Annotated in this window: 38 protein-coding genes, 1 pseudogene and 1 other annotated feature; of the genes and pseudogenes, 23 read left to right on the forward strand and 16 right to left on the reverse strand. The window is 58.8% G+C overall.

The window, feature by feature from the left end:
• Window positions 1-40: 40 nt before the first annotated feature.
• Window positions 41-1,263 (reverse strand): IS3 family transposase gene (locus Q8M42_RS06355; RefSeq protein ID WP_304867648.1). Its coding sequence is split into 2 segments (ribosomal slippage): window positions 41-978 and window positions 978-1,263, totalling 1,224 coding nucleotides; the frame shifts between segments, so codons are not numbered across the junction.
• Window positions 869-985 (reverse strand) — a sequence feature (AL1L pseudoknot). Its footprint overlaps the gene before it by 117 nt.
• A gap of 189 nt (window positions 1,264-1,452) precedes the next feature.
• Here Q8M42_RS06355 and Q8M42_RS20920 point away from each other — a divergent pair.
• From Q8M42_RS20920 to Q8M42_RS06365, 3 genes and pseudogenes are all read left to right on the forward strand, one after another.
• A pseudogene (locus tag Q8M42_RS20920) lies at window positions 1,453-1,734 on the forward strand (PAS domain-containing protein); the annotation flags it as partial.
• Between the two features lie 264 nt (window positions 1,735-1,998).
• Window positions 1,999-3,018 carry a methyl-accepting chemotaxis protein gene (locus Q8M42_RS06360; RefSeq protein WP_370692718.1) on the forward strand — a complete coding sequence of 340 codons (1,020 nt, stop codon included), beginning with the start codon at window positions 1,999-2,001 and terminating at the stop codon, window positions 3,016-3,018.
• Between the two features lie 96 nt (window positions 3,019-3,114).
• Window positions 3,115-3,729: a tRNA-uridine aminocarboxypropyltransferase gene (locus tag Q8M42_RS06365; RefSeq protein WP_304867652.1), complete on the forward strand. Its 615-nt coding sequence runs from the start codon at window positions 3,115-3,117 to the stop codon at window positions 3,727-3,729.
• A gap of 5 nt (window positions 3,730-3,734) precedes the next feature.
• Here Q8M42_RS06365 and Q8M42_RS06370 read toward each other — a convergent pair whose 3' ends face one another.
• From Q8M42_RS06370 to Q8M42_RS06380, 3 genes are read right to left on the reverse strand one after another with little or no spacing between them, the layout of a single operon-like run.
• Complete coding sequence (locus Q8M42_RS06370) at window positions 3,735-5,093, reverse strand: HlyD family type I secretion periplasmic adaptor subunit (protein ID WP_304867653.1); 1,359 nt, start codon at window positions 5,091-5,093, stop codon at window positions 3,735-3,737.
• An 8-nt stretch (window positions 5,094-5,101) separates the two neighbouring features.
• On the reverse strand, window positions 5,102-7,252 hold the full coding sequence (locus tag Q8M42_RS06375) for a type I secretion system permease/ATPase (RefSeq protein ID WP_370692719.1): 2,151 nt from the start codon (window positions 7,250-7,252) through the stop codon (window positions 5,102-5,104).
• 32 nt (window positions 7,253-7,284) lie between these two features.
• Window positions 7,285-8,640 (reverse strand): TolC family outer membrane protein, encoded by a 1,356-nt coding sequence (locus tag Q8M42_RS06380; RefSeq protein ID WP_304867657.1) that lies wholly within the window; start codon window positions 8,638-8,640, stop codon window positions 7,285-7,287.
• 437 nt (window positions 8,641-9,077) lie between these two features.
• Between Q8M42_RS06380 and Q8M42_RS06385 the strand changes: the two genes are divergently transcribed.
• Window positions 9,078-19,679, forward strand: a complete 10,602-nt coding sequence (locus Q8M42_RS06385; RefSeq protein WP_304867659.1) for a retention module-containing protein — start codon at window positions 9,078-9,080, stop codon at window positions 19,677-19,679.
• A gap of 234 nt (window positions 19,680-19,913) precedes the next feature.
• Here the strand turns inward: Q8M42_RS06385 and Q8M42_RS06390 are convergent, their stop codons facing one another.
• A complete protein-coding gene (locus tag Q8M42_RS06390; RefSeq protein WP_304867660.1) occupies window positions 19,914-20,792 on the reverse strand; it encodes a DUF6685 family protein in 879 nt (292 codons plus the stop codon).
• Between the two features lie 225 nt (window positions 20,793-21,017).
• Between Q8M42_RS06390 and Q8M42_RS06395 the strand changes: the two genes are divergently transcribed.
• Together Q8M42_RS06395 and Q8M42_RS06400 are read left to right on the forward strand one after the other, a co-directional pair.
• Window positions 21,018-21,239 carry a DUF2835 domain-containing protein gene (locus tag Q8M42_RS06395; RefSeq protein WP_304867662.1) on the forward strand — a complete coding sequence of 74 codons (222 nt, stop codon included), beginning with the start codon at window positions 21,018-21,020 and terminating at the stop codon, window positions 21,237-21,239.
• Between the two features lie 80 nt (window positions 21,240-21,319).
• Window positions 21,320-22,348 (forward strand): quinone-dependent dihydroorotate dehydrogenase, encoded by a 1,029-nt coding sequence (locus Q8M42_RS06400; protein WP_304867664.1) that lies wholly within the window; start codon window positions 21,320-21,322, stop codon window positions 22,346-22,348.
• Window positions 22,349-22,434: 86 nt separating this feature from the next.
• On the opposite strand, the gene rmf is transcribed toward Q8M42_RS06400, so the two are convergent.
• The gene (rmf, locus tag Q8M42_RS06405) at window positions 22,435-22,650 is read right to left on the reverse strand and encodes a ribosome modulation factor (RefSeq protein ID WP_090255928.1); all 216 of its coding nucleotides are present in this window, start codon (window positions 22,648-22,650) and stop codon (window positions 22,435-22,437) included.
• Between the two features lie 425 nt (window positions 22,651-23,075).
• On the opposite strand from rmf, the gene rlmKL reads away from it, so the two are divergent.
• Complete coding sequence (gene rlmKL / locus Q8M42_RS06410) at window positions 23,076-25,349, forward strand: bifunctional 23S rRNA (guanine(2069)-N(7))-methyltransferase RlmK/23S rRNA (guanine(2445)-N(2))-methyltransferase RlmL (RefSeq protein ID WP_304867667.1); 2,274 nt, start codon at window positions 23,076-23,078, stop codon at window positions 25,347-25,349.
• 86 nt (window positions 25,350-25,435) lie between these two features.
• On the opposite strand, the gene mnmC is transcribed toward rlmKL, so the two are convergent.
• The 4 genes from mnmC to Q8M42_RS06430 form a co-directional block, all read right to left on the reverse strand.
• Window positions 25,436-27,415, reverse strand: coding sequence for a bifunctional tRNA (5-methylaminomethyl-2-thiouridine)(34)-methyltransferase MnmD/FAD-dependent 5-carboxymethylaminomethyl-2-thiouridine(34) oxidoreductase MnmC (mnmC, locus tag Q8M42_RS06415; protein WP_304867669.1), 1,980 nt, complete (start codon window positions 27,413-27,415; stop codon window positions 25,436-25,438).
• 11 nt (window positions 27,416-27,426) lie between these two features.
• Complete coding sequence (gene greB / locus Q8M42_RS06420; protein ID WP_304867671.1) at window positions 27,427-27,924, reverse strand: transcription elongation factor GreB; 498 nt, start codon at window positions 27,922-27,924, stop codon at window positions 27,427-27,429.
• A gap of 88 nt (window positions 27,925-28,012) precedes the next feature.
• Complete coding sequence (locus Q8M42_RS06425; RefSeq protein ID WP_304867673.1) at window positions 28,013-30,511, reverse strand: ABC transporter permease; 2,499 nt, start codon at window positions 30,509-30,511, stop codon at window positions 28,013-28,015.
• Window positions 30,511-31,194 (reverse strand): ABC transporter ATP-binding protein, encoded by a 684-nt coding sequence (locus tag Q8M42_RS06430; RefSeq protein ID WP_304867674.1) that lies wholly within the window; start codon window positions 31,192-31,194, stop codon window positions 30,511-30,513. The genes Q8M42_RS06425 and Q8M42_RS06430 overlap by 1 nt, the downstream gene beginning before the upstream one ends.
• Window positions 31,195-31,204: 10 nt before the next feature.
• Between Q8M42_RS06430 and Q8M42_RS06435 the strand changes: the two genes are divergently transcribed.
• The 3 genes from Q8M42_RS06435 (at window position 31,205) to Q8M42_RS06445 (ending at window position 33,179) form a co-directional block, all read left to right on the forward strand.
• Complete coding sequence (locus tag Q8M42_RS06435; protein WP_304867676.1) at window positions 31,205-31,810, forward strand: arylesterase; 606 nt, start codon at window positions 31,205-31,207, stop codon at window positions 31,808-31,810.
• 58 nt (window positions 31,811-31,868) lie between these two features.
• Window positions 31,869-32,150 (forward strand): hypothetical protein, encoded by a 282-nt coding sequence (locus Q8M42_RS06440; RefSeq protein ID WP_304867678.1) that lies wholly within the window; start codon window positions 31,869-31,871, stop codon window positions 32,148-32,150.
• A 75-nt stretch (window positions 32,151-32,225) separates the two neighbouring features.
• Entirely contained in the window at window positions 32,226-33,179 is a 954-nt protein-coding gene (locus tag Q8M42_RS06445; protein WP_304867680.1) for a L,D-transpeptidase family protein, read from the forward strand.
• 138 nt (window positions 33,180-33,317) lie between these two features.
• Here the strand turns inward: Q8M42_RS06445 and oprI are convergent, their stop codons facing one another.
• Complete coding sequence (oprI, locus tag Q8M42_RS06450) at window positions 33,318-33,569, reverse strand: outer membrane lipoprotei OprI (protein ID WP_108488222.1); 252 nt, start codon at window positions 33,567-33,569, stop codon at window positions 33,318-33,320.
• 518 nt (window positions 33,570-34,087) lie between these two features.
• Here oprI and Q8M42_RS06455 point away from each other — a divergent pair.
• Window positions 34,088-34,369, forward strand: a complete 282-nt coding sequence (locus Q8M42_RS06455) for a GNAT family N-acetyltransferase (RefSeq protein ID WP_304867682.1) — start codon at window positions 34,088-34,090, stop codon at window positions 34,367-34,369.
• A 68-nt stretch (window positions 34,370-34,437) separates the two neighbouring features.
• On the opposite strand, the gene Q8M42_RS06460 is transcribed toward Q8M42_RS06455, so the two are convergent.
• A complete protein-coding gene (locus Q8M42_RS06460) occupies window positions 34,438-35,172 on the reverse strand; it encodes a phosphoadenylyl-sulfate reductase (RefSeq protein ID WP_304867684.1) in 735 nt (244 codons plus the stop codon).
• Between the two features lie 189 nt (window positions 35,173-35,361).
• Here Q8M42_RS06460 and thrH point away from each other — a divergent pair, with 189 nt between their 5' ends.
• A complete protein-coding gene (gene thrH, locus Q8M42_RS06465) occupies window positions 35,362-35,979 on the forward strand; it encodes a bifunctional phosphoserine phosphatase/homoserine phosphotransferase ThrH (protein ID WP_304867686.1) in 618 nt (205 codons plus the stop codon).
• Window positions 35,980-36,114: 135 nt separating this feature from the next.
• Here thrH and pabB read toward each other — a convergent pair whose 3' ends face one another.
• On the reverse strand, window positions 36,115-37,464 hold the full coding sequence (gene pabB, locus Q8M42_RS06470) for an aminodeoxychorismate synthase component I (RefSeq protein WP_304867687.1): 1,350 nt from the start codon (window positions 37,462-37,464) through the stop codon (window positions 36,115-36,117).
• 163 nt (window positions 37,465-37,627) lie between these two features.
• Here pabB and Q8M42_RS06475 point away from each other — a divergent pair, with 163 nt between their 5' ends.
• The 7 genes from Q8M42_RS06475 (at window position 37,628) to Q8M42_RS06505 (ending at window position 48,400) form a co-directional block, all read left to right on the forward strand.
• A complete protein-coding gene (locus Q8M42_RS06475; protein ID WP_304867689.1) occupies window positions 37,628-40,342 on the forward strand; it encodes a LuxR C-terminal-related transcriptional regulator in 2,715 nt (904 codons plus the stop codon).
• On the forward strand, window positions 40,339-43,062 hold the full coding sequence (locus tag Q8M42_RS06480; RefSeq protein WP_304867690.1) for a LuxR C-terminal-related transcriptional regulator: 2,724 nt from the start codon (window positions 40,339-40,341) through the stop codon (window positions 43,060-43,062). Before Q8M42_RS06475 ends, Q8M42_RS06480 begins: the two co-directional genes overlap by 4 nt.
• Before the next feature lie 244 nt (window positions 43,063-43,306).
• Window positions 43,307-43,735: a DUF6160 family protein gene (locus Q8M42_RS06485; protein ID WP_304867692.1), complete on the forward strand. Its 429-nt coding sequence runs from the start codon at window positions 43,307-43,309 to the stop codon at window positions 43,733-43,735.
• An 88-nt stretch (window positions 43,736-43,823) separates the two neighbouring features.
• Window positions 43,824-44,585: a C39 family peptidase gene (locus tag Q8M42_RS06490; RefSeq protein ID WP_304867693.1), complete on the forward strand. Its 762-nt coding sequence runs from the start codon at window positions 43,824-43,826 to the stop codon at window positions 44,583-44,585.
• Window positions 44,586-44,623: 38 nt separating this feature from the next.
• On the forward strand, window positions 44,624-45,631 hold the full coding sequence (locus Q8M42_RS06495; protein ID WP_370692717.1) for a transporter: 1,008 nt from the start codon (window positions 44,624-44,626) through the stop codon (window positions 45,629-45,631).
• A gap of 18 nt (window positions 45,632-45,649) precedes the next feature.
• Complete coding sequence (locus Q8M42_RS06500; protein ID WP_304867695.1) at window positions 45,650-47,242, forward strand: outer membrane protein transport protein; 1,593 nt, start codon at window positions 45,650-45,652, stop codon at window positions 47,240-47,242.
• Window positions 47,243-47,251: 9 nt separating this feature from the next.
• Complete coding sequence (locus Q8M42_RS06505; RefSeq protein ID WP_304867697.1) at window positions 47,252-48,400, forward strand: MalM family protein; 1,149 nt, start codon at window positions 47,252-47,254, stop codon at window positions 48,398-48,400.
• Window positions 48,401-48,463: 63 nt separating this feature from the next.
• Here the strand turns inward: Q8M42_RS06505 and Q8M42_RS06510 are convergent, their stop codons facing one another.
• From Q8M42_RS06510 to Q8M42_RS06520, 3 genes are read right to left on the reverse strand one after another with little or no spacing between them, the layout of a single operon-like run.
• Window positions 48,464-49,450, reverse strand: coding sequence for an alpha-L-glutamate ligase-like protein (locus Q8M42_RS06510; RefSeq protein WP_304867699.1), 987 nt, complete (start codon window positions 49,448-49,450; stop codon window positions 48,464-48,466).
• A gap of 4 nt (window positions 49,451-49,454) precedes the next feature.
• Entirely contained in the window at window positions 49,455-50,981 is a 1,527-nt protein-coding gene (locus tag Q8M42_RS06515; RefSeq protein ID WP_304867700.1) for an inactive transglutaminase family protein, read from the reverse strand.
• 5 nt (window positions 50,982-50,986) lie between these two features.
• A complete protein-coding gene (locus Q8M42_RS06520) occupies window positions 50,987-51,535 on the reverse strand; it encodes an ATP-dependent zinc protease (RefSeq protein ID WP_304867702.1) in 549 nt (182 codons plus the stop codon).
• Between the two features lie 303 nt (window positions 51,536-51,838).
• Here Q8M42_RS06520 and Q8M42_RS06525 point away from each other — a divergent pair, with 303 nt between their 5' ends.
• The 4 genes from Q8M42_RS06525 to acnA form a co-directional block, all read left to right on the forward strand.
• A complete protein-coding gene (locus Q8M42_RS06525; RefSeq protein WP_304867704.1) occupies window positions 51,839-52,594 on the forward strand; it encodes a GntR family transcriptional regulator in 756 nt (251 codons plus the stop codon).
• Window positions 52,591-53,475, forward strand: a complete 885-nt coding sequence (gene prpB / locus Q8M42_RS06530; protein WP_304867705.1) for a methylisocitrate lyase — start codon at window positions 52,591-52,593, stop codon at window positions 53,473-53,475. Before Q8M42_RS06525 ends, prpB begins: the two co-directional genes overlap by 4 nt.
• Before the next feature lie 68 nt (window positions 53,476-53,543).
• A complete protein-coding gene (prpC, locus tag Q8M42_RS06535; RefSeq protein ID WP_304867707.1) occupies window positions 53,544-54,704 on the forward strand; it encodes a 2-methylcitrate synthase in 1,161 nt (386 codons plus the stop codon).
• Window positions 54,701-56,371: aconitate hydratase AcnA (gene acnA, locus Q8M42_RS06540; protein ID WP_305283767.1), on the forward strand; the 1,671-nt coding region annotated here is incomplete at its 3' end. The genes prpC and acnA, both read left to right, overlap by 4 nt.

Here is a 56,371-nt window from a genome sequence, read left to right on the forward strand (position 1 = left end):
TTGAATCGCCCCGGCTTTTGTGGAGGCCGTTTCGTTTAAGTCAGGCCGCCATGGCCTGACCTGTTTGTTGCTGGTGGAAGTTTGCCTCAGCCTCCGCAGGCGGGATATAGCCGATTGAACTCAGCAACCGTTGGTGGTTGTACCAGTGCACCCATTTCAGGGTCGCCATTTCTACAGCCTCGCGGCTCTTCCATGATTGACGGTAAATCAACTCGGCCTTGTACAGACCGTTGATGGTCTCAGCCAAGGCGTTGTCGTAGCTGTCGCCCTTGCTGCCAACAGAAGGCTCAATGCCGGCCTCCGACAGCCGCTCGGTGTAGCGAATCGAGACGTACTGGCTGCCGCGGTCGCTGTGGTGGATCAGGCCACCCATACGATGTGGCTGACGGGCATACAGGGCTTGCTCCAGGGCATCCAGTACGAAGTCGGTCTTCATGCTAGTACTGACTCGCCAGCCGACAATACGGCGTGCAAAGACGTCGATCACGAACGCCACGTACAGCCAGCCCTGCCAGGTCGACACATAGGTGAAGTCCGACACCCACAACTGGTTCGGGCGGTCGGCATGGAACTGGCGCTGGACACGATCCAGCGGGCAAAGGGCCTTGTCGCCGGCCACCGTTGTCCGCACGATCTGGCCACGTCTGATGCCCTGCAATCCGGCCCGACGCATTAAGCGCTCCACCGTGCATCTGGCTACCTTGATGCCTTCTCGCCGCAGCTGCTTCCAGACCTTCACCGCGCCATAGCACTGCATGTTGGCATCCCACACTCGCTGGATCTCCGGGATCAATGTGTCGTCGCGCTTTGCACGGCAGGAGCGCAGTGCCGGGTTACGAAGTTGGGCCGCATGCCTGCGGTAACCGGACGGGGCGATCTGCAAGACGCGGCAGATCGACTCGACCCCGAGACGGTCACGATGCTGATCGACAAATGCCCTCAGGACTTGGTGCGGCGGTCGAGCTCCGCCTGGGCAAAATACGCACTGGCCAGGCGCAGGATCTCGTTGGCTTTGCGCAGCTCGCGGTTCTCGCGCTCCAGAGCCTTGATGCGTGCACGCTCTTCGCTGGTTGGCCCAGGACGTTGACCGACATCAGTCTGGTGGCGACGAATCCAGCCATGCAGCGTTTGCGGAACACAGCCGATCTTCGGCGCGATGGCCTCAATGGCCGCCCACTCGGATGGATAGTCGTTCAGGTGCTCCAGAACCATGCGCACGGCACGTTCACGGATTTCAGGGGAGTAGGTCGTGGTCTTTTTCATAGCCTCATCTTCTCAAGAGTTGAGGCCTCCACGAAACCCGGGGCGATTCACTGGCTGTAGCTGCTGTGCGCTGATAACAGCCCTGACCATTACCGCCCGATTTAAAACAAGCATTGGCTAGCGTGTTGGCACTGCTGTGCTAGACCTACACCTGCAGTTATGCAAATAGCTCAGACAGGGATAGCTCCAATGCGCCAGAACCTCCCAGTAACTCAGCGGGAAAGAACGTTTCCCGGGCATGAGCGGCTCATTTCCACCACCGATCTAAATAGCAACATCACCTACTGCAACGACGCTTTTGTCGAGATCAGTGGCTTTACCCGCGAAGAGCTGATCGGCCAACCCCACAACCTGGTGCGTCATCCTGATATGCCTCCCGGCGTATTCGGCCATATGTGGGAGACCATCAAACAGGGCAAACCCTGGATGGGCATCGTCAAAAATCGCTCAAAAAACGGTGATTACTACTGGGTCAGCGCCTATGTCACGCCGATTTATGAAAATGGCCGGGTGGCAGGTTATGAGTCGGTACGTTCCTTACCCGATGAAGCGCAGAAACGCCGTGCCGAAAAACTTTATGCACGACTGCGTGAGGGTAAACCTCCGGTACCCAAACTGGAGTTGTGGACGCTGGATATTATTCAGTCATGGCCACTGATTCTGACCGGCCTGCTGATTCTCGGCGCGCACTTTGTACTGAGCGGCCCCTGGTTGTGGGGCTTTATTTTCGTGGCCATGTTTGGCCTTGGCTCTTACCAATTGCATGCCAAACGCAGCTTGATCAGGCAGACACTTGCCGAGCATCCTAAGGCGTTTACCAGCGCGTTGGTCGCCTTGACCTATACCGATAGCCGTGGCGCTCAGGCCTTGCTGGATATGGCGATGATCAGCGAAGACGCACGTCTGCAAACGGCGCTGACGCGCATGGAGGACGCCGGCGCAAACGTCAAAACGCACGCCACGCGTTCTGCCGATCTGTCGCGCTCCGGGGCGAAAATGCTTGATCAACAGCGCAGTGAAACCGATCAATCGGCTACGGCGATCAACCAGATGGCGGCAACCATTCAGGAAGTGACGCACAACGTGCAGAGCACCTCGCACGCCGCAGAGGAAGCGGATCGGCTGGCCAAGCAGGGCTTGCAGCTGGCCAGCGGCAGCCTCGACTCCATGCATCACATGGCCAAGGCGGTGGTGGATATCGGTCAGGCGGTCAATGACCTGGCCAACTCCACTCAGTCAATCGGCAGCGTGGCGGATGTGATTACCTCGATTGCCGAGCAGACCAACCTGCTGGCGCTCAACGCCGCCATCGAAGCCGCGCGCGCAGGCGAGCAGGGGCGCGGCTTTGCGGTGGTGGCGGATGAGGTGCGCTCGCTGGCTTCACGCACGCGCGAGTCGACTGAGCAGATCCATCAGATCATTTCGTCACTGCGTGCTGGCGCTGAACGGGCGGTGGTAACGGCAGGCAAGGGTGAGGCGATTTCCAGGCAGAGCGTCGAGAGCGTGGAGTCTGTGCGCACCGCGCTCGATGGCATCAGTGCAGCCGTCAGCCGTATCACCGGCATGAGTCAGCAGATGGCTTCGGCCTCCGAAGAGCAAAGTCATGTGGCGGAAGATATCAGCCGGCAGATCACCCAGATTGCCCAGCTCTCTGACCGCAGTGCCGAACAGGCGCATCAGGGCGCAGCAATTGGTCAGGAACTGGAAGACATGGCGGACTATCTGCACAGCCTGGCGGAGCGCTTCAACCGCTAATTAACGGCTCGTGTGCATGCTTATCGGCCCACCTCGTGTCTGAGGTGGGCCGATTTTCTATGGGTTATGGCAAACTGCGCGGCCGAGGAGAAAACAATGCCACGCCCGCAATGCCCACGTTGTACCCGCCCAACCGAGCGCTGTTTATGTGCGCTTATTCCCTGTTTAGCCAGCGGTACTCGGGTGCTGATTCTGCAGCACCCGAGTGAGGTTAGGCATGCGCTGAATACTGCACGTCTGGCGGCTCTTGGCTTGAGTAATGCTGAATTGCGGGTGGGTGAAGTCTTCGAGTCACTTGCGGCTCTTTTGCAGCAGCCTGGCTATCGCGCCTGCCTGCTGTTTCCTGGCGAGCAGGCGCAAGGGCTGATGGCTTTTGCTGAACAGCACAGCGAGTTGCCGCTGTTATTGGTGGTGCCCGACGGCACCTGGCGTAAGGCGCGCAAGCTGTTGCACCTCAATCCGTTGTTAGCGGCTTTGCCCAGGGTTGTGCTGCCGGCGGGCTTGCAGTCACGCTATCGTTTGCGCAAAGCACCCATGCCCGGTGCCTTATCAACCATCGAGGCGATTGTTACTGCACTGAATACCGTCGAGGCGCCTGCCTGTTTCGATGCGTTGCTCAAGCCCTTTGAGGTGTTGATTGAGGGGCAGATCGACGCGATGGGGGAACAGACCTTCCAGCGCAATCACGGCAAGCCGAATGCGATCTCCTAAGCCTTTCAACGTTCGCGCATGGCTTCTGCGCGCGCCTTCAGTACCGGTTTGAGCAGGTAGTCGAGCACGCTTTTTTCGCCTGTGATGATGTCCACTGTGGCGACCATGCCGGGAATGATCAGCAATGGGTGTTCTTCGCTGCCCAGATGGCTTTTATCGGTGCGAACCTGGATCAGATAGAAGCTCTTGCCTTCCTCGTCGGTAATAGTGTCGGCGCTGATCAGTTCGAGGTTGGCCCGGAGTCCACCGTAAATGGTGTAGTCGTAAGCGGTGAATTTGACCATGGCCTTCTGCCCGGGATGCAGAAAGGCGACATCCTGCGGGCGTACCTTGGCTTCAATCAGCAGGCTGTCATCCAGCGGCACGATCTCCAGCATGTCATTGCCGGGCTGTACCACGCCGCCAATGGTGTTGACCTTGAGCTGCTTGATTACCCCGCGCACCGGGGAGACCACAGTGGTGCGGCTGACGCGATCATCGATGGCCACGCTGGTGGCGGTGAGTTTCTGCAACTCGGTACGGATTTCATTGAGTTCCTTGAAGGCGTCTGAGCGAAAGCCCAGCTCGGACTCTTCAATCTTGCTCTTGATTTCATTCATCGCCGATTCGGCTCTTGGAATCGCCAGGTTAGTGGCGTCCAGCGAACCCCTTATTTCCACCAGGCTGCGGCGTAGGCGGAGGATCTCCACCTGGGAAATCGCACCGGTTGCCACCAGTGGTTGCGACATATTCAGTTCCTGCTGCAGCAGGCCCATGCTGGAGCGGTATTGCTGGGCCTTGGCGCGGAATTCGGCCAGTTCCTGGGTTTTTTGCCGCAGCTGTTCGCCAAGTGTGCGCTGCTCGCTTTGCAGGCGGTTCTGCCGCGAACGATAAAGCGCCAGTTCGTCCTCGGCCAGTTGCGGAGCCAGGCGCAGGATATCCGCCGGCATGCTGATGGGGCGGCCTTCGGCTTCTGCGGTTAAGCGTTCGACCCGTGCCACTAGGGCCAGACGGTCGGCTTCGGCTTCGCCACGGTTGGAGAGAAAGCGGGTGTCATCCAGGCGCAGCAGTACGGCGCCTTTTTCGACTATCTGGCCCTCGCGCACAAAGATTTCACTGACGATGCCGCCTTCCAGGTTCTGGATGACCTGGATTTTGCTGGAGGGGATGGCCTTGCCTTCACCGGTGGTGACTTCCTCCAACACGGCAAAATTGGCCCAGATTAACGCTACGATCAGGCAGGTGCTGACCACCCAGACAGTGATGCGGGTAAACCAGGGCGAGTCTTCGAGAATGGCGCCGTCGACTTCCGGCATAAACTCGGTGTCTTGCTTGCGCTGGTGCATGCTGGCGAAGTAATCGCGAATCGAGTTGCTTATTTGCATCACCGTTCCTATACCGCAGCAGGGCCGACTCGACCTTTGCGTAGCGCTTCAATGACTGCTTCTTTGGGGCCGTCCGCAACAATATGGCCGTTATCCAGTACCACCAAACGGTCCACCAGGCTGAGCATGGAGGCGCGGTGGGTGATCAGTAGCACGGTTTTGCCTTGTGCCCAGGTTTGCAGGCGATTACGCAGGATTTCCTCGCTGGTGTTGTCCATGGCGCTGGTGGGCTCATCCAGCAGCAGAATAGGTGGGTCCAGAAGCAGTGCGCGGGCCAGCAGTACGGCCTGGCGTTGACCGCCTGAAAGCAGTTGGCCACGCTCACCTACGGGGCGGTCGAAGCCTTGCGGGTGTTGCCGCGCCAGATCGACCACGCCGGTTAGTTCGGCCACTTCAAGCATGCGCGCATCGCTGACATAGCGTGCGCCCAATGTCAGGTTGTCGCGCAGGCTGCCGGCCAGTAATGGCAGGTCGTGGGCGACGTAACCGATTTGATGGCGCAAATCGGCCACGTCGAGCTGGCGCAGGTCGAGGTTGTCCAGCAGGATTTGCCCTTTATCCGGGCTGTAGAAGGCCATTACCAAGCGCGCCAAGGTGCTCTTGCCGGAGCCGCTGCGGCCGATGATGCCGATTCGTTCACCTGCCGTCATGCGCAGACTGACCCCCGCAAGTGCCGGGGTACTTTGTCCGGGGTAGCTGAATGTGACGTCGCGTACATCCAGGGCACCATGCAGTTGGGTGCGATCCAGTGGGCGTTGCTTGGCCTGACGCTCCTGCGGCAGGGCCATCAGCGCGTCGGTGCTGGTCATGGTCAGGCGCGCTTGCTGGTAGCGGGTAATCAACCCGGCAATCTGCCCAAGCGGCGCGAGAATACGGCTGCCCAGCATGTAACAGGCCACCAGCGCACCGACGCTGAGCTGGCCGGCAATAATGATGTAGACACCCGCGACGATGGTGGCCATACCGGCGAATTGCTGCAGAAATAGTGTGCCGTTGGTGGCAATAGCGGCCAGTGAGCGGGCATGGATATCCAGGCGAGTAAGTGCACCGTGAGTCTTTTCCCACTGGTGCTGGCGCTCACTTTCCGCGCTGCAGGCCTTTAGGGTTTCCAATCCGCCGAGGGTTTCAATCAACAGCGCTTGGCGTTGTGAGGCCAGTTGCAGGCTTTTTTCCACCGTATCGCGCAGGCGCGCCTGGATGATAAAGGCGAAGAGGGCGGTGATTGGGAACGCCAGTAAGGGGATAACGACTAGCCAGCCACCGATCAGCCATATCACAGCAATCATCAGAAATGAGAAAGGCAGATCGATCAGGCTGGTGAGGGTGACGGCCGTGAGGAATTCACGCAGCCCCTGGAAGTCATGAATGCTCTGGGCAAAACCGCCGATGGTCGCAGGGCGGGCCTTCATCGACATGCCAGTGATACGTTCGAAAAGTGTGGCTGACAGCACCACATCGGTTTTCTTGCCTGCAGTATCGAGCAGGTGTGAGCGTAGGATTTTTAGCAATAGCTCGAAGCCCATCCCGATAAACAAACCAATGGCCAGCACCCAGAGGGTCGCGGTGGCTTGATTGGGTACGACGCGGTCATAGGTCTGCATGACAAACAGCGGCACCATCAGGCCGAGCAGGTTTATCAGCAGGCTGGCGAGAATTGCATCGGTGTACAGCCAGCGCGACAGCTTTAGGGTGTCGCGAAACCAGGCTTCAATGCGCGGTACGAGCGGTGAACGTGCCTCTTCCAATTCATGCCGTGGTCGGGCAAAAAAGGCTTGCCCACTGTACTCGTTGGCCAGTTGTTCACGGCTGACCCATTGTTCGCCGCCGTCGGCTTCGCAGGGCAGTATCTGCGCCTGGTTCTTCGGTCCCCATTGACGCAACACCGCGCTACGGCCGTTTTTCAACAGCAGCAGCACGGGCAGGTTGAGGGTTGAGATGCTGGCCAGATCACGTTGCAGCAAACGCCCTTGCAAACCTGCCCGCGACGCAGCGCGGGGTAGCAACTCAGGCGTAAGGCGCTGCTCTGGCAGCGGCAGGCCTGCACTCAAGCTGCCACGGCTGGCTGAGCAGCCGTGGAGTTTGCAAAGAATCAACAAGCCATCAAGCAGCGGGTCGTCGTGATTAAGACGCGGATCGCTGGATGACCCCGGCCGCTCCATGGTGGTCAAGGTTACTACTCCTTATGCCGGTTCTATTTCATTGCCGGCAGACGGGCCTCGCTCTTCACTTCTGTGAGGGCTACAGCTTCTGCCGGTACTACCACTTGTTGTTGACGCAACAAGTCACCCATCGCTGCGGTTACCCGATACATGGAGAACTCTTCGCTGTAGCGCACTTCGCTGTAGCGACGGTTAGCGGTGAATAGTTCGTTTTCACTGTCCAGCAAGTCGAGCAGGGTGCGTTGGCCCAGGCTGAATTGCTGTTGATAGGCTTCGCGAACACGCGCGGTGTAGTCGGCGTAATCACGCGCTTTTGGCGTTTGCAGTCGGGCGTTTTCCATGGCGTTCCAGGCCAGGGAAAGGTTTTCGTTGAGCACGCGCAGGGCGTTGTTGCGGATGTCCATCGACTCATTGATCTGGTGGGCAGTCGACTGCAGGCGCGCCTTGTCACGCATGCCGTTGAACAGGTTGTAGTTCATCACCACGGCCGCACGCCAACCATTGTTGTGGCCTTCATCGCCCTGGGTGTTGTTATCGGCATTGGTGGCCAACTCAAGGTCAACGCGAGGGTAGAAGGTCGATTTGGCGACCTCGTATTGTTTTTCGGCTGCTTGTACATCGGATTGTGCGGATTTCAGGAAGGGGTTGTTATCGATGACCGCCTGCCGAGCGTCGGTCAGGTTTTCCGGCAATGAACCTTTCAATGAGGCTGGGGAGGCCAACTCGTCGGGTAACCGGCCAACGGCACTGAAGAAGTTGGCTTCGGCGTCGGCCAGGTTTACTTGCTCGGTATACAGGTTGTTCTCTGCCAGCGCTAAACGCGCTTCGGATTGGTCAAGATCCGCCGTGCTGCCAACGCCTTGCTGGCTGCGTAGGCTGATTTGATCATTAATACGTTGGTGAGCTTGCAGGTTGTTGCGTGCAAGCTCGACCATTTCGCGGCGCATCAGCAGATCCAGATAAACCTCGACGGTACGCAGGGCCAGGCTTTCCGACGTGCCGAGCAAGCGATAAGCCCGCGAGTTAACCACGGCTTTGGTGCGCGCCACTTCGTTGGGCGTATTAAAGCCATCAAAGATCATCTGCCGCAGGCGCAGCTCGGAGGTGCCGTAGTTCAGCGTTTCCTTATTATGGTTGCCGAGTGCTCGGGTGCTGGGGTTGTCGGTATTTTCCCGGCCGTAGCCCACCAGCAGGTCGACGGTTGGCAGATAACCGCCTTTAGCAATCTTGACGTCTTCATCCGATGAAAGGCGGCTGTTGGCCCCAGCATGAACCTCCGGGTGGTTGTCCAGGGTGCTCTGGATCGCTTCCGACAAGGTGATGCCTTGTGCCTGGGTACAGACCGCTGCCAGCACGATACTGCTCCATAAAGGGTTGAGTGCGCGCATCTGGTAACTCTCCTTATAAGTTTTCTAAATCCCGTCGCCAAAAAAATGGCTTATCTGTCTTGTGGATTACTCTCAGTCTGTAACATCACAGCTAAGAACAGTTTTAAGCGTAGCTAAGAAAAAATTGTTACAAGGCCTATAAGAAAAAAATCTTATGCAGTCTGAGAAAAGCAGCACATTGTTTTCATCCAGAAGCCGTGCATTTCGTGCTCTTAAGTGGCATGCACGGCTAAAACAGACGGTCAGATGCAAATAGGGGCGGGATCTCTCTGGTGTGGTGGGCGACGTGGGTCAGGGTGACAGTTTTTTGTCGTTTTTGTTTTTGAGTGTGACGTCGTTGTAATCAGCCAGTGGTTTTGTTCTCTCCTTGAAGGGTATTTCGACCTTTTTTGGCATACGTGTCGGCGGTGGTCGGCAGTTGTAGTGAGGATGGAATCATGGCTACTTTGATTGGTGTCGTCAGCCAAGTTATCGGCGAAGTCTATGCAGTAGCTGGCGACGGAACGCGTCGGCCACTCAGTGAAGGTGATCGGGTTTTTGCGGGGGAGCAAATCGTTACCGGCGCTGCCGGGGCCATTGCGGTTGCCATGAACAACGGGCAGCAACTTACCCTGGGCCGCGACAGCAGCCTGAATCTCACCGAGCAAATGCTCGCAGGTAGTTCCAATCAACAAACACCTACGGCTGATACGCCACCGGCTGCGCCGAGTGATGGCGATTTGACTGATGTTGAAAAGCTGCAAGCCGCAATCGAAGCCGGCGTCGACCCGACGCTTGAAGGCGAGGCAACCGCCGCGGGCCCAGGTGCGGGTGGCGCAGGCGGTGCTGGTGGCGTAGGCGGCGGCCACTCCTTCGTCCTGCTAAGTGAAACCGGCGGTGCACTTGATCCGATCATTGGCTTCCCAACCGAAGGGCTGAACACTGGGCCGGAGTTTCCTGACCCTGAGCCGGTGGCTGCTGATGGTGTACCGGATTCTTCGCCCGTAATTGAAATTATCTACTTCGATCAGGAAGGTTCTGTTGTCACAGGCCCTGGCGTCGTTGAAGAGGCGGCGCTCAATTCCGATGCGGTAACCAATCTCGATGGTCAGGCCGGTTCGAACCCTGGCAGCAACGCGGAAAATGTCTCTGGCTCATTAATCATTAACTCACCCGACGGTATATCGGCCATTCAGGTGCTGGATAAGAACGGTGTATGGGTCAACGTGCAAGGCGGCGGTGTGGTCCAGGGTGTTTATGGACAACTGGTATTTGATGCTGCCGGTAATTGGACTTATACCCTGGCGGACAACACGCTTAATCATTCCATTCCAGATGCTGTAGGGGCTGACGATCAGCTGCTCGATCCGTTCTTTGTACGGGTGATTGATGGTGACGGCGATGTGTCGCCCACTGTTCCTCTCACGATTGCAATTTATGATGATGGTCCAAGCATTTTGCGTTTTGAGGTGTCCGAGCAAGCCGGATTACTGGTTGTCGACGAGTCCGTTGGTACTGGTGGTTCGACTAAAGATGAGTCCGGTTACGCGTCGAATAACGATGAATCCAGTTATTCAGGCAGCGAAACCGGCGTAATTGGCTACGCCAGCTTTAACCTGGAAAGTATTGTTTCTCTGGCTGTCGACCCAGGTGCCGATGGCGAGAATCTTGAGGCCAGGACTTTCTCTCTGACCTTGTCAGAAGATGGCGCTGACTCGGGCCTTACCGCCACGGCGGGTGGCCCGGTCTTGCTGTCGTTTGTCGGCGGTGATGGTGCAGACGCAGGCGACATCCTTGGTATCGCCGACGGCGGCCTGGTGGTGTTCCGTATCAGCATCAACTCAAGCACTGGTGCTGTTTCGGTAACTCAATATGCCGCCATTCATCATGGTGACGATGGCAACAATCACGACAGCATGGCCGTTATTGGCGAAGGCCTGATCGGCGTGACCGTGAAGATCTTTGACAACGATGGCGATTCCGCAACCTCTCCCATCGTCGAGCTGGGCTCGCGTATTGGCTTTGAAGATGATGGCCCACAAGCCTGCATCTTCCTCAAAGGTCCATGGGCACAAGTAACCCATGATGAAAGCGCAGGGTTGCAGAACTTCCTGACCTCCTGGTGGAAACCAGGTGATTGGGACAACGATGTCAATTTTGTTTCAGTATTCAATGGCGTGGCTGACAAGGGGGGGGATATCGACCCTACGGGCTTTGCCCGTAGCTTGACGCCTATCGTGAGCACACTTGGCAGCAGCTATGGTTCAGATTTTGCCGGTGCCACCACAGTCCTCAGCCTTGAACTGACAGGTGAGCCGGGCAGTGATTCAGGCCTGAAAACCACCGATGGAACCTCCATCAATCTTTACCTCGAAGACGGCTTGGTAGTGGGTCGTGTTGCCAGTGGCGATTTCGCCGGGCAGGCAGCTTTTGCTGTAGCCATTGGTGCCGATGGCTCGATCAGCATTGCCCAGTACATGTCGCTGGAGCATCCCGTCGGCGGTAGCAGCTATGACGAAGCGGTAACGCTGGCTGGCAAGATCAAGGCCGTGGTCACGGTGACAGATGGTGATGGTGATGTGGCGGTGGATAAAGTCAGCATCGGCCATGTGATTGCTTTTGAGGACGATGGCCCCATTGCCACTATCAAATCTGTGCATGGCGTGCGTGTGGTGCATGACGAATCGCATGGCTTGCAGAATGCCACGGCAACCCCAACACCTGCTGAAGACGCCAACGACAACGACATCAATGGCATCTCCAGTCTGTTCAACAGTGTTGTGAACAGAGGCGGTGATCTTTCTCCAAAAGGCTATGCGCAAAGCAATGGTCCGTTGGTTACGACTGCTGGTAGCAGCTACGGACAGGACCAAGAAGGGGCGACTTCACAGCTCAGCTTGGCAGTTGTCGGCGGCAATGGGGCTGATTCTGGGCTGGCAACTACGGCTGGTTTTGCCATCAAACTCTATGTCGAAAACAGTTTAGTGGTCGGGCGCATTGTCGGTGGGCCGGATGCCGGTAAGGCAGCATTTGCCATCGCCATAGGTGCTGACGGCACGGTTAGTGTGGCGCAGTACGTATCGCTGCAGCACCCAATTGGTGGCAGCAGCTACGACGAAGCAGTAAGCCTGGCTGGCAAGGTACAGGCAGTACTGACAGTGACTGATGGTGATGGCGATGTAGCGGTCGACAAGGTCAATATCGGCAGCGCCATCCGTTTCGAAGATGACGGTCCCACCGCACACATTAATCTCAAAGGCCCATGGGCCGATGTCACCCACGATGAAACGGCCGGGCTGCAGAACTTCTGGCACACCTGGGCCCTGGGCGATATTACCGATAATGATGTGGCTTATCTGTCGGTATTTGATGGCGTTACCGACAAAGGTACAGATATCAGCCCGACTGGTTTTGCCAAGAGCGCCACCCCCGTGGTGACCACCCTGGGCAGCAGCTACGGCGAGGATGAAGAGGGTGCGACTACCCAGCTCAGCCTGATTGTGAAAAACGGCAATGGCGATGATTCGGGCCTGCGTACCACCGATGGCCACAGCATCACTCTGCATCTTGAAGGTGCACTGATCGTCGGTCGCATCGTGGGTGGTGTAGATGCTGGCAAGGCCGCATTTGCTATTGCCATCGGTGCCGATGGCTCGCTGAGCCTGGCTCAGTATGTATCGCTTGAACATCCGATTGGTGGCAGCAGCTACGACGAAGCTGTCAACCTGGCAGGCAAGATCCAGGCGGTTGTGACTGTCACCGATGGCGACGGCGATGTGGCGGTCGATAAGGTCGATATTGGCAGCGTGATCCGCTTCGAGGATGACGGCCCCACCGCGAACATCAGTCTGGTGAGAAATGCCGGGGTTACCCACGATGAGTCTGCCGGGCTGCAAAATGCAGTCGCAACCCCGCTCATTCCGGGGGATGCCAACGACAATGATGTGGCCGATCTATCAGCACTCTTCGCTGCGGTTGGCACACCGGGTACGGGTCTTGACCCGGTAGGCTATGCGCAAAGCAGTGGTGCGGTGGTCAGCATTGCGGGTAGCAGTACTGGCCAAGATGACGAGGGCGCAACAACTGTTTTGAGCCTGGCCCTGCAGGGCAGCAATGGTATGGACTCAGGCCTGAAAACCACTGATGGCTCGACTATCCGTCTGCATGTTGAAGGCGACCTAGTCGTCGGTCGTGTCGATGGCGGCGCCGATAATGGCAAGGCAGCATTTGCCGTCGCTATCGGCAGCGACGGCACGCTGAGTGTGGCGCAGTACATCTCCCTGAAACATCCGGATGGCAGCAATGCAGACGAATCGCTGAGCCTCAGTGGCAAAGTCAAAGCGGTGCTGACGATTACCGACGGTGACGGTGATGTGGCGGTCGACAAGGTCGATATCGGTCATGTGATCCGCTTCGAAGACGATGCCCCAACTGCTGGCCAAGTAACTGCAGCGGTTGTGCTGGATGACGAAGGCCTGGTCGGCGGCATCAATGGCGGCCCAGGCGATGTTGCGGGTGCTGCTACCAGCACCAGTGGGAATTTGGCATTTAATGCCGGTGCTGATGGCCTCAAATCCATTGTGCTTAGCGGTCCGATAAGCTTGGGCTCGGAGGCCGTGACATCCAATTGGGATGCTCCCTCCAATACCCTGACCATCAGTTCTACCCGCGGTGCCTTGCTGACTGTAGTGCTCACTGACCCAGCCTCTGGCGCCTACACCATCAATCTGTTGCAGCCTCTGATGCACCCAGTCAGTGGTACCGAAGACGATATCACCCTGAACATCGGTTACACGGTGACTGACGGTGATAACGACTCGGCCACGGGCTCGTTGGTCGTGACGATTGATGACGATACTCCGACCATTCAGGTCGGGAATATTGGTGTGACTTCCTTTGTCACCTTCCAGGGCACCGATGCTGGCTACAGCAACTCCTATGGCTATTACAACAAGGCACCAGATGGTTCACCAATAGACGGCAAAGTGATCTGGGCCAATGTGCATGCTCAATCCGTTGGCGATGTGGCTGATCTCAATGGCCTGGACCCAGCCAATACGGGATTCTTTATCATCCCTAATGGCGGAGCCAATGCAGGCCTGACTAATGGCTCGGTTGTGACCTTCGAGTTTGTCGCCGGCCAGTGGCAGGCGAAGTTGGGTGGTGTGCCGCTAGTGGGTGCTGACGGTGCCAATGTGCTGTTCAGTGATGCCAGCCTGAATCCAGGCGGCTCGCATTTGCAGGACACCGGCAACGCAGGCAATCAGAACTGGGAAGACAAAACGCTTACCTCGGATTACGACTACAACGATGTCAGCACCAATGTCACCTGGGGTTCTGCATTGCAGGTCGATGAGTCGAATTTCCATATTGATGCCACGGCTAACTTCAGTGGTGTGTTCAACGTGCAGCCTGGGGCTGATGGTCTACAAAGCCTGACCTATAACCTGAGCGTGCAAAACGCCAACTCTGGCCTGGTGGATACCGAAACTAATCAGGCTGTGATCCTCAGCCTGAATGCTGGAGTCATTGAAGGCCGTACTTCAATCAGCAATCAGCTGGTATTTACCCTGAGCGTCGATGCGACAGGCACCGTCACTCTCGATCAGATCCGCGCCATCGTTCATCCAACCGGCGATCCAGATGAAGCCAAGTTCCTTGGTGCGGGGCATGTCAGCTTGAATGCCGTCGTGACCGATGGGGATGGTGATCAGGCCAGCGCCAGCCTTGATATTGGTACAGTCATCAGCTTCAAAGATGACGGCCCAAGTGTGCTACCGAATGCCTTGGTGCAGCTGGACGACGATGCCTTGGTCAACGGCATTCCGGGGGGCGTGGGTGACGATGCCGACTCGATCAACGCCAGCGGTACGCTGGGCCACAGCTTCGGTGCCGATGGTGCGGGTAGTCTGCAGTGGCTGACCAGCGGGGCTCCTGCCGGCTTTACCTACGAACTATCGGGCTCAAACCTGTTGGTCAAACAAGGGAGTACCACCGTCCTGACTGTGACGCTGAATCAGTCAAACGGTGCTTACACAGTTACTCAGAACGCGCCCATCCAACATGCCACGGCTGATCAGGAGAACAACCAAGCCTTTACCCTGAGCTATCAGGTGATCGATAAGGACGGTGATACCGCCACCGGCAGCTTGTCGATCAATGTTGACGATGACACCCCGCAAGCCCAGGACGACATTGCCACAGTGCAAGCCTCGCAAGGCAAGGACTTCAACGTGGCCTTTGTGCTGGACTTCAGCGGCAGCATCGATAACACCGAGCTGAACACCATGCTGCAGGCCGTACGCGCTGCCGGGCAGGCATTGTTCAATGGCACCACAGGCGATGTGACGATCAAGATCATTGCCTTCTCCGGTACAGCGACTTCCTACGCCGCTGTTACCGATTATGCCGCTTTCTCGACCCTGATCGGCAGCCTCAATCCAGCCGATGGCGGAACCCGTCCGTTCAATGGGCAGACGGACTTTACTGCGGCGATTCAGGAAACCATGGCGGTTTACACCCCTACTGCTGGGGCGAGCAACCAGGTGTTCTTTATCAGTGACGGTAATCCCAACGAGCAGACCGGCTCGGGCGGCAACTCGCTGAGCAATGCAACGGCAGCAGCTTGGAATGGTTTCGTTAATGGCCCTGTGGGTGTGAGCGTCACCGCCATCGGTGTGGGCAATGGCATTAATATCGCTCGCTTGCAGGATGTAGATCTGGATGGCGTTGGTGCGCCTATCCTGGTCGGCGACTTCAATGGCTTGGTTGGCACCCTGCTGGGTCAAATTGGCGCTCTGGTCAGTGGTAATGTGCTGTTGGGCAGTGATGGGGTTGCTGGTGGTGGTGACGATGATGCCTTTGGCGCTGATGGCCCTGGTTATATCCAATCCATCGTGATCAACAACATCACCTATGTCTGGAATGGCACCAGCACCATTACTCCGAGTGTTGGCCCTGCTATTGCCGGCAGCCAGTTGAGCAATATTGCCACTGCTGAAGGCGGCAAACTGAGTTTCAACTTCAGCACCGGAGCATGGACCTATCAGGCTCCATCTGTGGCGGGCGACAAAACAGAAACCTTCACCTACACCATTGTCGACAAGGATGGTGACCCATCCAGCGCTAACTTGACCGTCTATGTAGTCGACAGCGGTCCAGTTATCGCCAAGGTTGACGAAGATGAGCTGTCAGGTGGTATCACCGATGGTGATGCGGTAACTGCAGTGGCTACCGGTAGTGTTACTGAATTGGTGGTGGGCTCAGCAGCAGGCGTGCAATTCAGTCTATCGAGCAACACGGCTGGTCTGCCTGCGGCAAGCTCTGGTGGAACGGGGCTGGTCTACAGCGTGTCCGGTGATACGTTGACTGCAAAAGCGGGCGCGGCGACTGTGTTCACCTTGCAGGTGCAAAGCAACGGCGATTACACCTTCACCCTCAGTGGCCCGCTGGATCATCCATTGGCCAATGGTGATGACGATGAGTTACTGGTGCTGAACTTTGCCAGCATCCTCGTGGCTAGCAACGGTGTGAACCCAGTCACCTTGGTCGGCGATTTCCTGGTGCACATCGAGGATGACATTCCAACTATTACTGCCGCTCAGGCCGCAGCTGGTTCGTTGCAGGTGGATGAAACCAACCTGCTGGTGGATGCTACGACGAACTTCTCCGGTGCCTTTAGCAGCGCTTACGGCGCGGACGGCGCCGGCAGTTTGAGCTACAGCCTGAATGTAAGCGCCGCTGGTGCGAACAGCGGCTTGGTGGACTCGGCGACGAATCAAAGCATCCTGCTATACAAAGAAGGGGCGAATATCGTCGGTAAGGTTGGCGGTGCAGGGGGCGCAGTGTCCTTTGTGGTTTCGGTCAACAGCACGACGGGTAATGTGACCCTGGATCAACAGCGGGCACTGATGCACACGCCCGACACCGGCCCCGATCAAGCCGTCAGCCTGGCGTCCGCCAACTTGGTACAACTGGTGGCGACCATCACCGACAAGGATGGCGACACTGCCAGTGCCACGCTCAACCTGGGCAGTGCAATAAGCTTCCGCGACGATGCGCCGAGCATCAGCGCTGGGCAAGCGTTAGCTGGTAGCCTGCAAGTTGATGAAACGAACTTGGCAGGAAATGCCACGGCCAATTTTTCTGCTGCCTTCACCAGTGTCTATGGTGCTGATGGCGCTGGAAGCTTGGTCTACAGCCTGAACGTAAGCGCGGCCGGAGCCAACAGCGGTTTGGTGGACTCGGCGACGAATCAAAGCATCCTGCTATACAAAGAAGGGGTAAATATCGTCGGTAAGGTTGGCGGTGCAGGGGGCGCAGTGTCCTTTGTGGTGTCGGTTAACAGCACCACGGGGGTGGTGACTCTGGATCAACAGCGTGCGTTGATGCATACCCCCAATGACGGCCCAGATCAGGCGATCAGCTTGTCTTCGGCCAACCTGGTTCAACTGGTTGCAACCATCACCGATAAAGATGGCGACTCGGCCAGTGCCACGCTCAATCTGGGTAACGCCATCAGCTTTAAGGACGACGCGCCAACAGCAGGCAGTAACCCGATTGCGCTGTTGGATGATGATGCCTTGCCCGGTGGTCTTGCAGGTGGCACCGGGGACGACGCTAATGCGGCCAATACCAATGGCACGTTGAGCTTTACGTACGGTGCTGACGGTGCCGGCAGCGTGCAATGGCTGACCACTGGCAACCCCAGTGGCTTTACCTATGAACTGTCGGGCAGCAACTTGCTGGTCAAACAGGGGGCCACAACAGTACTGACCGTGACCTTGAACAGCGCGACAGGTGCATACAGCGTTACGCAAAATGCACCAATCATGCATGAGCCGGGTGGTGCCGAGAACAATCAGGCTTTCACCTTGAACTACAGCGTGACCGACAAGGATGGTGATCAGGCGATTGGTTCGCTGAACATCAATGTCGATGACGACAGTCCGGTGGCCAAAGACATTGACCGCTCAGGTCAGGCCAACGTCGGAATCAAGACCAACCTGATGGTTGTGCTCGATATCTCGGGCAGCATGGATGATGGTTCGGGCGTCGGCAGCATGACTCGTCTGCAGGCTGCCAAAAATGCATTGCTGGAACTGTTCGAGCAATACGAGGCGCTGGGTGCGGTGAAAGTGACCCTGGTGACCTTTGGCTCAAATGCCACCACCAACCAGGTCTGGGTGGATATTGCTACAGCCAAGTCGGCAGTTCTGGCGTTGAGTAGTAGTGGCAATACCAACTATGACGCGGCCTTGATTAATGCCATCAATGCCTTTGGGCAAACCGGTTCATCGGGTGGCAAGCTGAGCGGAAGCGATGTGCAAAATGTCGCTTACTTCCTCTCTGATGGTGCACCTAACAGACCGACTGGCGACTCGGGTATCCAGACTAACGCGGGCTCGGCGGGCTCGGATTGGCCAGCAGCTTATGGCGGTAACACCGGTATTTCGGAAGAGCAGGTCTGGATCAATTTCCTGACTGCCAACAACATTCGCTCTTATGCATTGGGCATGGGCACGGGTGTCACAAGCAGTACTCTGGAGCCTATCGCCTATAACGGTGGCTCTTCGGGTGGTGCGATCAACGCCATAGTGGTGACTGATTTCGGCCAGTTGACCCAGACGCTGACTTCGCTGGCGCAGGCATCGCCACTGAGTGGCAACCTGGGTGATAACGGCGGTGGCTTTGGCGCCGACGGTGGTTATGTGCGTAGCTTGACCCTTGGGGCGACCACATACACCTATGACAAGGCAAGTAATACGGTCAACGGCGGCAGCCCGCTGGCGGGTAACACCTTGAACATTGCCCTGGGCAATGGTTCGAGCCTGGCCGTGAACATGCTGACCGGCAGTTACCTGTATACGCCGCCGAGCACCATCACCACGGCTATTGCGCTGAGTATCGGCTTTACCCTGATGGACAATGATGGTGATTCAGCCAGTGCCAACCTGAGCATTGCCATCAGTGGCGGTAATCAGCCTTTGGTTATCCGTGATGATCTGGTGTTGAGCAATGTGGGAACTCAGTCTGGCTCTGATGTCATCGATATTCCGCGCTGGGCCTTGCTGGCCAACGACACGGGTACTAACAGTTCGCTGTTGTCGGTGCTCTCGGTGGCAAGTGGTTCAAGCGGTACTCCTGCATTGAATGGCGACAACGTGCGCTTCACTGAGAACGGAGGCTCTAATGCTGACGGTGGAACCTTCAGCTATACCACCAGCGCTGGTAGCGCCAACGTTGTGCTGGACCGCAGTTCAGCGGGCAGCAGCACCATTGATGGCACTTTCCGCAATGAAATCCTGCTTGGGCGTGACGGTTCAAATGAGACGCTCAATGGTGGCGACGGTGATGACATTCTGATTGGTCTTGGTGGCAACGACACCCTGAACGGCGGTAATGGCAACGACATCCTGGTCGGTGGCGCCGGCAACGATACGTTGAATGGTGGGGCAGGTATCGATACTGCAAGTTATATCGATGCAACCTCGGCTGTGACCGTCAATCTCGGTGTTGCCACTGCGCAGAATACCGGCGGGGCAGGGACTGACACCCTCAATAGCATCGAGAACCTGATCGGCTCGAATTTTAACGATACGCTTATTGGTGACAACAGCGCCAATCTGCTGATTGGTGGTGCTGGCAACGATATCCTGATCGGTAATGGTGGTGATGACATCCTGATTGGTGGGGTGGGGGCCGATACCATGACTGGCGGAGCCGGCAAAGATACCTTCCTGTGGCAAAAAGGCGGTTTGGGCGGTGGAATGGATCACATCACCGATTTCAATGTAGACACCGCAGGTGTTAACTCCGACATCCTGGATTTATCGCAGCTACTCTCGGGCGTAGGGACGAATCCGAATATTCTGCAGGATTACCTGGACTTTGCTTTCTTAGGCACCACCACAACTATCAGTATCCGTACGGTAGCGGCGGGGCCCGTCGAGCAACAGGTGATGTTGGATAATGTGAACCTTTCGACGCTCTATGGTAGTAGTGACGAGGCTACTATCATCATGAATATGCTGGACGACAATGCGTTGAAAACAGCCTAAGAGCGCGGAGGCTCGCCGGTACACGGCGAGCCTCCGCTTGTTTCGGATCAGCAGTTAGGTGTGGACTGCGTATATATCATCAGCCCGCGACCGTAGAGGAAGCGGGCTGATTTTTTAACGGCCCAATACTTATCGCGCAGATAGTTACTCAGGTGAGCATGTGCAACTGATTTGCACATGAGTTGCTGAATTTATAGGGAGAAATTCAGCTATGAGAAACCACGGTATGGTGGCTTAGGTCTGTAGTTGTCGCAGATACGCCACCACATCCGGAGCACCCGCCAAGCGTAGACCTTCTCCCAGGGCTGTAGCCTCGGTTGAATGCTTGGGCAGCAGGAGAAACTCCGGTGAGCCAGGACCGCCCAGCAGGGACAGGCGCGCATAGGGCAGGCCGTTATCCAGCAGCAGTGCCATAAACGCAGGATCACTCCAGGCTGCGTTGGGCATGCCCAGTACATGGTAGTGCTGTTGCAGGTTGCTGAGGCCTTGCTCACTCAAGCGGTAATGGTTGAGTTCGGCCGGAAGGTTGACCTCCAGCTCGCGCCTGCGCGCGTAGGCAATGGCGCAGGCGAAGGCTTCGCTATGATGTTCGCCGGCCCAGAAAACCCGCTCGCCACGCCAGCTGGCTTGGCGCAGGATGATGCGTTCACCCGCAAGAAAGCGTGGTAGCGCCTGGCTGATGGCTTTGACGAAGTCCTTGTAGCTGATGATGCGTACCTGACGGCAGGGTTCGCTGGCAGCGAAGACTTCGAAGCTGGTGTGGCTGGCCTGTAGAGGGTTGCAGGTCGATAGGCCGTCGATCATGCGCAGATCGAACGATGTCAGCTGCTGCTCTTGCGCTTCGATCACTCGCACCAACATGGCGTGGGCTTGCGCCTTGTCTTCCTGGACTGGGCCGGAGAGTGCGCTGCGGGGCAGGTCTACCAAGCGGTGTAATTGTGGGCCGTCTTGCCAACAGATACTTTCACGCAGTTGCGGCAGAGGGCTGAAGGGCAGGCGAAGCTGGCTGGCGCGCTCCAGTATCTGGCGTTGTCCACGACCGATAAGGCCTAGCCGTTGCGCTAAGGCACCGAGGCGTGAGCTGAGGGTGGAGGGCTGCTCAGACAGACTCATAGCCAGGTACGAACTCCGAAATCACCATTGCCAGTTTGGCAGAGCCCGCGCGGCACTGCACAGGCTTTATCGGCTGTGCCGACAGGTTTTTTATGGCCTGACATCCCTGGCGGCCACCCTTCGGGCCGTCGCTGCGCGATGTTAAAAATGGCTCCCAGCCATTTTTTACCGGGCATACGCGCCGCGTATGGCAAGATTGATGCAGTCAGTTGCAAAGGTGCCTCCATGCCCAGTTTGGTGTTTGATATTGCGTTACCGGCCGAGCGCTTGCGTGTGGTCTATCAAGGGCGTGCCAACCGGATATTAGTGCAAAGTCGCGATGGGCGGAGTGTCAGTGTGCCGGCCCACCATTTTCGGCCATTTCTGACTCATGAAGGTGTCTATGGTTCCTTCGCGCTTGAGTTCAGTGCGGCCGGTGAGTTGCTCAGCTTGCGCCGCTTGAGCTGATAGCGCCGTGCGCCTCGCCTATCAGGCGCGCAGCCGGCTATAATCGCGGCCTTTGTAACTTTATCGAGCTAAGCCTGCCCATGTATACCCTGGCCCGCGAGCTGCTGTTCAAACTTTCCCCCGAAGCCTCCCATGAACTGTCTATCGATTTGATCGGTGCCGGCGGTCGTCTGGGGCTTAACGGTTTACTGACCAAGAGCCCGGTCGCGCTGCCGGTCAAGGTGATGGGGCTGGCGTTTCCCAACCCGGTCGGATTGGCAGCCGGTTTGGACAAGAACGGCGACGCCATTGATGGTTTTGCTCAGCTGGGCTTCGGTTTTGTGGAAATCGGCACCGTGACGCCGCGCCCGCAACCGGGCAATCCCAAACCACGGCTGTTTCGCTTGCCTGAGGCCGAGGCAATCATCAATCGCATGGGCTTCAACAACCACGGCGTTGATCACCTGCTGGCCCGTGTGCAGGCAGCCAAATACAAGGGCGTGCTGGGCATCAATATCGGCAAGAACTTCGATACCCCAGTCGAGAACGCCGTGGATGACTACCTGCTGTGTCTGGATAAGGTCTATCAACACGCCAGCTACGTCACCGTTAACGTCAGCTCGCCGAATACGCCTGGGCTGCGCAGCTTGCAGTTTGGTGACTCGCTCAAGCAGTTGCTCGAAGCCCTGCGCAAGCGCCAGGAAGATCTGGCCGCGCAGTACGGCAAGCGTGTGCCGCTGGCGATCAAAATCGCGCCAGACATGAGCGATGAAGAAACCATCGAAGTGGCCAATGCGCTGGTTGAAGCCGGCATGGATGCGGTGATCGCCACCAACACCACCCTGGGCCGCGAAGGTGTGCATGGGCTGGAGTGTGCCGACGAGGCAGGTGGATTGTCCGGTGCGCCGGTGCGCGAGAAGAGCACGCACATTGTTCAGGTGTTGGCTGGTGAGTTGAAAGGCCGTTTGCCGATCATCGCCGTGGGTGGCATTACCGAGGGCAAGCATGCGGCTGAGAAGATCGCCGCCGGTGCCAGCCTGGTGCAGATTTATTCTGGCTTTATCTACAAGGGCCCGGCATTGATCCGCGAAGCGGTGGATGCAATCGCGGCGCTGCCACACAAGGCCTGAAACTAAAAAGGGCTCCCTAAAGGAGCCCCTGGGCTCGCGCCCGCCGCTCGGATGGAGCGCGCATGGTGAGTCGGTAGGTTCCTGAATCAGCCGACAGCGTGAAGTTCGTTGAGTCGATGGATGCCGGCGGTGCCGGTCATGCCGTCCCAATTGTCACCGCGGCCTTCGCGCCAGCCGTTTAACCAGGCTTGGCGGACAGAGGGGAGGGTGAATGGACAGAGTTCGCGGGATTTACCACTGATGCCGTATTGATAGCCGCGCAAAAAAGCTCTTTCTAACGGATCACGCTTAAGTCTTCTCATAGGGTGAAGCCCTCAATGTTGACTGTTATGTCCCTTAGACCTTGTAGCAAGGCCAGGCAGAAACGTTCTGCCTACGGAGTCCGCTGCCGGCGTCGCGAGCCTCCTTGCCAGCACCGTTGCAGTGCTGGCCTAGGTAGATTTCTAACGAATGCGCGGGTGCCTGTGAATGACCGTTTCGTCATAAGGCCGTAACCTTTTTGAGGGTCGGGCCATAAGGCGTTATGGCAAACGTCCGGATTTTTCGCTGTAGCGCCTATGCTGTGGGCGTATGCGCCGGGTGTGCTGGTGTTTTGCTATCGCGAATTAATTGCGATTGAGACTGTTGTTTATTCCGACGAAGGGTCGCGCTGCGACGCTTTGTCACTTATTTTGGCCGTGCTGATTGGTCTGCGCGCCGTTGATTGCCTTAGGCACTGGAAACTCCCATGTCGGATCGTTACGAACTCTTCCTCACCTGCCCCAAGGGCCTTGAAGGCCTGCTGCTCGAAGAAGCCAGCAGCCTCGGCCTTGAAGATGCACGTGAGCACACCTCGGCCATCCGTGGCATGGCCGACATGGAGACTGCCTACCGTCTGTGCCTGTGGTCGCGCCTGGCCAACCGCGTGCTGTTGGTGCTCAAGCGCTACAGCGTGCAGGACGCTCAAAGCCTCTATGAGGGTGTGCTGGAGGTCGATTGGTTCGAGCACTTGGAATCCACCGGCAGCCTGGCCGTGGAGTTCAGCGGTAACGGCTCGGGCATCGACAACACCCATTTCGGTGCCTTGAAGGTCAAGGATGCCATCGTCGACAAGCTGCGCCTGAAAGACGGCACGCGGCCATCGGTCGACAAGCTCAACCCGGACCTGCGCATTCACCTGCGCCTGGATCGCGGCGAGGCGATTCTCTCCCTCGACCTGTCCGGCCATAGCCTGCATCAGCGTGGTTATCGCCTGCAGCAGGGCGCTGCACCACTGAAGGAAAACCTCGCCGCTGCCGTATTGATCCGCGCCGGCTGGCCACGGATTGCTGCCGAAGGCGGCGCATTGGCTGACCCGATGTGCGGCGTGGGCACCTTCCTCGTTGAAGCAGCAATGATCGCCGCCGACATCGCGCCGAATATGACCCGTGAGCAATGGGGCTTCAGCAAATGGCTGGGCCATGTGCCGGCGCTGTGGAAGAAGGTGCATGCCGAAGCCGAGCAGCGCGCCGCAGTAGGCATGGCCAAACCACCGCTGTGGATTCGCGGCTATGAAGCCGACCCACGGCTGATTCAGCCGGCGCGCAATAACATCGAACGCGCTGGCATGAGTGATTGGATCAAGGTCTATCAGGGCGAGGTGGCGACCTTCGAGCCGCGTCCGGATCAGAACCAGAAAGGCCTGGTGATCTGTAACCCTCCCTACGGCGAGCGCCTGGGTGATGAGGCCAGCCTGCTGTACCTCTACCAGAACCTCGGCGAGCGTATGCGTCAGGCCTGTATGGGCTGGGAGGCTGCGGTGTTTACCGGCGCGCCGGATTTGGGCAAGCGCATGGGCATTCGCAGCCACAAGCAGTACGCCTTCTGGAACGGCGCGCTGCCGTGCAAGCTACTGCTGATCAAGGTGCAGCCCGAGCAGTTCGTCACCGGCGAGCGCCGTACACCCGAGCAGCGTGAACGCGAGCGCGAACAGGCCGAAGCCGACAAATCCCCGCTGGAGCCGTTGGAGCGCCAGTACAACAAGAACGGCAACCCGATCAAACCGACCCCGGTTCCTGCGCCAGTGGTGGAGCAGGCACGCCTGAGTGAAGGCGGGCAGATGTTTGCCAACCGCCTGCAGAAGAACCTCAAGCAGCTGGGCAAGTGGGCGCGCAAGGAAGGTGTTGAGTGCTACCGCCTGTACGACGCCGATATGCCGGAATATTCCATGGCGGTGGATTTGTATGGTGATTGGGTGCATGTGCAGGAATATGCCGCGCCCAAGTCCATTGATCCTGAGAAAGCCAAAGAGCGCATGTTTGATGCCATCGCCGCGATTCCGCAGGCGCTGGGTGTCGACAAGAACAAGGTGGTGATCAAGCGCCGTGAGCGCCAGAGCGGTAGCAAGCAGTACCAACGCCAGGCGACCCAGGGCCAGTTTATGGAAGTCAGCGAGGGCGGCGTAAAGCTGCTGGTCAACCTCACCGATTACCTGGATACCGGTCTATTCCTCGACCACCGCCCACTGCGTCTGCGTATTCAGAAAGAGGCCGCCGGCAAGCGCTTCCTCAACCTGTTCTGCTACACCGCCACCGCGACCGTGCATGCGGCCAAGGGCGGCGCGCGCACCACCACCAGTGTCGATCTGTCGAAGACCTACCTGGACTGGGCGCGGCGCAACCTGTCGCTCAACGGTTTCTCCGACAAGAACCGTCTGGAACAGGGTGATGTGATGACCTGGCTGGCCGAGGATCGCGGCGAGTATGAGTTGATCTTTATCGACCCGCCGACCTTCTCCAACTCCAAGCGCATGGAAGGCATCTTCGATATCCAGCGTGACCACGTGCAGATGCTCGATCTGGCCATGGCGCGTCTGGCACCGGGTGGCGTGCTGTATTTCTCCAACAACTTCCGCAAGTTTGAGCTCGATGAGAGCCTGGCGGCGCGTTATCAGGTTGAGGAAATCAGTGCTTCGACTCTCGATCCGGATTTTGCCCGCAACCAGAAGATTCACCGCGCCTGGCGTTTTAGCCTGCGCGGCTGAGGCCGCAGGTAGGTTGGTGTTGAGCGCAGCGAAGCCCAACGAGCAGCGGCATGTCTCGTTGGGCTCGGAACGCCGCCCGACTCAACCTACGGTTTATTGCGGATCAGCGCACGCAAGGCGAAGCGATTCGGATGGCAGGCCTGCGCCACATCGGCGGGCACTGGCAGCGGTTCATCGTTGAGCCAGGCGGCGATCAACTCGCCGGACAGTGGCGCGGTGATCAGTCCGCGTGAGCCGTGGCCGCTGTTGATATACAGGCCATCCAGCCAAGGGCAGGGCGCGTCCGGCACCTGGCGGGCATCTTTGCTTAGCACTGCATAAGCCTCGGCAAAGGCAGCTGCGTCGGCCAAAGGGCCGACAATCGGCAAATAGTCCGGGCTGGTGCAGCGAAACGCGGCGCGGCCTTGCAGTTGCGCGGGGTCAAGTGCTGAGGCGTTTAGCGCGTCGCAAAGCTCAGGCGAAATCTCTTGCAGAAGTTGCAGATTGCTCGCGTGGTCGGCGCTGTTCAGCGTCAAGTCATCACTGTTGAAATCAAAGCTCGCGCCTAGGGTGTGTTCATCCAGGCGTACCGGAGCGACATAACCTTCGGCGCACACCACGGTGCTTAACGCGCGGCTGGCTGTCGTGGCCGGCAGACGGCTGATCTGCCCACGGATGCGCTTTAGCGGCAAGTGCGCGGCCTGAGTAAAACTCTTGATCTCGGCGGCGCTGGCCAGCACCACCACACTGGCGCTGGCCAGCAGTTGCTCGCCATTCCAAGCCTGCCAGCTGTCACCATCACGGCGCAGCTCCAAGGCTTCCTGATGCAGTTGCAGCTGGATAGTCGGCTGCTGGCCAAGCAGTGCACACAGCGCCGGCGGATGCACCCAGCCCGCCTCGGGGTAGAACAGGCCGCCCGCCGGCAGGGGGATGCCGGCTTTGGCTGCGGCGGCGTTTCTGTCCAGGTTCGTCAGCAGATCGGGCGGAAAGGCCGCTGCCAGTTGCGTCTGGCGCTGCGCTTCCTTGGCGTCGAAAGCCAGTTGCAGCACGCCGCAGTTGTCCCAGTCCGTGCCTTTCTGCAGCTGTTCCAGCAGTCGACGGCTGTGGCCGTAGCCGCTGACGATCAGGCGTGACAGCGTGGTGTGATGGGCCGAGAGCTTGAGGTAGAGCACACCTTGCGGGTTGCCCGAGGCTTCCTGGGCAATGGCCGCATGTCGCTCCAGCAGGGTGACCTGCCAACCGCGCTGGGCCAGGCTGGCGGCAGTGGCGCAACCGGCCAGGCCGGCGCCAATCACCAGTGCGCTGCGCTCGCCAACCGGTTGTGGCGGGCGGGTAAACCAGGGCTTTTCAGCTGTTACCTGCGCGCCGATAAAAGTGCCTTTGAGCACTTCCCATTTTTTCCCCAGGCCCGGCACGCGTTTCATCTTGAAGCCGGCCTCGTTCAGCCGGCGGCGTACATAGCCGGTGCTGGTAAAGGTGCCAAGCGTGGTGCTGGCGTGGGACAGTCGGGCCAACTCGCTAAACAGTTCCGGCGTCCACATATCCGGGTTTTTCGCCGGAGCAAAACCATCGAGAAACCAGGCATCGACCTGGGCGTCCAGTTGACCGAACAGCTCTAGCGCATCGCCGATCAGCAGGGTCAGGACGATACGCCCGTCAGCAAAAATCAGGCGCTGAAAGCCCGGGTGCAGCGCCACGTACTGCGCAAGCAACTGTTCGGCGTAGGGAGCCAGTTCCGGCCATAGCGCCAGGGCGCGTTGCAGGTCGCTCTTGTTCAGTGGGTATTTTTCCACGCTGACAAAGTGCAGACGTGCACCGCGAGCTGCTTGCTGCTCGAACAGCTGCCAGGCGCAGAGGAAGTTCAGCCCGGTGCCGAAGCCGGTTTCGCCAATGACCAACTGCTGATCGGCCGTCAGCGCGGCGAAGCGTTCTGGCAGCTGGTTGTTGGCGAGAAACACGTAGCGGGTTTCGGCCAGTGCGTTCTCGTTGGAGAAATACACATCGGCGAACTGGCTGGACAGCGGCTGGCCCTGCTCATCCCACTCAAGGCGGGCTTGCTGGTGTGGCGCGTCAGATGCGGAGGGCATGTTCGGCTCGGTCACAGGTAGTCGATCGCGACGATGTACCAGGTCTTCTCACCCGTCGGGGTTTGCACCCGCACTTCGGCGTCCAGGCTTTTGCCGATCAGGGCGCGGGCCAGGGGCGAGTCGATGCTGATCAGATTGTTTTTCAGGTCCAGCTCATCCGGGCCGATGATGCGGTAGCGCGATTCAGTACCGTCCTCATCTTCCAGGGTGACCCAGGCGCCGAAGTAGACCTTGTCCGGGTCACTGGGGCGGGCGCTGACGACCTTGAGGTTTTCCAGACGCTTGGTCAGAAAGCGTACGCGGCTGTCGATCTCACGCAGCATCTTCTTGCCGTAGGTGTACTCGGCGTTCTCCGAGCGATCACCTTGCGCGGCGGCTTCGCTGACCGATTGGGTGACTTGCGGGCGGCGCACATGCCACAGCTCATGCAGCTCGGCGCGCATACGGGCCTCGCCCTCGGGCGTGATCAAGGGCGTGCCGGCGGTGCGGGGTGGGCGGTAGCGACTCATAAGAACCTATTCAACGTCTGCTGCGCGTCGGCCCTGCTGCGTTAAAAACAGGCTCTCAGACGGCTGAGAAAAGTGGTGCGCGAGTCTATCAGCCCTCGCGCAGCACCGTCAGCGGGCTGATGTTTAGCGCCCGGCGCGTACCGAGAACGCCTGCCGTGCCCACCAGTAGCGCACCGATCAAAGGCAGCAAGAGCAGCCAGGGATGCGGCTGCCAGCTGAGATCAAAGGCAAAGCGGTAGAGCAGGAAGCTGATCAGCTCACAGCCAAAGGCCGCCAGCAGCCCGCTTGACGCACCGAGCAGGCCGAATTCGGCGCGGCGCGCCTTGATCAACAGTTTGCGTTCGGCACCCAGGGCCCGCAGCAGCGCGCCCTGGCGAATGCGTTCATCCAGCGTGGACTGCAGCCCCGCGAACAGCACGGCAAGCCCCGCCGCCAAGACGAACAGCAGGACGAACTCGATGGCCAAGGTGACCTGGGCAAGGATGCTGCGCAGTTGCGCCAACAGCGCTTCGACCTGTAGCAACGTCACGGCCGGGAAGGCGCGCGACAGTTCGACCAGTTGCTTTTCGTGCTGCGGCGGCAGGTAGAAGCTGGTCAGGTAGGTGACCGGTAGGTCCTGCAGGGTGCCAGGTTGGAAGATCATGTAGAAGTTGGGCTGGAAGTTATTCCAGTCGACTTCACGCAGGCTGCTGACCACCGCATCGCGGTTAAGACCGCCGACGCTGAAGCTCAAACGGTCGCCAAGTTTCAGTTGCAGGCTTTCGGCCAGCTCAGACTCCACCGACACGCCCGGTAATTCGCTGGTATTGGCATCAGTCCACCAGCTACCGGCGACGAGGTTGTTATCCGCTGGTAAGTCCGCAGCCCAGGTCAGACTCAGGTCGCGGCGAATTGCACGTTCACCTTGGGATTCCTTACTGACGATCTGCCGCACGGGCTCGCCATTGATCATCACCAGTCGCCCGGGTACCACGGGGAACAGTGGCGCGGGGTGCGGTGATAGTTCTTTGAGACGAGCAGCGAAGGCGTCCTTGTCCGCCGGCAGAATGTTCAGCGCAAAGTGGTTAGGCGCGTTTTCGGGCAACTGATCCTGCCAGGTGTCGAGTAGCTCGCCACGCAGCAAGGCGATCAACGCCATGGCCAGAATAATCAGGCCGAAAGCCAGTGCTTGTCCGGCTGCAGCAAGCGGATGACGCAGCAATTGGCCTAGCCCCAGCCGCCAGGGCAGTGAGGCGCTGGCGAGCAGGCGGCGCAGGCTCTGCAGGCCGAGCAGCAGCAATCCACCCAGTAGCAATGCGGTGACCAGGCCGCCGCCGAGCAGGGCAAAGGTCAGCTGCAGATCGAGGCTCAAGCGCCACATGATCAGGCCCAGCGCCAGCAAGGCTGCGCCATACACCAGCCAGGAACTGGCCGGCACCGGCAGCAGGTCGCGGCGCAGGACTCGTAACGGCGGTACGCGGCCCAGCGCGGCCAGCGGCGGTAGGGCGAAGCCGGCAAGGGCCACCAGTCCAGTAGCCATACCGGCCAGTGCGGGCCACAGGCCGCCAGGTGGAATCTGCGCTGGCAGCAGGTCCTGCAGCAGGTTGAACAGGGCAAGCTGCGCTAACCAGCCCAGCAATGCGCCGATCAGGCTGGCGGTAATCCCCAGCAGCGCCAGCTGCAGGCTGAACAGGCCAAGAGCCTGATTGCGAGACAGTCCCAAACAGCGCAGCAACGCGCTGGCATCGAAACGGCGAGCGGCAAAGCGGGCGGCCGACAGCGCCACCGCAACCCCGGCCAGCAACACGGCGGCCAGACTGGCGAGATTCAAATAACGCTCGGCGCGCCCCAAGGCGCTGCCGACCTGACGATTGCCATCTTTGGCATCTTCCAGGCGCTGGTTGGGCGCGAGGCTAATGCCCTGGCGATACTGCGCCAATGCATTAGCCTCACCGCGCCACAGTTCCTGATAGCGCACGCGGCTACCGGGTTGCACCACGCCGGTGGCGGCCAGGTCATTCAGGTGCATCAGCAGATGCGGGGTCAGGCTATAAAAGTCGCCTGCTTCATCTGGCAGAAAGGTCAGCACACGCGTCAGGCGCAGGGTTTTCGCGCCGACCTCGACGCTGTCACCGGGCTTGAGGTCGAGCGCGACAAACAGGCGGGCTTCGGCCCAGGCCTCACCGGGCTGTGGGCCAGCGCCAGTGTGTTCGACGTCATAGAGTGCCGCGGCGCTCTTCAATTCACCGCGCAGTGGGTAAGCGTTGTCCGCTGCTTTGATGCTGGCCAGCTGAATACCGGCATCGCTGGCGACCACGCTGGAAAACTCGACCAGTTGGGCATGTTCCAGCCCCAGTTGTTTACCACTGCTGATCTGTTCAGGGGCACTGGGCGAGCTGCCCGTCAGGCGCAAGTCGGCGGCGAGAAACTCGGTGGCGCGCAGCAACATGCCGTCATTCAGGCGCGCGCTGAAGTAACCGATGGCCGTGCTGGCGGCGACCGCAATCAGCAGCGCGAAGAACAGCACACGCAGTTCGCCGGCGCGGGCATCGCGCAACAGTTGGCGGCTGGCCAGTGACAGCAGGCGGGTAAACGGCAGATGGTTCATCAGGGTTCCACGTGGTCGACCAGGTGGCCGCCTTCCAGACGGATCAGGCGTTGGCAGCGGTGCGCCAGGCGCTCGTCATGGGTGACCAACACCAGGGTCGCGCCGCGCTCCTTGTTCAGCTCGAACAACAGGTCGCTGATGCGCTCACCGGTATGGCTGTCGAGGTTGCCAGTAGGTTCGTCAGCAAACAGCACCGCAGGCTCGGCGGCAAAGGCGCGGGCGATGGCCACGCGTTGCTGCTCACCGCCGGAGAGCTGACGTGGGTAGTGAGTCAGGCGTTGGCCCAGGCCGACACGGTCCAGCAGGGTGCGGGCGCGCTGGCGGGCATCGACACGGCCTTCAAGCTCCAGTGGCAGCATGACGTTTTCTAGGGCATTCAAACTGTCGAGCAGTTGGAAGGACTGGAAGACAAAGCCGACGTGCTCGGCACGCACACGTGCGCGTTGATCTTCATCGAGGCTGGCCAGGTCATTACCCGCCAATACAACGCTGCCACTGCTGGGCAGGTCGAGCCCGGCGAGTAAGCCGAGCAGGGTGGATTTGCCCGAGCCGGAGCTGCCGACAATCGCCAGGCTGTCACCGGATACCAGCTCCAGCGATAGATCATGGAGTATGGTTAGCTCGCCTTCCGTGCTGGGAACCACTTTGCTAAGGTTTCGCGCGGTGAGAATACTTGAGCTCATGGAGAATCCAATGCGTAAGTGGTTGATCGGTACTGCCCTGAGCCTGCTGCTGTGGGGGCCGGCGGCGTTCGCGGGTACCGTACTGGTCGTCGGCGATAGTATCAGCGCGGCTTTTGGCCTGGATACCCGCCAAGGTTGGGTCGCCTTGCTAGAAAAACGCTTGGCGGAGGAGGGTTTTGACCATCGGGTGGTAAATGCTTCGATCAGTGGCGACACCAGCGCAGGCGGCGCCGCACGGCTGCCTGCGCTACTTGCAGAGCATCAGCCAGAGCTGGTGATTATCGAGCTCGGTGGCAACGATGGCCTGCGTGGTCAGCCACCTGCGCAATTGCAACAAAACCTTGCGGCCATGGTGCAAGCATCGCAGCAAAAGGGCGCCAAGGTGCTGATCTTGGGCATGCAACTGCCACCTAATTATGGGGTGCGTTACACCACAGCCTTCGCCGCAGTCTTCCCCAAGGTTGCCAGTGAGACAGGATCGGCCTTAGTGCCGTTCGTGCTGGAGGGCGTTGGCGGCGTGCCTTCGCTGATGCAAAACGACAGCATTCACCCCACTGCTGAGGCACAGCCCAAACTGCTGGAAAACGTCTGGCCGACCCTGAAACCTTTGCTCTGACAGGCTTTTCTGGGCGGTGCCTTTCGGCTAATGTGGCGGCCCCGCACTGGAGCCCTCAATGCCGCGCCCTGCCTGGACCTTGCATGCCTACCAACTGATCGAGCCTGACGAGCAGCTTGACCTGTTCGCCTGCCGAGAAGTGCGCGTGCATCTGCTGGCGCGCCAGCTTGAGTTAGGGCAGTTTGCCGACCGTACGTTGTGCGGCGGTTTGTTGCCGGCTCAGCCGGTGTGGCGCGATCTGGACAAGACAATGCTGCGTGACAAGCGCTTGTGTCCGGCTTGCCGGGCCACACTTGAGGCGCAGAAACGCGGTGACCGTCCTGCATTGCCGGGGCGTTGAGCTATCCAAGCCGCTGATCAATCGGTGTACAATCGTCTCCCACTTTTACCAACCATTTTCGTCAGGAATTTCCGGATGTTGTCGCGTGCCCTTGCCGTCACCCGCTGCCTGCCACTTGCTGCTGTCTTTGCGGTAGCGTCTGCCAATGCTCTCGAGTTGCCTTTGCCGCCGCCTGGCGAGGATGTGGTTGGCGAGATTCGAGTGGTCAAGGCCAAGTATGAAGACACCTTCGCTGACCTGGGCGTGGCCAATGATCTTGGTTATCTGGAAATGGTGGTGGCCAATCCAGGTGTTGATCCCTGGTTGCCGGGCGAGGGCACCGAGATCATCCTGCCGACGCGTTACATCCTGCCGCCTGGGCCGCGTGAGGGCATTGTGATCAACCTCGCCGAATACCGCCTGTACTACTATCCGAAAGGGCGCAATGTGGTTTACACCTATCCGCTGGGTATCGGTCGCGAGGGTTGGAGTTCGCCGGTTGCCAATGCGCGCATTACAGCCAAAACGCCGAATCCGGGCTGGTCGCCGCCCAAGTCGATCCGTGAAGAGCATGCTGCCGATGGCGATCCGCTACCTGCGTATGTGCCGCCAGGCCCGGATAACCCGTTGGGGCCCTACAAGATGGGCTTGTCGGTGCCGGGTTATCTGATTCACGGCTCGAATAAGAAGTTCGGTATCGGTATGCGCGTCAGTCATGGCTGCTTCCGCATGCTCAACCATAACGTGCTGAAGTTGGCGTCTATGGTGTCGGTGGGCACTTCGGTGCGCATCATCAACGAGCCTTACAAGTTTGGTCGCAGCGGCGGCAAGGTCTATCTGGAAGCGCACGCGCCTTTGGATGATACCGGTGATGCTTCGGTCGTCGATAAGCACACTGCTGTAATCAACGCGCTGCTGAAAAATGATCAGTTTGCTGATCTGCGCCTGGACTGGGAAATGCTGCGCGAAGTGGTAGCGGCTGAAGATGGTTTGCCGGTTGAAATTGCTCAACCTGATCAGGCCATGGTGGCGACTGAGCCGGCTATCTGATTTCAGTTTGTTCCAAGAGCCCGTTATGCGTAAGCGCTGACGGGTTTTTTATTGTCTGTTGATAAGTAAGCTTTCTCTCTTGGCAATAAAAAAAGCCGACCCAGCAGCTGGGTCGGCTTGTCATAGCCTTGTGAGCTATTACTTGCGGCTGGCTTTTTCCAGCATACGCAGAGCGCGCTCATTGGCTTCGTCAGCAGTTTGCTGAGCCTTCTGAGCAGCAGCCAGAGCGTCATCAGCCTTACGGTAGGCTTCGTCGGCACGGGCTTGAGCGCGAGCAGCTGCATCTTCAGTTGCAGTCAGACGAGCTTCAGTTTCTTTGGAGATGCTGCTGCAACCGGTGGCCAGAACTGCGGCCAATGCCAGAGCAGAGAATTTCAGAACGTTGTTCATCGTGTTCCCCTTGAGGTGGAGTTTTTCCATAAAAGCAATTTCCTGATGGTAGGAAATTAGCCGGCGTACATACTACCTGTAACTTGTAGTAAGTAAACGGAGGCAAGGCAAGCCGCCAGAGTTTTTTTCTGCTTAATGCATAGCCGGCCACTTATTGGGTATATTTTGGTTAAAAAACAATCAGTTCTAGAGCGTTTGGCAGTTCTTTGCGCAGCGCTTACTGTCACTTTTTAGCTGCGCGGGCTTTGGAAAGTAGCTGGAAAATGATGCTGGTAGTTTCCCGAACATGAAATGCCGAGTTGAGCAGGGGCTGCATGCATTACTGGCAGAGGCAATGCTTGACTTACGCGAGTGTCGAAATGCCTTGCTAGGTGATCTAAGTTATTGATTCACGTGACCTCGCAGGTTTTGGCCTGATAAGCTCGGGATAATTGCCTACAACTTAATAGGTGCAAGATGCTGTAATCCGATGGCTGCAGAAGCGAAAGCGGGTTGCGCGAGTTAACAGAGGAGTTGCGATGAGCGAGGCGTTGTCCATTCACCATGACCTGGCAGGCCATCAATTCGAGACCACAGTTGAGGGTGATCGTGCATACCTGGCTTATATGGACCTTGGGAAGCAAACCCTGGATATCTATCGCACCTTCGTGCCCAACTCGTTGCGTGGGCGCGGGATTGCAGCAGCATTGACCGAGCATGCACTGCAGTATGCCGAACGTCTGGGTTATACGGTGATTCCTTCGTGTTCCTACGTCGAACGCTATATGGTGCGGCGTCAGCGACACGCGGATAAAAGCTGAGTGACCCGCACAAGAAAAAGGCCAGTCACTGACTGGCCTTTTTTATATTTGCCGTTACGTCTCCGCTATCAGATTTTGGCGATCAGATTGCCGGCGTGCAGGCCGCACTCTTTCTGTGTGGCTTCTTCCCACCACCAGCGGCCTTCGCGCTCATGCTGATTTGGCAGTACCGGGCGGGTGCAGGGCTCGCAACCGATGCTGATAAAGCCGCGTTCATGCAGGCTGTTGTACGGCAGTTCCAGCATGCGGATATAGGCCCAGATATCTTCGCTGCTCATCTGTGCGAGCGGGTTGAACTTGTACAGGGTGTTATCCGCGGTAGAAAAGGCGCTGTCGATTTCTATCACGGCAACCTGGCTGCGTGTGCCCGGGCTCTGGTCACGTCGCTGGCCGGTGGCCCAGGCTTTTACCGTGGCAAGCTTGCGGCGTAGCGGGGCAGTTTTGCGGATGCCGCAGCATTCACCATGACCGTCCTTATAGAAGCTGAACAGGCCCTTTTCCTTGACGAAGGGTTCCAGTGCGGCGGCCTCTGGCGAAAGTATGTCGATGCTGATGTCATAGTGTTCGCGTACCTGATCGATAAACCGGTAGGTTTCCGGATGCAGGCGGCCGGTGTCGAGGCTGAAGACCTTGACGTTTTTGTTGAGTTTCCAGGCCATGTCTACCAGCACCACATCTTCCGCGCCGCTGAAGGACAGCCACAACTCATTACCAAAATGCTCGAAGGCGAGCTTGAGAATGTCCTGGGGCGACTTGTTGGCGTAGCTTGCCGCCAGCTCGGCTGCATCGAAGGGGTGGCTCATCGGCTTGAATTCCTAGTTATGGTGACGTTGCGCGTCTTGTGTGGCGATGGTAGCAAAAGCCAGTTATGCGACTAAATAACCAAGTGCCGCAATAGACCTCTGATTTGGGTATAAGGCTCTGCATTGCAGAGCCTTGGGGTAGCCGCTAGAGTGCCGCTTTCTCAAATAAATCCAAGCTAGGAGTGTCCTGTGGAAATCGCGTGTCTCGACCTGGAAGGCGTGTTGGTCCCGGAAATCTGGATTGCCTTCGCGGAAAAAACTGGCATCGAATCGCTAAAAGCGACCACCCGGGATATTCCGGACTATGACGTGCTGATGAAACAGCGCCTGCGCATCCTGGACGAGCACGGCTTGAAGCTGTCCGATATCCAGGAAGTGATCGCTACCCTCAAGCCCCTGGACGGTGCGGTGGAGTTTGTCGACTGGCTGCGTGAGCGCTTTCAGGTGGTGATTCTCTCGGACACCTTCTACGAGTTCTCCCAGCCGCTGATGCGTCAGCTGGGTTTCCCTGCTCTGCTATGCCACAAGCTGGTCACCGATAAAACCGATCGGGTAGTGGATTACCAGCTGCGCCAGAAGGACCCCAAGCGTCAGTCGGTCATCGCCTTCAAGAGCCTCTACTATCGCGTGATCGCGGCGGGTGACTCGTATAACGACACCACCATGCTCAGCGAAGCCCACGCCGGTATCCTATTCCACGCGCCGGACAACGTGATTCGCGAATTCCCGCAATTCCCTGCTGTACACACCTATGAAGACCTCAAGCGCGAGTTCCTCAAGGCGTCCAACCGCCAGCTGAGCCTGTAGTCAGCCTGTTATTGAAAAGTCCGCTCAGTTGAGCGGGCTTTTTTGTGGCCTGCCATCCATGGCGGCCACCCTTCGGGCCGTCGCTGGGCGACGTCAAAAACTTCTCCCGGAAGTTTTTTGTGCCTGCCGTTCAGGTCAGTCGCAGAACTGCTCCAGCGTCTCCAGCAGCACTTTGACCTTGGTAATCGATTCCTGGTATTCGGCCTGGCCGTTGGAGTCTGCGACGATGCCGCCGCCACCCCAGCAGCTAATTTGCCCGTCCTTGGCCAGCAGGCTGCGGATGGCAATTGAGCTGTCCATTTCGCCGCGCACATCCAGGTACAGCAGCGAGCCGCAATACAGGGCACGGCGGGTTGGTTCCAGCTCGTCGATTATCTGCATGGCGCGGATTTTCGGCGCGCCGGTAATCGAGCCGCCGGGGAAGCTGCCGGCGATCAGGTCCAGCGCATCCTTGTCGGGCGCCAGTTCGCCGGTCACGGCGCTGACCAGATGATGCACATTGGGGTAGCTCTCTAGGGCGAAGAGTTCCGGTACCTGTACCGAACCCACTCGGCAGCTGCGCCCGAGGTCATTGCGCAGCAGGTCGACAATCATCAGGTTTTCCGCACGGTCCTTCTGGCTGTCGAGCAGGGCGTGGGCTTGCGCCTGATCCTGCTCTGGGTCGGCATGTCGTGGGCGGGTGCCCTTGATTGGCCGGGTTTCCACCTGGCCTGCGCTGATGCGTAAGAAGCGTTCAGGCGACAGGCTGATGATGGCACCGCCACCAGGTAGGGTCTGATAACCCGAGAAAGGTGTCGGGCAGGCAGCGCGCAAGGCCTGGTAGGCGGTCCACGGCGAGCCTTGATAGCCCGCGCGAAAGCGTTGGGCAAAGTTAACCTGATAGCAGTCGCCAGCTTGGATATACGTCTGAATGCGCGCAAAGCATCGCTGGTACTCGGCTTCGCTAATGTCGGACTGAAAGTGCTCCAGTAGTTTGAACGGTTGTGGCGCGGACGCTGCTGGCGTGGCGAACAGCTCGGCCAAGCGCTGGCGTTCGGGCGCGCTCAGGCTTGGATGAAACATAAGCTGGCTACGTTGTTGCTGGTGATCAGTGATCAGGGCCCAGGCATAAACACCAAAGCGAGCGTCTGCCAGATCCAGGTCATCAATGGCCTGCGCCGGTAGCTGTTCCAGCCTGCGGCCGAAGTCGTAACTCAGGTAGCCAATCAGCCCTCCGACGAACGGGAGCGGATTATCTACCGGTGGCTGGCAAGCGCCTAGGCCTGCGAGGCTCTGGCGCAGGCGTTGCAGGAAAGCGTTGGCCGTTTCGTCAGGTGTCGGCGCCAGCTCTGCCAATGGCCAGGCGCTGATAAGGTCATAGCGTCCACGCTGCGCGGTCGGCCGTCCGGCATCCAGCAGCACGGCGCCGGGCGCATGGATCACGCAGCTGAAGTAACGCGAAGGGTCTGCGAGGTAGGGCAGAGCCTGTACAAGGCAAGTAGGCATATGGCAGGTTCAAGGTGCGCGGATGCCGATTGTAGAACGTCGCCAACATTCATCCTAGAGCTTGCGCGTGGGTTTACTCGGGACGCTGCCGCTCATTAGTATGGGTAGGTCCCCGGATGTTCGATGTGACTCATAAAACAATAATTACTACGGGATCAAGGCCATGGATGAAGTTATAAATCCTGCCGCTGGGAGCCTTTTGCGTGCCAAGCTGATGCCACCCCAGGCATCTACGGATTATCTGGTCAGGCCGCAGCTTGAATCTGCACTGAGTGCCAGTCAGCATGCACGTGTACTGCTATTGGCAGCCCCGGCAGGCTTTGGCAAAACCAGTGCACTGGTCGCATTGGCTCAGGCGCGTGAGCAAAGTGGTCAGGCGGTGGCCTGGTTGTCGCTCGGCCCCGGCGATGATGAACCATCGCGTTTTCTGCTGCAGCTGATCGAGGCACTTTCTCGCCTGTTGCCGGGCTTTGGCGCAGAAGCCTTGGCTTATCTGCAGAACACCATGCGGGTGCCGGTCTCCGCCGTGATGGAAAGCCTGCTGGTGGATCTGGCTCAGCTGGAAACCCCGCTGTTGCTGGTGCTCGATGACCTGCACCTGATTCAGGATGCCGAGTTGCTCGGTGCACTGAATCGCCTGATCAAGTTTGCCCCTGAAGGTTTTACCCTGGCCATCGGCAGCCGCTCGCAGCCGGCACTTAACCTGGCCACCCTGCGCGCCAAGGATTTGCTGGTGGAGATCGGTGAGCAGGAACTGCGCTTGAGCAGGGCGGAAACCCGCGATTATCTGCAACGCTGCGGCCTGCAACTGGACGCTGTGGCGTTTTCTGCCCTGTACAGCCAGACCGAAGGCTGGATGGTGGGGGTGCACTTGGCCAGCCTGTGGCTGCGCCATCAGCCCCAGGCTGGCGCGCAGATTGCCGACATGGGCACCGATCAGGCGGCCGTAGGCGCGTATCTGCTGCGCAGCGTGTTCGAGCAGCTGCCTGCTGATAAACAAGAGTTGCTGCTGGCCCTGGGCATAGCTCAGCAACTCAGTGGTGACCTAGCCAATGCCCTGACTGGGCGGCATGACGGTCAGCTGTTGCTGGAAGAGCTGGAAGCCATGCAGCTGTTCCTCTTGCCGCTGGACCGCGAACGCCAGTGGTATCGCTTTCACAACCTGTTTGCCGAATTCTTGCGCGGCCGCCTGAAAGAGCGCGACCCCGAGCGTTTCAAGCAGCTGCACTTCAACGCCAGCCTGTGGTTCACCAACCATCATATGCAGAACCTGGCCATCGAACATGCCTGCCTGGCCGAAGATCCGGAGATGCTCGCCGCCCTGGTCGACGGATGTGGCCTGGAGCTGATCAACCGTGGCCAGCTGAACCTGATCTACAAATGGCGTCAGCACGTGCCGGATGAGATCGCCGAGCGGTTTCCCGTGCTGGTACTCGCCGATGTCTGGACCCGCGCCGCCGAGCTGGGCCTGGTGGAAGCCAATCGCATGCTCGATGAGCTGCTCGAGCGCTGGACTGAAGCCAAACCCGGCGCGCCGTTGAGCGACAAGCTGTTGGCGACTCTGGCGATCAAATCAGTTATCGCCTTGCAGAAAGATGATTTGCAGACCTGCATTGCCCTGACGCGGCGGGTTGAAGTGCAGCTGGGCCAGCACACCGCCTTTCTCGAAGTGGCGATGCTGATCATCGGCGCGCTGGCCAATGTGATGATCGGTCAGCCGGATCAGGCCAAACGTTTGCTGGCGTTGGCGCAGCAGCGCAATCACTTCCTCGAAGGGCGCTATCTGGATATGCAGCTGGCCAACGTCGAGGTACTGCTGAGCCTGGAGCAGGGGCAGATCCGTCAGGCCGAGCTGTTGTTCGCCCAGTTGCGCGCGCGGGTTATTCCCTGGTTCTCTGACCGCTCGCGGGCCTTGGCGCTGCCGACCATCACCGAAGCCCTGATCGCCTATAACCAGGGCCGCCTGGAGGGCATCGAGGAGCGCCTGCGCTGGGCGCTGGCCACAGTTGATGTGATCAATCCGATCGATCTTTACGCCCAGGGCATGCTGTGCATGGCCCATGTGCAGCGCATGCAGGACAGCCCCAAGGAGGCCTACGCCAGCCTGGTGTTGATGCAGAACCTGGCGGCGCGCAACCAGTCCTGGCGTTTCTACGCCCAGGCGGTGGCCGATGAGGTGGTGCAGATTCTTCAGGAGCCCGCGGCGGACCGGCTCAAACGCGCCGAACAACGGCTCAAGACCGTGGACTGGAACAAGCTGGCCGAGCATTACCAGCACATGCGCTTCAACCCGGTGCTGTGGGTGCGCGGTCTGACCCGCATTCGCCTGCAGCAGGCGCGCGGGCATTACAGCGAGGCGCTGCACGAAATTACTCAGCTGCGCGGCATGCTGCTGGATAACTGGCATGGCCTGCAGCGCCTGCGTCTCGACCTGCTGGCGGCGCTGAGTTATCAGCGCCTGGGCTATCAGGAACGGGCGCAAAGTCTGTTGGTGCAATGTTTGATCGGCGCTGAGCGCGAAGGCGTGCGCAGCCTGTTTGTCGAGGAGGGCGAGGCCATTCGCCTGCTGCTGCAGCAGCTGGAAGCTGCCGAGCGCCAGCCGGCGCTGCAGGGCTTTATTCGCGGTTTGCTGGCCATCTGGCCGGGCAACAGCGCGCGGCAATCGCTGGAAGTGCTTGAGGAAGGGCTGACCGAGCGCGAGCGTGAGGTGGTCTGCCTGGCGGCTCAGGGCATGTCGAATGATGAGATCGGCCAGCAACTGTCATTGGCCCTCGGTACGGTCAAGTGGCACCTGCACAACATTTACGAAAAGCTCAAAGTGCGTAACCGCACACAAGCCATCCGCCGCGCGCGCGAACTGAGTCTTCTTGATCAATGAATAGCCAATCGAAACCCCGTACGGGCAAATTACCGTTACTGCGCACCAAGCTGTTCCCCGCTGAGTCTGCCGGTCGGCCTTTGCTGGCCCGTGAGGCTCTGCTTGATCGGCTGTTCAAGGCCCGCGAGCAGCGCCTGATTCTGCTCAGCGCACCGGCCGGTTTCGGCAAGAGCACGGTGCTTAGCCAGTTCCGTCTGCGTTTGCTGGAGACTGGTGCGCGGGTGGCCTGGTTGTCCTGTGATGAAGCCGACAGCGAACCGCAACGTCTGCTGCACTACCTGATCGCCGCGATAGAGGCGCAGCTGCCGGGCTTTGGTGCGAGTACCGCACGCCTGCTGCGTGATGACCTGAGCGTGCCCAATGAATTGTTGCTGGATTCGTTTATTGGCGATCTGAAAAAAGTCCAGGGTGACCTGTACCTGGTCTTCGATGACTTTCATCGGGTACGGCATGTCGACCTAGGCCCGTTGGTCAATTACTTCGTCAAGCAGGTGCCGGCCAATGTGCGGATGATTGGCAGCACCCGCTACAAGCCGCGCTTTCTTGATGAGCAGCCGATCATTTCGCCCTGGGCGCTGTGGATCAAGGCAGATGAGCTGCGGCTGACCCGAGGCGAGACCGAGGCCTATTTTCACGAACTCAAGCAATTGCAGCTGAGCTGCACCGAGCTGGATCTGCTGCACCAGCGCACCGAAGGCTGGATTACGGCATTGCACCTGGTGGCTCTGGCGTTGGCGCGGCACCCGGAGCGCAGCGGCTTTCTCGCTGGGCTGTCCGGCACCGAGCGCAATATTGCCGATTACCTGGCTGAGGATGTGCTAGACCACCTGCCGCAGGATCAGCAGCTGTTTCTCGACCAGACCTCGGTACTCGATGAGTTCAATGCCGAGTTGTGCAACGCCCTGACTGGCCGTACAGATGGCGCGCAGATGCTCAAGCGTCTGCAGACCGCTCAGCTGTTTATCATCGCGCTGGACGAGCAGGGCGAGTGGTTTCGCTATCACCATCTGTTTGCCGAGTTTCTCCAGGGTCGCCTGAGCCGGGCGGGTGACCCGACCCATCTGTTGCACGCCGCCGCCCGTTGGTGTGAAAGCCATGAGCTGACCGATAAGTCGGTCAAATACGCCTTGCGCGCGCGTGATTACGCCTTTGCCGCCGAGCTGCTGGAGCGCCAGGGCGCGACGCTGATTGCCGGCAATCAGGTGTACGGCATTCTGGCGATCCTCAAGGATGTGCCGTCGGAAGTGATTCGCGAACACCCGGTGTTCCAGATTTTCTACGCCTGGCAGCTGGCCTTCGAGCAGAAGTACGCCGAGGCCGAAGCGCTGATCGAGGAGGTCAGCACGCGCCTGATGCAGGGGCGTGGCAAGCCGATGCACTTTGGCCTGGCGGTGCTGCTGGCGGTGGCTCAGGTGCTCAAGGCTTTGGTGCTGCTGTATCAGGACAAGCTGGAGGGCGCGCTGAAGGTGGCGCGGCACTGGCTCGCTCTGGTGCCGGATAACCAGCCGATTTTCCGCGCCAGCATGTCCTGCATTCAGGCCGCAGCCTATGCGCTGCTGGGCGAGTTCGGCGATGCGGCCAAGTCGATTGCGGTGGCGCGCGACAACCTGGAGCAGGCCGACAGCGAGTACCTGCATGCGGTGGCCAGCCTGATTGAGGCGCTGATCTGTAAGGAGATGGGCCAGCCTGAGCGCGGCCGGGTTTTGGCTGAGACTGCGCGGGCGCGGGTCGAGCAGGTGTTCGGCCGCCGCAGTCGGGTCGGTGGGCCGCTGGCCCTGGCCTATGCGGATTTGCTGTATGAGCAGGATCGGCATGCGGCGATTCTTGCCGAGTTGCCGCTGGCGACCACCTGGCGCGATGTGGCCACGCCAATTGAGCTGATCAGTCGCGGCAAGTTGGTGATGGCCAAGGCGCGGTTCTTTGCCGGCGAGGGCGAGTCGGCCCTGGCGGAGTTGGATGAATGGCTGGCGGGTTTGCATGGCCCAGGTTATGAGCGCGTCTACGCCCTGGGCATGAGCTGCAAGGTGCAGTTTCTGCTGTGGCTGCGTAAGCCCAATGAGGCCGAGCGCACCTGTCTGCAGTTGCAGCGCCATCTGGCGGTATTGCCGCCTGGCCGTTATGCCGATGCGGAAACCGTGCAGGTGTTGTCGGAGGCGCGTCTGGCCTTGTCCGAACGCCGTGCCGACAAGGCGCAAGCGGTGCTTGAGGCCTGCCTGGCCAAACAGACGGCCGAGCATCAGCGTGATCGGCGCCTGCGCCTTTCCTTGTTACTTTCTGTGGCGTACTGGCGCAAAGGTAACAGCGACAAGGCTTTTGCTTTGCTCAAAAGCACGGTCGAAGACGCCTGGGCCAGCGGTTACCGGCGCATGTTTCTGGATGACGCACTCTGGCTGCTACCGCTCTGGGACGCCTGGCACAGTGCCGAACCCAAGCGCGCCAGTGCCTGGCAAGGGCTGGCCGAGCAGCTGCGCGAGCAATGCCGTCGGCTGTCTATCAATCTAGAAACTTTCGATGAAAATCAAGATGTTAGCCATCGTGAGCGGGAAATTCTGCGCTTTGTTGCGGCCGGTTTGTCGAACCGCGATATCGCCCAGGCGGTGCATTTGTCAGAGGCCACGATCAAATGGCACCTGCACAACCTGTTCGCCAAGCTGGGCGTGCGCAGCCGTACGCAAGCGGTATTGAAGGGCAAGAGCCTGGGCTTGTTGAGCGAGGCCTGAGCGTCGGCTGCCTGATTGGCGCTAGATGGGCGCTCCATCCCTTGGATGGGCTGGCAGCCAGGGCATGCCCCAGTAGTTTTAACGTCAGGACGAGAAGCATGGTGCTTCACGATTCCAAGCCTGGCGCGAATAGGGAAGCAGTGTCAGACCTGGTGAGCGGCGCATGCCGCTGTAGCTGAGACGGACAGGAGTCCAGAGCAGCCTGCCGGGGACAACCCATTAGTGAACTGTGGAGACAATAACAATGAAAACCCTCAAGCAACTGGCCCTGGCCACCGCTGTTCTGGCTGTTCCTTTCATGGCTCAGGCTGAGCTCAAGGCCATGGACGACAGCTCCCTTTCCTCCGTGACTGGTCAGGCTGGTATCAGCATTTCCGGCAACTTCAACGGCAGCATCGGCAAGATCAGCTACATCGATGATGGTAATAGCCTGAATCTGGAAACTGTTGCCTTCACTGGTTTCAATATTTCTGATACGTCGCCGGTCATGGTCGACGTAGTGAGCACTGACATTGGCGGCACTCAAACCCAGCAACTGCAGATCAGCCTGCCGGCCATCACTGGCGAGCTGAGTGTCGGTGCCATCCGTCTTGGCACTGGTGCCAGCATTGGCGGCTTGGCGATCAACGATCTGAACATGGCCGGCACCACCGTAAAAGTCTGGGGCCACTAAGTTCGCTTAGTTGTTGCGTGTGATGAAAGGTCTTACCGGCTTCGGCCGGTAGGGCTTTTCTCTTGCCGGATAGGAGTGCGGTGGGCGAATGATCGAGATTCTGCTGGGCAGTTTGATCGGCGTATGGGGCTTTACCGAGGCGGTGGATACCAAACCGCCGGCACCGGGTACCGTGCATATCAATCAGTATTTGCTGCCAAACGGGCCTTTGCGTGAGACGGTGACGCTTGAACCGATGAGCCAGTTGCAGTTTCGCAATGTGATTCGTCAGGCTTATGACTACAGTTGCGGTTCTGCCGCCTTGACCACGCTGCTGGATTATTTTCTCGGTCGTAATTTGCAGGAACGCCAGGTAATGGAGGGCTTGCTGCAGTTTGGTGAGGCCGACAAGATCGTTGAGCGACGCGGTTTTTCCCTGCTCGACATGAAGCGCTTTGTTACGGCGCTGGGCTACAAGAGTGGTGGCTTTCGCGCGGCTTTTGCCGATCTCGACGCACTTGAGCATCCGGCCATCGTGCCGATTGAATATGCCGGCTTCAAACACTTTGTGGTGGTGCGCGATGTGTACAACGACCATGTGTTTGTCGCGGACCCGGCGCTGGGCAATATCAGCTTTACCCGTACACGTTTTGAGGAAATCTGGGATCAGAACGTACTGTTCGTGATTTTCCCCAGCGGTAATGAACCGCCGAATGCCCTGGCCTTGAGCGAGCAGGATTTGCGCATCATTGATGACCGCACCGTCAGCTTGCTGGCATTTCGTGAGTTCCCACAAATGACCAAATTTACCGAAAACCAAGCCACAGAGCTGGGTTCCGGTGGCGATATTCGCTATATCCGACGCAAGTAAAACGCCCGGCATAACAATAAATATTTGGGGGCTGCGCCATGAGAGTTTTGCATTATGTATGGCTGGCCATGCTAGCAGGGGCTGCCAGTTCAGCGGTATTTGCCGACGAGCCGAGCTCGGTCGATCAGGCACGTGAAGCATTGAGCAAGCAGGATGATGACGCCGACAGCGCCAAGGCCCTGGAAGAGGTGTTTCAGGCCGCGGAAAAAAGCTACACCCTGCTAAAAAAAGGCGAGCGAACCCTGACCTATGGTTTCGATTACTCGCTGCTGCGCGATACGGTTATCGAGACTGTGCGCACCGGCAACAACGTATTCAGTGTGATTGGCCAGAGCGAGGCGCAGCACACCTTCACCAACTCGTTCACCTTCGATTATGGCGTGTGGGATAACCTGACCTTCAGCGTGCGTCTGCCCATGGTCGCCAAGTACGACACCGAGCGTGACCTGAATGCCTACAGCCTGGGCGATATCTCCGCCAGTCTGCGTTGGCAGCCGTGGACCTCCTTGCGCGGCAAGCCGGTGACTACCCTGTATGCGACCTTGGGATTGCCAACTGGCAACAGCCCCTACGACATCAACTCCCAGAGTGACCTGTCTACGGGCAGCGGTACCTACAGCCTGGGCGTCGGCGCGAATATGTCCTACGTGATCGACCCGGTCGTGTTGTTCGGCTCGCTCGGATACACCTACAACATGCCCATTACCGGCATTGGCCAGGTACGTGGCGGGCGTTTGCTCGAAGAGGTCGATCCGGGCTCATCATTCTCCCTGAGCATGGGCTTTGCCTATGCGCTGTCCTATGACGTGTCGCTGGCAACCTCCTACCAGATGTCGCACTCGCTAAAACCTACCTTCACCTTCGCCGACGGCGAAGCCGAGGGACGCGGGCAAACCAGTGCGGTGATGAACTTCTCGTTGGGCTTGCGTACTTCACCGGATCGCATTGTCAACGTCAGTGCCGGTTTCGGTATGACCGAGGATTCGCCCGATGTGCTGTTGGGCATCTCCATGCCTTTGGATATCAAAGGCCTGAAGGCCGAATAAACGCGAGCGAATCTTCTTATGAACACGCGAATTTCGCTGCTAACGCAGGCGATTTTTTGGGCTGCTTCGCTCTGCTGCGGCCTTGCCCAGGCACAATTGGCGCAGAACCTGACGATTGGCAGCCCCAAGGCCATGGCGTTAGGCAATGCGGTAACGGCTGATTTCACCGGTATCGATGCGGTGCATTACAACCCGGCAGCCCTGAGCAAACTCAAAGGGCGGCAGACGACGATCAAGTTCATTACGGGGATGATGGATATTCGCGCCGAGTTCGATGCGCCGGCCGGTTATGGCAGCAACTTTCTTGGCCTGAGTAACGACTCGGTGGCCAACTCATCCAGCCGCGCAGGTGCCGCGATGATGTACCTGCCAGGTGTGGGTGGCGCCACTGAATTGCCGATGCTGTTTGCGCCTCTGGCTGGGCTGTCCATCACACCGCCAGGCTCCAAACTGACCTTCGCCACCAATATGTACACGCCGCAGGCGCTTGGCTTTGCCCGTGATGACGATGACCCGGGGCGCTATCAGGGCAAGGAGTTGGTGATCCAGCGCCTGACCTATTTCTCGCCCTCACTGGCATATCAGGTCAACGATGAGCTGTCGCTGGGGCTGTCTATCGGCTTTTCCCATCAAGCCATGGCGCTTAATCAGGATTTCCGCGCGCCGGGCATTCTCACCGGCTTTGTGGGGGTGGCTCAGGACGCCTTATGTCTTGTGGATGGCAACCCGTTTGAAATATTCCTAAATATCTGTGGCGGCGAACTGGGACCCTTCACCGACATTGCCAATATCGACATCGACATGCAGCAGACCCTTTCGCCAACCTGGAACGTCGGTTTTCTCTGGGAGCCGACCAACTGGTTTGCCCTGGGCGCGGTGTACCAGAGCGAGGCCAAGATGCGCTTGAAAGGGCGCTATGTGGTGGATTACTCGGAGAACTGGCAGGGCTTCTGGCAGGGCCTGGACAGCTCGTTTATCGGCGCGGTGTTCAACAGCCTGACGCCCGATGGTTTGTTCGATAAAGAGCAGGGCAACGTCTCGTTGAACATGACTTATCCGGCGCACTTTGCCACGGGCATCAAGCTCAAGCCGCATAAGCGCTGGCAGATCAACCTGGATGTGAAGTGGACCGACTATGCGGCCTGGGACAAGTTCGAGCTGGAGTTTGATCGCCAGCTGGATATTCTGACCATCGCCAGCCTGTTCTCCCCGGAGAACGCCACCTCGACAAGTATCATTCTTGACCGTGGTTATGAGTCGGTCTGGAGTTGGGCGGTCGGTGTTGAATATCAGGTTAATGACCGCCTCAGCCTGCGTATGGGCTATGAGCCAAGGCCGTCAGCCATTCCTGGTAACAAGGCCGATGTGCTGGCGCCTTTGGGTGATGCCAAGCTCTATGGTCTCGGTCTGGGTTACCAGTGGGATAAGGACACCGTGATCGACCTGGGTTTCAACTACCTGGTCAGCAAGCAGGACATCCCGGCGCGTTCCAGTTGCAACATCAACTGCTCATCCATCGACAGCATGGTGTACAACCCCTATGCCGATCTGGATGTTAAAACCAGCGTCAAAGCCTATGTGCTGGCGTTAACCTATCGCACCACGTTCTAGGGTTCTGTCATGCGCATTGTGCTGATGCTGATAGGGTTTTTGGCGGCTACACAGGCCAGCGCCAGCGGCCGCTACCTGACCTGGGTCGATGACCAGGGGCGGGTGCACAACAGCTTTGTCGACAACCGCTATATGGCCCATCAACGCACGGCTGCCGGCAATATCCAGCGCAGCGATCAGGCGCGCTTGAATGAAGGTGAGGCCGCCGTCTGGCCTGGTAGCAAGAGCAGTGGTGAGAGCAAGCGGCGCTATTTCACCTGGGTGGATGCCAACGGCAATCTGCAGAACAGCTTCTATGCCGGCCAGCAGGTGCAAGCTGGCGGCAATGAAATTGTTTTGGGGACGGGTGAGCGCTCCAGTGCCTACATCAGCTCGGATGTGTTGGAAGGGCGCGATTTTGCCCGTGATGAGCAAGATGGTCGCTACTTTACCTGGGTCGATGAGCAGGGGCGTATGCGCAACTCCAAAGTGCCCCCCAAAGGAGCCAAACAGCCAACGCCAACCTTGCACAATGTGCCGCTTACCCAGGGCCGCGAAATCACCTTTGAGGGTAAGCCGCAGGCTTTGCCGGGGCTGGATGGGCAACCCACCGCGGCTATGCAGGCCTTGCTGGCTGGAACCGAGGCAAAGACTGGTGGGCGTTATCAGGAACTGGTCGAGCGTTGTTGTGGGCAATTGGCCGAGGGTGATTTCACCCCTCTTAGTGCCGCTGAGCCCCGTTATGAAGAGCTAAATCGCTTTTCACCCAGCCTGGATTTCCCCATGGGCAAGAGCTACTACGCCGCCCTGAAACTGCCACGCTCGCAGTACGACTTCGGTTTGCGCATTCGCAGCTTTGCCAACAAACAGGTGGCCTATCCGTCCTTGCTGTTCCTTGATCAAGCCAAGCAGCCAACGCGCCTGGTCAGCGATGCGGTGTACCAGCTGCACGCGGAAACCTGGTATCGCTATGCCTTTATCGAGGGCACTGTGCCGGTGCGAGCCGCTGCGGGTGAGCACTATGTGCTGCTGCTAACCACAGATGAAGACCGCAGCCTGCAAACCCTGGACAACAAACCCTTCAAGCGCCCCTTGCAGGCGCTGGCGCTCGATGAGGCGGGTATGCAGAGCCACGCCCACAGTGATGAAGGCGCGTTTGAGTTGGCGATTGTGCGTTAGCGACGCCATAAAGCCGTCATAAAAAATCCCGGAAAAGTCCGGGATTTTTAGTCATCGGATCAATCAGATCTGCGCAATCGAGACGTGACCAAACAGCTCTTGCGAGAAGCGCATGCGCTCTTCGGCGGTTTCGACTATGCCTTTTTTCTGCAGTTCGGCTATGCGCGCTTCGACGGCGTGGGCGCGGTGGGTCAGGCCACAGTCGTTGGCGATCTGGATGTTAAGGCCGGGGCGGGCGTTGAGTTCGAGAATCAGCGGGCCCTTGTCCTGGTCCAGCACCATGTCCACGCCGATATAGCCCAGGCCGCACAGCTCGTAGCAGCCGGCGGCGAGCTTCATAAAGCCGTCCCAGTTCGGTAGCTGCACACCGTCCACCGCGTTGGTGGTGTCCGGGTGTTTACTGATCTTGTTGTTCAGCCAGGTGCCGCGCAGGGTCACGCCGGTGGCCAGGTCCACACCGACACCGATGGCGCCCTGGTGCAGGTTGGCCTTGCCGCCGGACTGGCGAGTTGGCAGGCGCAGCATGGCCATCACCGGGTAGCCCATCAGCACGATGATGCGGATGTCGGGCACGCCTTCGTAGCTGATGCTTTTGAAGATCTGGTCCGGGGTTACGCGGTATTCGATCAGCGCGCGATCCCGGTGGCCGCCCAGGGAGTAGAGGCCAGTGAGGATGCTGGAGATCTGATGCTCGATCTCCTCGTGGCTGATGATCTTGCCCGAGACGGTTTTGTATTTTTCTTCGAAGCGATCAGCGATCACCAGGATGCCGTCACCGCCGGCGCCCTGGGCCGGTTTGACCACAAAGTCGGGGCGGTCACCGATTATTTTGCGCAGGTTATCGATGCCTTTTTCGGTATCGATGATGCCGTACATTTCCGGCACATCGATGCCCGCTTCGATGGCGCGCATCTTGGTGATGATCTTGTCATCGACAATCGGATAGAGGTGCCGTTTGTTGTACTTCAGCACGTAGTCCGCGTTACGCCGATTGATGCCCATGATGCCTTTGGCTTCCAGGGCTTTCCACGTCTTGATCAGACCGAACATGGCATTAGTCCTTGAGGAAGGCTTTGAAGCGGAACAGTTCGGTCAGGCGGTAGCCGCGATAGCGACCCATTGCCAGCATAAAGCCAACCATGATCATCAGCACGGCAGGGAAGGTGAAGATGAAGTAGTTCAGCTCCTTCACGCTCATCAGTAAGTGCGCCAGGGTGGCGGCGAACAAAGTGCCCAGGGCGACCTTGAAGGCATGGCCACCACCGCGTTCTTCCCAGGTGATGGACAGGCGCTCGATGGTCATAGTCAGAATCACCATTGGGAACAGCGCGACTGATAGACCGCGCTCAAGCCCAAGTTTGTGACTCAATAGGCTGATTGCGGCGATCAGCACTACAACGAAGGTCAGTACGACTGACAGGCGCGGTAGCATCTGTAGCTTCAAGTGCTCAAGGTAGGAGCGCAGTGACAGGCCAAGCGCGGTGATGATGGTGAAGAACATAATGCCGTAGCCCAGCTGCATCTCGCGGAAGGCCAGGGCGATCAGTACCGGGGTGAATGTGCCGAGTGTCTGCAAACCACCGAGGTTGCGCAGAATCAGGATCACCAGCACGCCGATGGGGATCATCACCATGATCATAAAGGTCTGTTGGGTCTGCAGCGGCAGGCCATACAGGGAGTATTCGAGGAAGTCGGCGTCGGTGTTTTCGTCGGTCAGCTTGGCCAGGCGAATGGCGTTCATTTCGCTGTTGTTCAGGCTGAAGCTAACTTGCGCCTGCTTGCCGCCTTCCAGTGTGACCAGGCTTTCATCGCCGATCCACCAGACCAGGCGATCAACCGGCATACCCTGTTCGCCGCTTTCCGGGTTGAAATACAGCCATTTTTCACCGTTGAAGCTGCGTAGCCACAGTTCCGGACTCTGCTGGATGTCGGCAGCCAGGCGGATGCTGTGCACACGCTGCATCGGTACGTGGGCGATGGACAGCAGCAGCTCGATAACCTTGGCTTTGTTCGGGGTGGAAGCATCGCCGCCCAGCAGCAGTTTGACGTTATCGTCACCGGCGTTGTTGACGCGTTTGATGGTCTCGCTAATAAAGGTTTCTACATCGGCCGAGTGCTGGCGAATCGGCGCGAGTAGCGCTTCAGCGGCAATTTTCTCGGGCCCTTCGACCGGTATGCTGTCGCGGAAGATCGGCCCTTTTGGCTTGGCTTGTTCACCACTGTAACGCTTGGTCAGCACCAGGCGGTAGTAGAGGGTCTGCTTGCCGCTGGCACGGCGTGCGGACCAGGTGACTTTGCGGTTGCCGTCGGCGCGGTTGATGCTCACACCATAGTTATTCGAGATAAAGCTCTCGTTGAGGCTGACGTAATCCTGGGCCAGCGGCGGCACGAACATCTGCAGCTTGACCGGCTCACGCGGGCTGGCCTGGAACTCGACTTTGGCGTCGATGTTCCACAGGTCATCAGTCTCGTCTTCGGTCATCGGAATGCCGAGGATGAAAATCTGATAAGCCGTAATCAGAATGCCCAGACTCACCAGGAGTATGACCAGGACTTTCAGATGGAGGTTAAGAGAGCGCATGGGATTTACTCATCAAGGGCGGCGCCAAGGTTTGCGTCAGGGGCACAAGCAGGTTTGCCTGCTGCGTATTTAAGACTCGGATCGACCAAGGCCGAAAAGTGTTTAAGTGCTTCGGAGCCTATCAACAACGGGTATTGGAATGCACTGCGGTCGGTCAAGTTCACTTCAATTGTGCGAAGGGCCTTGCCCATGCAGATTTCCATCTCGATTACTGGGCGCGCCGTGTAGGTTTTTTCTTCTTCTGGATCATAGTCGCCTGCGCGGCGTTTGATCTTGCTGATGCGTGCCAGCGGGCGTTCGATCGGGCTGGTATGCGCCTCGTCGATGGCCAGGTAGAAACGCACCCAGGTCTCGCCATCACGCTTGAAACGTTTGATGTCGCGGGCGCTGAGCGAGGCGGTCTTAGCGCCGGTATCGAGCTTGGCGGCAAGCTTCAGATCGAGGTCGAATAGTCGGACGTATTCATTAAGCCCATAGACTGTCTTCTCCGCGGCGAAACTCAGGCCGGGAGCAAGTAGCAGGCATAGCACAAGGATGGAGGGCTTTAGTGTCATAAGTCCTGGGGTATGGTGCTGATGATGGGTCAAGCAAATGCCGGTCGCGCGCGTTGCAGTTGGGGCACCTGGGCTTGGAGTCTAGCAGGCAGTCAGAAATTCCTCTGCAAGCCTTAAGCGGGCGGCATTCTACCATGGGCTTTTTCAGTCGTGACAGGCGCTTATAGGCGTTTATGCAAGTAAGGTCGCGGCTACAGGCGACTAAAGTAGCGCTGCATACTGTCAACAATATCCTTGGTTTGTTTGACAGTAATGCCGTCTAGGCGTAATTTTTAGGCACTTAATTCGCGCAGTGTCGACAATATGCTTGATGTAATTGAGCCGCTCGAGTCTAGTCAGGAGGACTCGGAAACCCTTTCCGAGCAGGTTTTTCGGCGTATTCAGGCGGCCATCGTAAAAGGCGAAATTGCCCCCGGTAGCAAGATTTCCGAGCCTGAGCTGGCGCGCACTTACGGTATTAGCCGTGGCCCCCTGCGTGAGGCGATCCATCGTCTGGAAGGCCAGCGTCTGTTGGTGCGCGTGCCGCATATCGGCGCGCGAGTAGTCTCGCTTAGCCATGCCGAGCTGATAGAGCTCTATGAAATCCGCGAGTCGCTGGAAGGCATGGCCTGTCGCCTGGCTGCCGAGCGCATGACCCAGGCGGAAATCGATGAGCTGCGCGCGGTACTCGACCTGCATGAGCAGGATGCTGCTTTCAAGGCCGGGGTCGGCTACTACCAGCAGGAAGGCGATTTCGACTTTCACTACCGGATTATCCAGGGCAGTGGCAACAAGACCCTGACCCAAATGCTTTGCGGCGAGCTGTATCAGTTGGTGCGCATGTACCGCCTGCAGTTCTCCGCTACGCCCAATCGGCCGCATCAGGCGTTCGCCGAGCACCACCGCATTCTCGACGCCATTGCCGACCGTGACGGTGAGCTGGCCGAGTTGTTGATGCGCCGGCATATCGGCGCCTCCAAACGCAATATCGAGCGCCACTATTCCATGAGCGCCGCTAGCGCCAACAGCATGGGGCAGGGCGCGCATCCCAAGACAGCTAAAACCCGAGGTGAGTCATGAGCTTGAAGAGTCCAGGCCAGCGTTTCCGCGATGCCGTTGCTGAAGAGCACCCGCTGCAAGTCATTGGCACGATCAACGCCAACCATGCACTGCTGGCCAAACGTGCCGGTTTCAAGGCGATCTACCTGTCCGGTGGCGGCGTAGCGGCGGGTTCGCTCGGCTTGCCAGATCTGGGCATCACCGGCTTGGACGATGTACTCACTGATGTGCGCCGCATCACTGACGTGTGCGATTTGCCGCTGCTGGTGGATGTCGACACCGGTTTCGGCGCTTCGGCGTTCAACGTCGCGCGCACCGTCAAGTCGATGATCAAGTTCGGCGCAGCGGCGATTCATATTGAGGATCAGGTTGGCGCCAAGCGCTGTGGCCATCGCCCTAATAAGGAGATCGTCACTCAGCAGGAAATGGTCGACCGCATCAAGGCGGCCGTCGATGCGCGTACCGATGACAGCTTTGTGATCATGGCGCGTACCGATGCCCTGGCGGTTGAAGGCCTGAACTCGGCGCTGGACCGCGCGGCGGCCTGTGTCGAGGCCGGTGCCGACATGATCTTCCCGGAAGCCATCACTGAGCTTTCGATGTACAAAACCTTCGCCGACCGAGTGAAAGCGCCGATTCTGGCCAATATCACTGAATTCGGCGCCACGCCGCTGTACACCACCGAAGAGCTGGCTGCGGTGGATGTCGGCCTGGTGCTGTACCCGCTGTCGGCCTTCCGCGCCATGAACAAGGCGGCCGAAAACGTCTATATGGCTGTACGCCGCGACGGCACGCAGAAGAATGTGGTCGACACCATGCAAACCCGCATGGAGCTGTACGAGCGCATCAATTACCACGCCTTCGAGCAGAGCCTTGACGCGCTGTTTGCCGCGAAAAAATAACCGGAACGCAGGTCTTAGTCGCCTGCTTAAAAGAATGACCGACCGGATCGGATGAGGAGAGATTAGCGATGAGTGCGACCCCAGAAACCACCCCAGGCTTCAAGCCGAAAAAATCCGTGGCCCTGAGCGGCACAGCCGCCGGTAATACCGCGCTGTGCACAGTCGGCCGTACTGGCAACGACCTGCATTATCGCGGTTATGACGTGCTCGACTTTGCCAATCGCTGCGACTTCGAAGAAATCGCCCACCTGCTGGTGCACGGCAAGTTGCCCAACGCTGCCGAGCTGGCCGGCTACAAGGCCAAGCTCAAGGCCCTACGTGGCTTGCCGGCAGCGCTGAAGGTGTCGCTGGAGCAGCTGCCGCCTTCCGCTCACCCGATGGATGTGATGCGCACCGCTGTGTCCGTGCTGGGCTGCGTGTCGCCGGAGAAGGACGACCACAACCACCCAGGCGCCCGCGATATCGCTGACAAGCTGATGGCCTCGCTGGGTTCCGCATTGCTGTACTGGTATCACTTCAGCCACAACGGCAAGCGTATCGATGTGGAAACCGACGACGATTCGATTGGTGGTCACTTCCTGCATCTGCTGCACGGTGAGAAACCACGCGAGTCCTGGGTGCGCGCCATGCACACCTCGCTCAACCTGTATGCCGAGCATGAGTTCAATGCCTCCACCTTCACCTCGCGGGTGATCGCCGGTACCGGCTCGGATATGTATTCCTGTATCGCTGGCGGCATTGGCGCGTTGCGCGGGCCCAAGCACGGCGGGGCTAACGAAGTGGCGTTTGAAATTCAGAAGCGCTATGACAGCCCGGATGAGGCCGAGGCCGATATCCGTGCTCGTGTAGAAAAGAAGGAAGTGGTGATTGGCTTTGGTCACCCGGTCTACACCGTGAGTGATCCACGCAACAAGGTGATCAAGGATGTGGCCCGCGAGCTGTCGGTGGAGCAGGGCAATATGAAGATGTACGACATTGCCGAGCGACTAGAGAGCACCATGTGGGAAATCAAGAAGATGTTCCCCAACCTCGATTGGTTCAGCGCCGTGAGCTACCACATGATGGGTGTGCCCACCGCCATGTTCACCCCGCTGTTCGTCATCGCCCGCACCTCGGGCTGGTCCAGCCATGTGATCGAGCAACGCATTGACGGCAAGATCATCCGCCCGAGCGCCAACTACACCGGCCCTGAAGACCTCAAGTTTGTGCCGCTCAAGGATCGCCCATGAACAGCCAATACCGTAAATCCCTGCCCGGCACGGCGCTGGACTATTTCGATACTCGCGCCGCTGTCGAGGCCATTGCCCCCGGTGCCTATGCCAAATTGCCGTATGTCTCGCGTGTGCTGGCCGAACAGCTGGTGCGTCGCTGTGAGCCGGCCGCACTCACCGATTCGCTCAAGCAGCTGATCGAGCGCAAGCAGGACCTGGATTTTCCCTGGTACCCGGCTCGCGTGGTCTGCCACGACATCCTTGGCCAGACCGCACTGGTCGACCTGGCTGGCTTGCGTGATGCCATCGCCGAGAAAGGTGGAGACCCGTCCAAGGTCAACCCGGTGGTGCCGACTCAGTTGATCGTCGACCACTCCCTGGCAGTGGAGGCTGCGGGCTTCGACCCCGACGCCTTCGCCAAGAACCGCGCCATCGAAGACCGTCGCAATGAGGACCGGTTCCACTTTATCGAGTGGACCAAGACCGCGTTCAAGAACGTCGACGTGATCCCGGCCGGCAACGGCATCATGCACCAGATCAACCTGGAGAAAATGAGCCCGGTGATCCAGGCGCGCGGCGGCGTGGCCTTCCCGGACACCTGCGTGGGTACCGACTCGCACACCCCTCACGTCGATGCCCTGGGCGTGATCGCCATTGGCGTCGGTGGGCTGGAAGCAGAAACCGTGATGCTCGGCCTGCCGTCGATGATGCGCCTGCCCGACATCGTCGGCGTGCAGCTCACTGGCAAGCGCCAGCCTGGCATTACCGCCACCGACATCGTCCTGGCCATCACCGAGTTCTTGCGCAAGGAGCGCGTGGTCGGTGCCTGGGTCGAGTTCTTCGGCGCGGGTGCAGACAGTCTGACCATCGGCGACCGCGCGACCATTTCCAACATGTGCCCGGAATACGGCGCCACCGCTTCGATGTTCTACATCGACCAGCAGACCATCGACTACCTCAAGCTCACCGGCCGTGAGCCGGAGCAGGTGGCGCTGGTCGAACACTACGCCAAGACCACCGGCCTGTGGGCCGACGCGTTGGTCACCGCCGAATACGAGCGGGTGCTGAGCTTCGACCTATCCACCGTCGTGCGCAACATGGCTGGCCCGTCCAATCCGCACAAGCGCCTGCCGACCTCGGCACTGCAAGAACGCGGTATTGCCGACGAAGCCAAGCTAGCCTCCGGCAAGCTCGAGGAAGCCGAAGGGCTGCTGCCCGATGGCGCGGTGATCATCGCCGCCATCACCAGTTGCACCAATACCTCCAACCCGCGCAACGTCATCGCAGCTGGCCTGGTGGCGAAGAAGGCCAATGAGCTGGGCCTGGTGCGCAAGCCCTGGGTGAAGACGTCTTTCGCGCCAGGCTCCAAGGTCGCCAAGCTGTACCTGGAGGAAGCCGGCCTGCTGCCTGAACTGGAGAAGCTCGGTTTCGGCATCGTCGCCTACGCCTGCACCACCTGTGACGGCATGTCCGGCGCGCTGGAACCAAAGATCCAGAAGGAAATCATCGACCGCGACCTGTACGCCACCGCTGTGCTCTCGGGCAACCGCAACTTCGACGGCCGTATCCACCCCTACGCCAAGCAGGCCTTCCTCGCTTCGCCGCCGCTGGTTGTGGCCTATGCGATTGCCGGCACCGTGCGTTTCGATATCGAACAGGACGCGTTGGGCACCGATGCTCAGGGC

This window comes from Pseudomonas sp. (assembly GCF_030684895.1).
GTDB lineage: Bacteria > Pseudomonadota > Gammaproteobacteria > Pseudomonadales > Pseudomonadaceae > Aquipseudomonas.

Bases quoted from the DNA above. Each gene is read 5' to 3' on its own strand.
- Q8M42_RS06360 (WP_370692718.1), top strand. From the start codon at position 1,999: ATGTTTGGCCTTGGCTCTTACCAATTGCATGCCAAACGCAGCTTGATC.
- Q8M42_RS06365 (WP_304867652.1), top strand. From the start codon at position 3,115: ATGCCACGCCCGCAATGCCCACGTTGTACCCGCCCAACCGAGCGCTGT.
- Q8M42_RS06370 (WP_304867653.1), bottom strand. From the start codon at position 5,093: ATGCAAATAAGCAACTCGATTCGCGATTACTTCGCCAGCATGCACCAG.
- Q8M42_RS06375 (WP_370692719.1), bottom strand. From the start codon at position 7,252: ATGGAGCGGCCGGGGTCATCCAGCGATCCGCGTCTTAATCACGACGAC.
- Q8M42_RS06380 (WP_304867657.1), bottom strand. From the start codon at position 8,640: ATGCGCGCACTCAACCCTTTATGGAGCAGTATCGTGCTGGCAGCGGTC.
- Q8M42_RS06385 (WP_304867659.1), top strand. From the start codon at position 9,078: ATGGCTACTTTGATTGGTGTCGTCAGCCAAGTTATCGGCGAAGTCTAT.
- Q8M42_RS06390 (WP_304867660.1), bottom strand. From the start codon at position 20,792: ATGAGTCTGTCTGAGCAGCCCTCCACCCTCAGCTCACGCCTCGGTGCC.
- Q8M42_RS06395 (WP_304867662.1), top strand. From the start codon at position 21,018: ATGCCCAGTTTGGTGTTTGATATTGCGTTACCGGCCGAGCGCTTGCGT.
- Q8M42_RS06400 (WP_304867664.1), top strand. From the start codon at position 21,320: ATGTATACCCTGGCCCGCGAGCTGCTGTTCAAACTTTCCCCCGAAGCC.
- rmf (WP_090255928.1), bottom strand. From the start codon at position 22,650: ATGAGAAGACTTAAGCGTGATCCGTTAGAAAGAGCTTTTTTGCGCGGC.
- rlmKL (WP_304867667.1), top strand. From the start codon at position 23,076: ATGTCGGATCGTTACGAACTCTTCCTCACCTGCCCCAAGGGCCTTGAA.
- mnmC (WP_304867669.1), bottom strand. From the start codon at position 27,415: ATGCCCTCCGCATCTGACGCGCCACACCAGCAAGCCCGCCTTGAGTGG.
- greB (WP_304867671.1), bottom strand. From the start codon at position 27,924: ATGAGTCGCTACCGCCCACCCCGCACCGCCGGCACGCCCTTGATCACG.
- Q8M42_RS06425 (WP_304867673.1), bottom strand. From the start codon at position 30,511: ATGAACCATCTGCCGTTTACCCGCCTGCTGTCACTGGCCAGCCGCCAA.
- Q8M42_RS06430 (WP_304867674.1), bottom strand. From the start codon at position 31,194: ATGAGCTCAAGTATTCTCACCGCGCGAAACCTTAGCAAAGTGGTTCCC.
- Q8M42_RS06435 (WP_304867676.1), top strand. From the start codon at position 31,205: ATGCGTAAGTGGTTGATCGGTACTGCCCTGAGCCTGCTGCTGTGGGGG.
- Q8M42_RS06440 (WP_304867678.1), top strand. From the start codon at position 31,869: ATGCCGCGCCCTGCCTGGACCTTGCATGCCTACCAACTGATCGAGCCT.
- Q8M42_RS06445 (WP_304867680.1), top strand. From the start codon at position 32,226: ATGTTGTCGCGTGCCCTTGCCGTCACCCGCTGCCTGCCACTTGCTGCT.
- oprI (WP_108488222.1), bottom strand. From the start codon at position 33,569: ATGAACAACGTTCTGAAATTCTCTGCTCTGGCATTGGCCGCAGTTCTG.
- Q8M42_RS06455 (WP_304867682.1), top strand. From the start codon at position 34,088: ATGAGCGAGGCGTTGTCCATTCACCATGACCTGGCAGGCCATCAATTC.
- Q8M42_RS06460 (WP_304867684.1), bottom strand. From the start codon at position 35,172: ATGAGCCACCCCTTCGATGCAGCCGAGCTGGCGGCAAGCTACGCCAAC.
- pabB (WP_304867687.1), bottom strand. From the start codon at position 37,464: ATGCCTACTTGCCTTGTACAGGCTCTGCCCTACCTCGCAGACCCTTCG.
- Q8M42_RS06475 (WP_304867689.1), top strand. From the start codon at position 37,628: ATGGATGAAGTTATAAATCCTGCCGCTGGGAGCCTTTTGCGTGCCAAG.
- Q8M42_RS06480 (WP_304867690.1), top strand. From the start codon at position 40,339: ATGAATAGCCAATCGAAACCCCGTACGGGCAAATTACCGTTACTGCGC.
- Q8M42_RS06485 (WP_304867692.1), top strand. From the start codon at position 43,307: ATGAAAACCCTCAAGCAACTGGCCCTGGCCACCGCTGTTCTGGCTGTT.
- Q8M42_RS06490 (WP_304867693.1), top strand. From the start codon at position 43,824: ATGATCGAGATTCTGCTGGGCAGTTTGATCGGCGTATGGGGCTTTACC.
- Q8M42_RS06495 (WP_370692717.1), top strand. From the start codon at position 44,624: ATGAGAGTTTTGCATTATGTATGGCTGGCCATGCTAGCAGGGGCTGCC.
- Q8M42_RS06500 (WP_304867695.1), top strand. From the start codon at position 45,650: ATGAACACGCGAATTTCGCTGCTAACGCAGGCGATTTTTTGGGCTGCT.
- Q8M42_RS06505 (WP_304867697.1), top strand. From the start codon at position 47,252: ATGCGCATTGTGCTGATGCTGATAGGGTTTTTGGCGGCTACACAGGCC.
- Q8M42_RS06510 (WP_304867699.1), bottom strand. From the start codon at position 49,450: ATGTTCGGTCTGATCAAGACGTGGAAAGCCCTGGAAGCCAAAGGCATC.
- Q8M42_RS06515 (WP_304867700.1), bottom strand. From the start codon at position 50,981: ATGCGCTCTCTTAACCTCCATCTGAAAGTCCTGGTCATACTCCTGGTG.
- Q8M42_RS06520 (WP_304867702.1), bottom strand. From the start codon at position 51,535: ATGACACTAAAGCCCTCCATCCTTGTGCTATGCCTGCTACTTGCTCCC.
- Q8M42_RS06525 (WP_304867704.1), top strand. From the start codon at position 51,839: ATGCTTGATGTAATTGAGCCGCTCGAGTCTAGTCAGGAGGACTCGGAA.
- prpB (WP_304867705.1), top strand. From the start codon at position 52,591: ATGAGCTTGAAGAGTCCAGGCCAGCGTTTCCGCGATGCCGTTGCTGAA.
- prpC (WP_304867707.1), top strand. From the start codon at position 53,544: ATGAGTGCGACCCCAGAAACCACCCCAGGCTTCAAGCCGAAAAAATCC.